Genomic DNA, 55,884 nt, shown 5'->3' on the forward strand with positions numbered 1-55,884 from the left:
TTCTTTCAATCCTTTATTTTTGACAAATACGAATACCAGGCAGCTGGAAACAATCGCAATAGCACCAGCAAGATAGAATGCGTAATCATATTTACCGCTGAACTGAACGATGAATCCGGTGACCAGCGGGCCAATAATCCCGGAAATATTCGCTAGCCCATGCATGGCTCCGCCGACGCTACCAACTTTATCTTTATGCACTACATCCTGAATAACAGCCCAGTAAATTGGCCCGGTCAGATACAGCAGGAAGAGCGAGACAGACATCAGTCCAACGGCGCTGCTGATGGTGGTGACTGTGCCTGAAACACCAACACAAATCGCCGCACCAGCCAGGCACACGCCGAGAATAAGACGTCGAGAAAGCAGGGCATTTCCTGTAACGCGATAGATAAAATCAGAACATACGCCGCCCAGAACCATACCGATTGCGCCTATCACCCACGGGATCACGGTTGCAATACTAATTTCTTTAATATCAAGATGTAATGAGTGATTCAGGTAGCTTGGAAACCATGTCAGGAAGAAAAAGAGTATGTAGTTATAGCTAAAGAAGGCCAGCGTCGTTGCCCACACCATCGGCTGTTTCATGTAGTAGCCAAGAGAAGGCATTGCTTTACCGTCATCCGCTAAAATAATGTCGTCATGGTTTTCAAAATCGACACGCTCTTCCGGGGCAAGGTGTTTACTTTTGGAGGGTTTATCACTGGCGATGAAGTACCAGAGAATGACCCAGGCTAAACCAAACAGGAAAATAATCCCAAATGCCGGACGCCAGCCTAATGAAAGTGCCAACAGGCCAACGACCGGACCAGAAATTGCACCACCTAACGGTGAACCGGCGCTAAAAATACCAATCGCAGTGGCTGATTCTTTACGCGAAATCCAGTTATTGATGATTTTATTGCCGGCTGCGCTAACTGGTCCTTCGGCCATGCCAAATAATACGCGTACGGCCAGCATAGTCCATAAACCGGTAACTAAACTGGTCATCCCACAAAATACTGACCAAAGTAATGCGGCGACCAAAAATACTGTCTTAGGACCAAACTTGTCGCTGGCCCAGCCACCGATAAAGTTAAACAGTGCGTAGCCAACAAAGAATGCGCTGAAAATCATACCCATTTCAGCGGCATTAAATCCTAATTCCTTTTCAATGAGTGGAGCGGTGATCGACAATGCTGAACGATCCATATAGTTAAGCATGTAAACTATAAATAGAAGAAAAACGATAAGCCATCCCATTGTTTTTCTTTTCATGATATATCCTCTTATTGTGGTCTAGCGGCCTGACCACAATATTTAAATCCTATTTTAAGATCACCATCATTTTGATGTGAATGTGATCGACATAACGAAAATCAATGTGGAAAATAACGATAAGTAAAGAGAGTTAATCGTAATCTAATGAATTTAAATGACTTTATTTGTACCTTGGTAATTTGTGATAGATCTAATCGTATACTCAAGTCTATTTATTGCGGGTTTGCATTAACGATGCGCCGAGGAAACGACGTATGTTCAGCATAGGTCTGGTATTAGCGCTGAGGGGATGTCCAGCCATCGCATAGAGGCATGCAGGCATCAGCCAGAAATGCCACGGCAAACGTTGTTAATGTAATCATTTGTTAACAATTGTGCTACATATCACAAAATCAAAGTCAACCGGTAAAGTCGCTTTGACACGCTTTCCGTTACCTTCTAGAGTGGAAAAATACAGATTTTAGATAAGAGACTATCTGTGAAATTAAGATGGTCTCTTATTGCATTTTTTTAGCTAATGGCGACCTTCTTCCGAATATTATGAAGGGGAAAGCCATGTCCGCATGCTCATTCTCGAATCCGATAAAAATCCGTGGTGTTGATGATGTTATTCATTGCATCGACTCACGCGGAAAAATCAATGGCAGAGCCGGTGTTATTTGGTGGTTAGCGCTAGGTGGCCTGTTTCTTGACGCTTTTTCAAATTCAGCCCTCAGCGCTGGATTAAATCCAATGACCCGCAATTTAAATCTGAGCGCGACCGAAGTTGCGCTGCTGACCTCATTTTCATCGTGGGTTGCCATATTATTTAACCCCATCGGCGGCTGGATTGCCGATCGCTGGGGGCGTGTTCCACCGCTGATTATTGCCAAAATAATGGCGGTGATCGGTGCGTTGCTGGTGATGTCGTCCTCCAGTTTCAGCACTATTATCATAGGCCGCTTCTTCGTTGGCGTCTCTTACGGAATGGATTTTGCCGTGGCCATGGCGATGTTAGCGGAGTTCACCCCGGTGAAACTAAAAAGCCGTTTAAACACCTGGCAAGGGGTGTGGTATGTCGCTGTGTGTTTAAACCTGGCATTGGCGTTGATGTTTTATTCCTGGGATGTTGGAGATGCTATCTGGCGTTATTCTATTGCCGTAACAGCATTATGCGGACTGATTGTTCTGTTCTTCCAGTTTCGTTATTTAGTTGAAAGTCCGGTATGGCTGGCAAGAAAATCACGTCTTTCTGAGGCCGTGATCGCTATGAATAAAATATACGGTGAGAATTTTATTCTGGCACCAAAGACGGAGCAAAAACCGGTCATTGGGCAAGCGGAAAAAGGTGCAAAAAATGTTCTGCTAATATTCCGTGGTGTTTATTTACCGCGTACGATTCTGGCTTCTACGGTTCAGATCTGCCAGTCAATACAATATTTTGGTGTCGGCTGGTATTTACCGGTTATTAGTGCTGCGATGTTTGGTAAGAACTTTGTGTATGCAACATTGTGCTCACTGTTTTTTAACGTTTTCGGTATCGTTGGCGGCTTCCTGTCGCCCGCTATAGGTCGCCGTCTGGGCTTGCGCCGTTCGTCGGCGATCGGTTTTGCCGTGGCTTTTCTCGTACTGCTTACGCTGGGACTGTTCAGCGACAGTATGCCGCTGTGGGCCTCTTTGCTGGTCCCTGCGCTGTTTATTCTTTGTCACTCTGGCGGGCCTGGCGCAAATGGGAAAAGCCTTTCATCACTCTCTTTTCGTAGTGAACTGCGGGCGGGTGCCAACGGTGTGGTGGGGGCGCTTGGCGCAATCGGTGCGGCGCTTGGGTTGTTTATTTTCCCCGTCTTCCGCGATCTGTACGGTCTGCAAACAACTTTCCTGATCATGTCCGCTGTTCCGCTATTTGCGAGCATCGTCTGTTTTGCGATCCCGTGGGATCCCACTCGCACGACCATCCAGCCGGATAACGAGCCTGGTGCTCCGCAGTTCGAATCACCCCATTCATCCTATCCCGAGTCGATGGCCCCCGAGTCAAACAGGAGCACGAAATGATTGAATATGAAGATGTCATTCTGGCGATAGATGAAGGGACATCTGGTACGCGCGCGGCAGTGGTGGCGCGAAATAGCCAGGTCCACTGCCTGGAATACCAACCGCTTCAGGTCAGTAGCCAGCGCCATGGCGTTGTTGAACAAGATGCTGATGAAATATTACAGGCCACCATTGCCGTGTGTCGCGCAGCGATTGCCAACGCCCAGCGTAGCAAGATGCGCATTGTGGCGCTGGCGATTGCTACGCAACGCTCCACGGCGGTGCTCTGGGATGCAGGCACTGGCAAGGCGCTGGCACCTGCGATGGTTTGGCAGGATGCACGTTTTACGGATGAACTGGCGCAACTAGCCCCCTACTGGGATGCGAAGCTGCTGCCGCTCATTGGTCGGCCGGTCGGGATACGCTCTCCTTACCTCTGGGCGTCATACCATATCACCAACACATCGGCAGTGAAGAAAGCGCACCAGGCCGGAACGCTGGTGTTTGGCACCGTTGACAGCTGGTTGCTCTGGCATCTGGCGCAAGAAAAAAAATGTGTCACTACCCCTACTAACGCCACGTCTGCTGGGGCGTATTGCCTTAACGAGCATCAGTATCATTTGCCCTGGCTGCAGGCGTTGAATTTCCCAGCATCATTGCTGCCATCATTACATGATGATGCTGATGATTTTGGCACCACGTGTGAAGATATCCTCGGAATTAGCGTCCCGATCCGGGCCTGCGCCGGAGATCAGTTTGCGGGGGCTATCGGCCTGGGCTGTACTGAACGCGGACAGGCTTTTTGTATGCATGGGACCGGCAGCTTTGTCGACTTGATGATGGGGCCGACGGTACCGACGCTGAATAAGAGTTGTGAAAGCACGCTCACAATGACGGCTCGCCGCCAAAAAGGGCGTTCACACTTCTCTGTAGAAACTTTCGTTCCAACTACCGGTTCGGCTTTGAACTGGGTGTGCGAAAAGCTGCACTGGTTTGACTCGCCCGAACAAATTAGCGAGTTGGCTGCGCAAGCCAGTGATTCTGGCGGCGTGAGTTTCATTCCGGCATTGACGGGTCTGCGTGTTCCTCATCTGCAACCGCAGGCCCGCGCCTCCCTTAACGGTATTTCAATCTCGACCACGCGCCCGCAGGTGGCTTACGCCATTCTGGAAGGTATCGCGCATTCGGTCGCTGCCTGTATTCGTGCGAATGAAGCGGCAACCGGCATACCCGCACAAGAACTGGTGGTTGGGGGCGGGTTATCCAATAGCGATACGTTATTGCAAATCCAGGCTGATGTTAGCGGGATCCCCGTACGGCGGATGGCCGAAACAGCACGGGCCAGCTTACGTGGTGCGGCATTTCTGGCAGGGGCCGATGGCCTGCTGTGGGACTCGTTGCCTGATGCCTGCGCCACGCTCAAAACAGCGCGCCTGTTTGAACCCAAAATCAGTCATGACCTTCGCGAACAAAAAATAAACCGCTGGGAGATGCGTATTGCGCTCGAAATAGATGCCGCCAGCAGCTTCACTTCAGCTAATCAGGAGCGTACCCACTCATGAAGTTTTTCCCCTCGCGAAAGCCTAACAAAACACGTAGTGAAATGTACGGCGCAGAGCCGTTGCGTCTGCATCGACCTGAGCAACTGGACCGACTGGAAAGCGAAACCTACGACATCCTGATTGTCGGCGGCGGCGTGACAGGAGCCTATGCGGCGCTGGATGCCAGCCTGCGTGGCTATCGGGTCGCGCTGATTGAAAAAAGCGATTTCGCTTCGGGGACGTCATCCAAGTCATCAAAAATGGTGCACGGTGGTCTGCGTTATATCGAGCAGGGGAACTTGGGGCTGGTGCGTCACTCTTTGCTCGAACGCCAGCGTATGCGCCGGAACGCTCGCCATCTGGTGCAGCGGCTTCCTTTTTTATTTCCGGTGCTTGATAAGAATGGCGTGTTTGATAAGCGCATGTCTTCGGCGTTTGAAAGTCTGCTCTGGACCTACGATCTCGCCGGCGGATGGCGGGAAGGTATCCTTCACCAAAAATTGACTCCGGCGGAAGTACTGTCGCACTGCCCAACGCTGAAAGAGGAACAACTCTCCGGTGGTTTTATGTATTTCGATGCCCGTGTTGACGATGCCAGATTAACGCTCGCCCTGGTGCGCACGGCGGCGTTTCATGGGGCGACGGTGACTAACCATGCCGAAGTCATTGAAACCACACGTGACCAGCACGGCAAAGTCAATGGGGCCATTGTGTATGCCGATGCCCGAGAAATTCGGATCAAAGCGCGGGTAGTCATTATGGCGACGGGCGTCTGGCTGCGTGACTGGAACGGGCTGAAAAAAGGGGAGGCGTCCCCTCTGAATATTCGCCCGGCGAAGGGAGTTCACGTCGCGATCCCATGGATGAAGATTCGCAATGATTGCACCGTGACCATCCCGGTTGCCGGACGCAGTCGACGCGCGACCATAACGCGCTGGGGTAACGTCTCCTATCTGGGCACCACGGATGAAGACTATCAGGGCGATCTGAACGATGTTCACTGTAATCGCACTGAGCTGGACTTTCTGCTGGAAGGGGCCAACTCGGCGCTGAAAACGGATCTGCGCCCGGAAGATGTGGTGGGAAGTATCGCCGGTTGCCGTCCTCTGGTGGGCGTGGCGGGTGGAAAGACCGTTGAGATGAAGCGTAACCATGAGATCCGGGTTTCAGCGGACGGGCTCATTACCATCGTCGGCGGCAAACTGACGACATCACGTCATATGGCGGAAGAAACCATCGACGCGGCCAGCAAAATACTGGGTCGTAAGAAGGCCTGCTCAACGAAAACTGCGTATTTGCTTGGCGCGGCGGGTTATGACCCGCAGGCCATTCTGGCCTCAGGTGGTCTGTCTGCGCATCTGGGCGAGCGCTACGGTACTGAAGCCCATTTTGTCAGTGACATTATCCAGGCCGATCCGTCGCTCATGAAGCCTATCGTCGCAGGGCTTCCCTATACCGAAGCGGAAGTGGTGTACGCCGTGCGCCATGAGCTTGCCAGCACTGTTGACGATGTGCTGTCGCGCCGAATTCGTGCTCGCCTGATGGCGCGCGATGCATCAGCCGCTGCCGCTGAACGCGTTGGGGAAATACTGCAACAAGAACTCCGATTACATCCTGAGCACGTGGCTAAACAGGTCGCCAGCTATCAGGCCGCAATTAAACATGAAAAATCAATGCTTATGGGGACATCAGAATGATCAGTAAAGAAGCGATTAAACGTGGTTACAACCGTGGAAATTATACCGTTGGCGCACATACTCGTCCCGCATGGGCAACGGATATCACCCGCAGCGGTGGCGCAAAAGGAATGCAGGTTGATCCCGTTGCAATAAGCGAAGCAACGTTTGACCGTCTGCGGGTCATTGCCGATGAAGTGCTGACGTCTGAGGCCGATGTGATTTCCTGGACCCGTGACTGGTGGGCCGGTTCGATGATTGCGGAAACCCAGGGCGCCCCCGCCACCTCAAAAGGGGTGATTGTGCGCGTTTCCACCGTGGAACAGATTCAGGACGTGATGCGTCTTGCCAGTGAATCCGCCATCCCGGTCACGGTTTCTGCCGGGCGGAGTAACGTTACCGGAGCCGCCTTGCCGTTGCGTGGGGGGATCGTGCTGGATGTTTGCGAACTCAATAAACTTATCGACTTTGACCCGCAAAGTCAGATTGTTGAGGTAGAAGCCGGCATGTTTGGCGATGTTTTCGAACAAACCATCCAAAAAGAGTACGGTATGACGATGGGCCACTGGCCGTCTTCGTTTGGCATTAGTACCGTGGGTGGGTGGGTCGCCTGTCGTGGTGCGGGGCAGCTTTCTACCCGCTATGGCAAAATTGAAGATATGGTTTTTGGGATGGATGTGGTACTTGCCGATGGGCGCTTAATCACCGTGGGCGGTTATGCACGCAGCGCTATCGGACCGGATTTACAGCAAATGTTCATTGGTTCGGAAGGCACGCTGGGTGTGATTGTGCGTGTGCGTTTGAAGCTGCATCGCCTGCCGGATTATGGCCGCGCCATCGCCTGGGGTTTTTCCAGTTTCGCCAGTGGACTGGAGGCATGTCGCGAAATCTTACAGCATGGCGCGAATCCGGCGGCACTACGTTTGTACGATAATCTGGAAAGCGGCGTGCAGTTTGGTCTGCCAGAGACCAATGTCCTGCTAATTGCGGACGAAGGACAGCCAGACATGGTCGACGCGGTGCTGGCTATCAGTGAGCGTGTTTGTAAGCAGAGCGGAGAGGAACTTGACGGTGAGGCCATCTTTGAACGCTGGCTGGATACCCGGTATCTGACGGGCAAAAGCGCTGAAGGCTTTAAGAAAAGCCCCGGCCTGGTGGCGGACACGCTGGAAATGGTGGGACGCTGGCGCGATCTCAGCGCGGTATATGATGATGTGGTGGCTGCGATTAACGCTGTACCGGGGACGCTGGCTGGTTCAGCGCACCAGTCTCACGCCTACGTCGATGGCGCATGCCTTTACTTTTCGCTGCGTGGCGATGTGGCCGTTGAGCAACGCGGGGCGTGGTATCGTGCCGCATGGGACGCGGCAAATGCGGTGCTGATTAAACACAATGCCTCCCTCAGCCATCACCATGGCGTTGGGCTGCTTCGTTCCCCCTATATGCAGGCCTCATTAGGCGAATCGCTTTCGGTTTTGGCCGATATTAAAAAGGCGCTGGATCCGCAGAATATCCTGAACCCGGGAAAACTGGGGTTAAGCGCTGAGCTTCACTCACATCGGGCAGGTCAATCATGATCAAAAACCTTGGCGTGCTTCTGGCACGCCATCCAATCATCATGGCGATTTACGGCATTGAGCAACTGAAAACCGCGCTGTCCAGCAAAGCTGAAGTCTGCATTATTGCCAATATTGATCTGATTAAGCTCCAGCCAGTGATCGAACTGCTGTCGAAGGCGGGAAAGTACGTCATCGTCAATATCGACAGTTGTAATGGGCTGTCGCAGGATAAAGGTGGCATCGATTATGTGGCTGAAACAGGGGCGATGGGGCTGCTCTCTACGCGTTTGCAAACCGTACAGCGTGCGAAAAAATGTGGGCTGGTGACCATGCAGAAAATCTTTGTCACTGACCGTTCCACCTGGCTACGCAGCCTGAAAGCGGTGGAGCAAAGCGAACCTGATTATGTGCAACTGATGCCCGCGCAGATGCTGCCGTTGCTCCCGCAGGCCGATCGTAATGTGTTGCCGCCGATTGTGGCGTCCGGGTTTGTCTGCAATGAGGAGCATGCTCAGACAGCACTGTTGCACGGCGCGATAGCCGTCTCAAGCAGCGACAGTGCGTTATGGGATGTGAATCTTCTACGTTAACCACCGGGAGCCAAAAATGGAAAATACGCAGCTGTTTGTTGTCGCACATTATTTTGCCCAACCGACGATGGGCGACAAGGTAAACGATGCGCTCAGCATGCTGGCGGAGGCGACGCGTAGCGAGCCTGAAAATATCACCTATGAGTTTTTCCGTTCCACGGAAGACGGCGATCGCTTTGTGATTGTTGAGACTTATCGTTGCGCACAAGGTCTTGAACTTCACAGACAAACGGAACATTTTCAACGCATTGGCATTGGAATTATTACTCCGCTGTTGGAGCGTAAAGAGGTGAAAAGCTTTCACATTCCTCCCGATGAACCGCGTAGGTAAACGCTGTCTTTCTTACTACAAGGAATACATCAATGAACCATGTTATGAAGGATTTTTCGTTTACGACGGTAGCGGAGATCATCGTCGAATGGGCGGGTGCGGCACGATTAGGAGAGATCCTTCAGCAGCGGTTTAACGCGCGTCGTGTATTGCTGGTAACCGACCCAGGACTGGTCAAAGCAGGGATTCTGCCGCCTGTTCTGCATAGCCTGCAAGACGCAGGATTTCAGGTGACGGTTTATGATCGGGTTCAACCCGATCCGCATGAACACTTTGTTCGCGAAGCCATACAGGTAGCACGCGATAGCCACTGTGACATGGTTATTGGCCTGGGCGGCGGCTCCTCGCTGGATGTCGCGAAGCTGGTGGCTGTGTTAATCAACTCTGAACAAGAGCTGCCGGAGCTTTACGGGATTGGCAAGGTTATCGGCCAACGTTTGCCGCTGGTAAATATTCCCACTACGGCAGGTACGGGGTCTGAAGTCACCAATATTGCCATTTTAACGACGCATGATGACAGCAAAATGGGCATTGTCTCCCCGCAGCTGTATGGTGATTTGGTGCTGCTGGATGCGCAACTGACGCTGGGGTTACCGCCGGTCCACACCGCTGCCGCCGGGATAGATGCGATGGTGCATGCAATAGAGGCCTATACCGGCAAGCATAAGAAGAACCCGCTTTCGGATGCGTTGGCCCGAGAGGCGTTACGTTTAATCAGTCGCCATCTGGTGACCGCATGTCGTGACGGGAACAACCGTGAAGCACGAGAAAATGTTCTGCTGGGCGCGATGCTGGCAGGCCAGGCTTTTGCCAATTCCCCTGTGGCGGCAGTGCATGCGCTGGCTTATCCCTTGGGCGCACGACACCATATTCCACATGGGTTGTCGAATGCGCTGATGTTGATTCCAGTGCTGCAGTTTAACGCGTCAGCGGCGGCTCCACTTTATGGTGAGCTGGCAGCCGTCATTGGGGTGAAGGTGACAGGGGACGTGGCAAACGATGCCCGGTCGTTTATTGCCGGGATGGTGAAGATTATTGCCGCAACCGGCGCACCGAACAGGCTGCGTGACGTCGATGTACCTGAAAAGGACCTGCCGCTGTTGGCCCACGATGCTATGCAGCAGACCCGTTTACTGGATAACAATCCCGTGACGCTTACTGAAGACGATGCGTTGCGACTTTATCAGCAGGCTTTTTAAGCACTACAGGTGTCCGGTGAAGGAATTGCCGGGCACGATTTTCTGCCTGCAACATCCCTGCTACAACCGAATAGACATATTGAATCCAGGTGGTAGTATTCAATAGACAGCAGTAATGAGTATGCGTGTTTCATTTCCGGCCAGGAACGCTGATGATGACAACATTACTACCCGATTTCACAGCATTTTCATCATTCACTTCCTTCGCGGCGCAGGTTGCTTACATGCCTGTCTGCTCTCTGGCCATTGTTTCTCATTCCTTCTTATCCCGGATGGAATCTCCCGCTGAATAGCTGTTCAGTGGGCTTTGTGACACGCATCGTTTGATAACAGGGATTACGGCGGGTCGAATATGGATAAGTTTAAACGTCATATGATGTGGTGGGTGGTGGGCATCCTGGTCGTGGTGGCCGCGATAGCATGGTGGATGCTTCGTCCTGCGGGAATACCGGAGGGGTTTGCAGCCAGCAACGGCAGAATTGAAGCCACTGAAGTGGATATTGCCACCAAGATTGCCGGGCGAATTGACACGATCCTCGTGTCGGAAGGGCAGTTCGTCCGTCAGGGTGAGGTGCTGGCGAAAATGGATACCCGCGTGCTGCAGGAGCAGCGGCTGGAAGCGGTAGCCCAAATCAAAGAGGCCGAAAGTGCGGTGGCGGCGGCGCGGGCGCTGTTAGAGCAGCGGCAAAGTGAAATGCGCGCCGCGCAGTCGGTGGTAAAACAGCGTGAGGCGGAACTGCAGTCGGTCTCTAAACGCCACGTCCGCTCCCGTTCGCTATCTCAGCGTGGGGCTGTGTCTGAGCAACAGCTGGATGACGACAGGGCTGCGGCAGAAAGCGCACGTGCTGCACTGGAATCCGCAAAGGCGCAGGTCTCTGCGGCAAAAGCCGCCATTGAAGCCGCTCGTACCAGTATCATTCAGGCGCAAACCCGCGTAGAAGCCGCGCAGGCTACCGAACGTCGTATTGCGGCTGATATTGATGACAGCGAGTTGAAAGCCCCGCGCGATGGCCGCGTACAGTACCGCGTAGCTGAACCGGGCGAGGTGCTTTCCGCAGGCGGTCGCGTGCTGAATATGGTCGATCTCAGCGATGTCTACATGACGTTCTTCTTGCCAACCGAACAGGCTGGTTTACTGAAGATTGGCGGAGAAGCGCGGCTGGTGCTGGATGCTGCGCCGGATCTGCGTATTCCGGCGACCATCAGCTTTGTGGCTAGCGTCGCGCAGTTCACGCCGAAAACGGTCGAAACCAGCGATGAACGGCTGAAACTGATGTTTCGCGTCAAAGCGCGTATCCCGCCAGAGCTGTTGCAGCAGCATCTGGAGTACGTGAAAACCGGTCTGCCGGGCATGGCGTGGGTGCGTGTTGATGAAAGTCGCGCCTGGCCTGACGACCTGGTGGTGAGGTTGCCGCAATGACGCATCTGGCGCTGGTTCCCGTTCCTCCCGTGGCGCACCTTGACGGCGTGAGTCAGCATTACGGGAAAACGGTAGCGCTGAACAATATCACGCTGGATATCCCTGCCCGCTGTATGGTGGGGCTGATTGGCCCGGATGGCGTCGGAAAATCGAGCCTGCTGTCGCTCATCTCCGGCGCGCGGGTCATTGAACACGGCAACGTGATGGTGTTGGGTGGCGATATGCGCGACCCAAAACATCGCCGGGATGTCTGCCCGCGCATTGCCTGGATGCCACAAGGGCTGGGGAAAAACCTGTATCACACGCTGTCGGTATATGAGAACGTCGATTTCTTTGCCCGCCTGTTTGGGCATGACAAAGCGGAGCGTGAGGTGCGGATTACCGAGCTGCTGAATAGCACCGGACTGGCACCGTTTCGCGACCGTCCTGCCGGGAAACTCTCGGGCGGGATGAAGCAAAAGTTGGGGTTGTGCTGCGCGTTAATCCACGACCCGGAACTGTTAATTCTCGATGAACCCACCACCGGGGTCGACCCGCTGTCCCGCGCCCAGTTCTGGGATCTGATTAACAGCATTCGCCAGCGGCAGACCAACATGAGCGTGCTGGTGGCGACCGCTTACATGGAAGAAGCTGAGCGCTTTGACTGGCTGGTGGCGATGAACGCCGGGGAGGTGTTAGCCACCGGGAGCGCGCAGCAGCTACGTGAGCAAACCAACAGCAACACGCTGGAGCAGGCGTTTATCGCGCTGTTACCTGAAGCCCAGCGGCAGGCGCATAAACCGGTAGTGATCCCGCCGTATCACGCTGAGCAGGAAGAGATTGCCATCGAGGCGAAAAACCTGACCATGCGCTTCGGTAAATTTGTGGCGGTGGACCACGTTAACTTCCGCATTCCGCGCGGGGAAATCTTCGGTTTTCTCGGCTCCAACGGCTGCGGTAAATCCACCACCATGAAAATGCTCACCGGACTGCTGCCCGCAAGCGAAGGCGAGGCGTGGCTGTTTGGACAAGCGGTTGATCCGAAGAATATCGATACCCGCCGCCGGGTAGGCTATATGTCGCAGGCATTTTCGCTCTACAACGAGCTGACCGTCCGGCAAAACCTCGAACTACATGCGCGGCTGTTCCATATCCCCGAAGCAGAAATCCCTGGGCGGGTGCAGGAGATGAGTGAGCGCTTTTCGCTGACCGATGTCGAAGATGCGCTGCCCGGTGCGCTGCCGTTGGGGATCCGTCAACGCCTGTCGCTGGCGGTGGCGGTGATCCATCGCCCGGAGATGCTCATTCTTGATGAACCGACCTCCGGGGTCGATCCGGTGGCGAGGGATATGTTCTGGCAACTGATGGTCGACCTGTCGCGCCAGGACAAAGTGACCATTTTTATCTCCACCCACTTTATGAACGAAGCGGAGCGCTGCGACCGCATGTCGCTGATGCACGCCGGAAAAGTACTGGCCAGCGGTACGCCGCAGGAGCTGGTGAAACAGCGTGGAGCTGCCAGTCTGGAAGAGGCGTTTATCTCCTGGTTGCAGGAAGCGGCAGGCCCGGCGCCGGAAACTCAGTTGGCGCCAGCCAATGTCCCGACAGTGCATGAAAACAGTAAGCCGCCGCGGCAAGGCTTTAGCCTGCGACGCTTGTTCAGCTACAGCCGCCGCGAGGCGCTGGAGCTACGACGTGACCCGGTACGCTCCACGCTGGCGCTGATGGGCACAGTGATCCTGATGCTTATCATGGGCTACGGCATCAGCATGGATGTAGAAAACCTGCGTTTTTCGGTGCTCGATCGTGACCAGACCGTCAGCAGCCAGGCGTGGACGCTGAATCTGGCGGGATCGCGCTATTTTATCGAGCAACCGCCGCTCAGCAGTTATGACGAGCTGGACAAACGGATGCGTTCAGGCGAAGTTGCGGTAGCAATTGAAATTCCGCCAAATTTTGGCCGCGACATCGCGCGTGGAACGCCGGTGAAGATTGGCGTCTGGGTCGATGGCGCAATGCCAAGCCGCGCTGAAACGGTCAGGGGTTACGTGCAGGCGATGCACCAGACCTGGCTGCAGGATGTGATGGCGCGCCAGCCAAATGCCAGCGGGCAAAACGGGCTGATGACCATTGAAACTCGCTATCGTTACAACCCGGATGTGAAGAGTCTGCCGGCGATTGTTCCGGCAGTGATCCCACTGCTGTTGATGATGATCCCCTCCATGCTCAGTGCCCTCAGCGTGGTGCGTGAGAAAGAGCTGGGGTCGATTATCAACCTGTACGTTACGCCCACGACCCGCAGCGAGTTTTTACTCGGCAAACAGTTGCCGTACATCGTGCTGGGTATGCTGAACTTCCTGCTGTTGTGCGCGCTGTCGGTGTTTGTGTTCGGCGTCCCGCATAAGGGGAGCTTTGTGACCCTGACGCTGGCAGCGCTGCTGTACGTCACCATTGCCACCGGGCTGGGGCTGTTAATCTCCACGTTTATGAAAAGCCAGATCGCGGCCATTTTTGGTACGGCGATTATTACGCTGATCCCGGCGACGCAGTTTTCCGGAATGATCGATCCAGTTGCCTCGCTGGAAGGGCCGGGTCGGTGGATTGGTGAAATTTATCCGACCAGCCATTTTCTGACCATCGCGCGTGGAACGTTCTCTAAAGCGTTGGATCTGACCGATCTCTGGCCGCTGTTTATTCCGCTGGCGGTAGCCATTCCGGTGGTGATTGGTCTGAGCGTATTACTGCTGAAAAAACAGGAGGGGTGATGCGCCGATTACGCAATATTTATAACCTCGGCATCAAAGAGTTGCGCAGCCTGCTGGGTGACAAAGCGATGCTGACGCTGATCGTCTTCGCCTTCACGGTTTCGGTTTATTCTTCCGCGACCGTCCTGCCGGGTTCGCTGCATCTGGCACCGATTGCTATTGCCGATATGGACCAGTCGCAGTTGTCGAATCGGATTGTGAATAGTTTTTATCGCCCGTGGTTTTTACCGCCGGAGATGATCACTGCCGATGAAATGGATGCCGGGCTGGACGCCGGGCGCTATACCTTCGCCGTAAACATTCCTCCTGACTTTCAGCGTGATGTGCTGGCCGGACGACAACCGGATATACAGGTTAACGTCGATGCCACGCGGATGAGCCAGGCGTTTACCGGCAACAGCTATATCCAGAATATCATCAGCGGCGAGGTAAACAGCTTTGTGGCGCGTTACCGCGATAACAATGAGCCGCCGGTGGCACTGGAAATGCGCATGCGCTTTAACCCTAATCTGGAACCCGCCCGTTTTGGCGCGGTGATGGCGATCATCAATAACATCACCATGCTGGCGATTGTGCTGACCGGTTCGGCGTTGATCCGCGAACGCGAGCACGGGACTATTGAGCATCTGCTGGTGATGCCGGTGACGCCGTTTGAGATTATGATGGCAAAAATCTGGTCGATGGGGCTGGTGGTGCTGGTGGTTTCCGGTCTGTCGCTGATGCTGATGGTGAAAGGCGTGCTCGGGGTGCCGATTGAAGGTTCAATTCCGTTGTTTATGCTGGGCGTGGCGCTGAGCCTGTTCGCCACCACCTCGATCGGCATTTTTATGGGCACGCTGGCGCGTTCCATGCCGCAGTTGGGACTGCTGATGATTCTGGTGCTGCTGCCGTTACAGATGCTCTCAGGTGGCTCCACACCGCGTGAAAGCATGCCGCAGGCGGTGCAGGACATTATGCTGACCATGCCAACGACCCATTTTGTCAGCCTCGCGCAGGCGATACTTTACCGCGGCGCAGGGTTTGACATTGTCTGGCCGCAGTTTCTGACGCTGCTGGCGATTGGTAGCGCGTTCTTCCTGATAGCACTGCTGCGTTTCAGAAAGACGATTGGCACGATGGCGTAATCATTATTGCCGGGGGCGCTTCGCTTGCCTGGCCTACAGATGGTAACAGACGTAGGCCGGATAAGGCGTAGCCGCCATCCGGCATCCCGCAACGAAACAGGCAATTACTCTTCTTTCGGCAGGCACTGTAAATGGCCGTGGCGCACGCCGCGCTGGGAAATCACGTCATCGGCAAAATGCTGCACATCGCCCATGTCGCCTTTTAGCACGGCGATTTCCAGGCAGTCGTCATGGTTGATGTGCACGTGCAGCGTGGCGACCGATAAATCGTGATGGTGGTGTTGGGTAGAAACAATACGGCTGGCCAGATCACGCTTCTCATGCTCATAAACATACGAGAGCACCGCGAAGCCCTGAGTGCCGTGTTCAAGGGTAGTTTCCTGCGCCAGTGCGCCACGTAGAATATCGCGGATCGCTTCGGAACGGTTGTTGTAGCCACGGCGCTGACTCAGGCCGTCAAGCGTTTCCAGTAAATCGTCATCGAGGGTAATGGTGACTCGTTGCATCTGCAGTTAACCTTTCATGTGGCGCGTTGGCGCACAGGGAGTAAGGGGAATAGCGTATTTTGTAACACACGTCCGGCATCCGGGGAAAAGGTTAATGTTCTCGCAATAAACGCAGCAGAGTACTGACCTGTTCATCCAGCGGGGCAAGCGTATCTTTAACGATCAGATGCAAAGGCGTGGCGCGGCGAGCGCCATGGCTTAACGGCAGTGGGCGTAAAAGCCCCTGATCAAGCTGCGTCTGAATACGTTCCTCAGGCAGCCAGCCGTAACCGACCTGATACATCACCGCATCAATCGCGGCATCAATGGTCGAGAAGGTCCAGGCATCACGCGCCGGTTGTTGTGGGTTATCGCGATCGGCAATACGAATCAGCGGCCAGGCGCGTAATGCGTCTTCATTCAGCGGCGCATCCAGCATGCAGAGTGGGTGATCGCGGTGGGCCACGGCCACGAAGTCAATATTCATCAGCCATTCGCCGCGTCCGGTGACATCCTGACGCCGGGTCAGGACCATTACGTCCGCATCGGCATGTGCTGCCAGTCGAGCATCACCATTCTCCAGGACTTCGGTCAGACGCACCTGCGTTTGCGGCCAGGCCTGCTGAAACTGTTTGAGAATGGCGAACAGGCGTTTGCGTGGGAAGATGCTATCTACCATCAAATCCAGCCGCGTTCGCGTACCGTTTTGTAACGTTGCGGCCCGGGTTTCCACCCATAAAAAGGCCTTCAGTAACGGTTTGACCTGATTGAGCAATAGCTCTCCGGCCGGGGTCAGGACAGCCCTGCGACCTTCCGGGGTCAGCAGCGTTACGCCGAGCCGCTCCTGCAACAGTGCCAGATTGTAGCTCACCGAAGACTGGCTACGGTTGGTCTCTTCCGCCGCTTTAGCAAAGCTGCCCAGCTCCACCACTTTCTCCAATAGAGCCCACTGCTCGAGGGTTGTTTTGTGCATAACTCATCTAATAATTGAATGAATTTGATGCAAACATAGCGTTATTCATCCAATTTTTGAAGCGTTAAGATCCTCGCATCAAGTAAGAGGAGAACGAATATGAGCGCGTTTGATAAACATGATTTGAGCGGATTTGTCGGCAAACATCTGGTCTATACCTACGATAATGGCTGGAATTACGAGATCTACGTGAAAAACGACGCTACGCTGGATTACCGCATTCACAGCGGTATTGTGGGGAATCGTTGGGTGAAAGATCAGCGGGCCTATATTGTGCGGGTCGGGGAGAGCGTTTTTAAAATTTCGTGGACCGAACCGACCGGGACCGACGTCAGCTTGATCGTAAACCTGGGTGATAAACTCTTTCACGGCACCATCTTTTTCCCTCGCTGGGTGATCAATAATCCGGAAAAAACGGTCTGCTTCCAGAATGACCATATTCCGCTGATGATGTCGTACCGCGATGCCGGCCCGGCGTATCCCACCGAGGTGATTGATGAGTTCGCGACCATCACTTTCGTACGTGACTGCGGCGCGAACAACGATGACGTTATTGCCTGTGCGGCGAGCGAGCTGCCGAAAAACTTCCCGGAAAATTTACGCTAAGGCTTCCAGGCGCTGCACGGCGTCTGCGGTCAGGGTAAACGGCGTGGGGGTGCACACCGCCAGGCTCAGGGTATCAAGCTGGCACTGGCTGACGGAGAGTGAGGAAGTTAGCGCGGTACTGTCGACGCTGACGATTTGCCAGGCGCTACCGCCGCGCTGTTTCACGATAGCTTCTTTACGCGTCCAGATGCGCCAGAACGCCGCCAGCTGTTGCTCCGGGCGTTCGGCCTCGACTTCGGCATGTTCACCAAGACTGAATACCGTATTTGCCAGCGTTTGCCAGTTATCGCGCGGGCGAACGACTTCAATATCGCAGCCGACTTCCCCTTCGTCGCTGAGCAGCAGGGCGATATCATCACCGCTGTGGCTGAGATTGAACCACAGCGGCGTGTCAGCAGAAAAGGCCGGTTTTCCTTGCTCGCCATAGACGATGTCTGGTAATGGCGAAAGGGCATGGGAAAGCAGCACGCGACCGGCCAGCCAGCGCGCACGGCGAGCACCTTGCGGCGCTTGCTCACTCAGTGCGGCAGGCAGTGCGCCAGCGCTTAAAACAGAAACTTTCCCAAGAACGATCCGGTACATATCACGGCCAACGTTTAATGATGATAGAAGTATTTATGCCGCCAAACGCAAAGTTGTTGCTCTGCAAAAACTCGCAATCAATCTTGCGGGCTTCACCCATAATGTAATCCAGCGCGCCACAATTGGCATCTGGCTGACTCAAATTTAGCGTAGGCGCAAACCAGCCTTCACGCATCATTTGCAGACTCATCCAGGCCTCTAGTGCGCCACAAGCGCCAAGGGTATGTCCAAAATAGCTTTTAAGCGAGGATAGCGGAACATTATCACCATAAATTGCAGAGGTTGCCTGACTTTCTGCAACATCACCACGATCGGTTGCGGTTCCGTGCGCTGAAATATAGCCGATATCCCGGGCACTAATACCTGCCATATTCAGTGATTTTTCCATGCAAATCTGCATTGTTTCGCGCTGCGGCTGGGTGATATGGGCAGCATCGCAGTTAGTGGCAAAGCCAACGATTTCACCATAAATCGTTGCTCCGCGCGCTTTAGCGTGTTCCAGCTCTTCCAGCACTAGCGTACCTGCACCTTCTCCGATGACCAGACCATCGCGTTTTTCATCGAACGGGGAGGGGGTGGTTTTCGGCTCGTCGTTGCGCTGGCTGGTTGCGAATAACGTATCAAACACGGCGGCTTCGGAAGGACACAGTTCTTCTGCGCCGCCGGCGACCATCACCGTTTGATAACCGTGTCGAATGGCTTCCCATGCATAACCAATTGCCTGGCTACCGGATGTGCAGGCGCTGGATGTCGGGATGACTCGCCCACGCAGACCGAAAAACAATCCGGTGTTAACGGCAGTGGTATGCGGCATCATTTGCACGTAGGTCGTGCCGGTGATGTTATTGGTGTGTTTCTCGGTCAGCATGGTCGCGAACTCGCTCACTGGACCGGTACTACCGGTTGATGAACCATAAGCGATCCCGGTTTCACCGTTAGTCAGTACCCGATCGCCAATCAGCCCGGCCTGCTCAAGCGCCAGCTCTGTTGCGCGGGTGGACATCAGCGATACGCGCCCCATGGCGCGAATTCGCTTGCGGGTATAGTGTTCCGGCAGAGTGAAGTCGTCGATCGGCGCTCCCAGCAGTGTGTGCAGTCCGTCATAAACCTGCCACTCCGGCATTTTGCGTACCGCATTTTCATATGCCAATAACCTGGCGGAGACAGCCTGCCAGTTTTCCCCAAAGGCGGTGACGCCGCCCATGCCTGTAATCACGACACGACGTGTCATAACATCCCTCCATTGATGGAAATCACCTGGCGAGTTACATAGCCCGCCACATCCGACATTAAATAACTGGCAAGCCCGGCGACTTCTTCAGCCTGACCTATTCGTTTCATGGGAATCATCGACATCGCCTCTTTCAATGCGGCTTCTTCCATCTCGATCATCCCGGTATCAATGAGTCCCGGCGCAATGCAGTTTACGGTAATTTTGCGTTTTGCCAGTTCGATAGCCAGCGCTTTGGTGGCACCAATAATTCCGGCTTTTGCCGCACTGTAATTGACCTGACCGCGGTTGCCCATCACGCCCGAAACCGAAGACAGTGTGATGATACGGCCCCCCTGGCGTGCGCTGATCATCGGCATAATGCACGGATGAATGACGTTGTAAAAGCTGTCGAGGTTGGTATGGATCACCGAATCCCAGTCGTTATCACTGAGCGCAGGGAAAGCGGCATCCCGAGTGACTCCAGCGTTGCTGACAATGCCGTACCATGCGCCGTTTGCCTCAATATCTTGCGACAGTATTTCACGGCACTGCTCGCGATTGGCAACGTCAAATGTCAACAGGCGCCCTGCGCCGCCAGCGGCGAGGATAGCATCCAGCGTTTCTTGTGCTCCTTGCACATCGCGATGATAGTGTACGCCGACCACAAAACCGTCCGCGGCCAGTTGTCTGGCGATGGCGCGACCGATACCTTTGCTGGCACCCGTAACTAAAACTGAACGGCTCATGTGGACGCTCCTTGTTGAAATAGCGTGTTAATTTCTTCTGATGTTGGCTGGAAGGTGTTGACTCGACCGGTTGCCAGCGTCTCGTTGTCTGCCTGGATGGCACATTCAAAGCTACCGAATCGTGCATCCTGCATCAGCAATTTGACATGGATGCTCAGCTTCTTCCCGGCAGGCAGAACACCTGTAGCACAGACTAACTCACGTGCGCCCAGTACCATGCCTAACGTAATACTCGCCTGACCTTGTTGCTGGCGGTGCCAGCCAGACCAGACGCCAATGGTCTGCGCCATCAGTTCTAGTGCGAACCAGCCAGGCAGATTACCATCAGGGTCGAGAAAAGGGGCCAGTACGCTGTTTGCTGATACCGTCACGTGGCAGGTGGCGGTTTCGTCCGCCACACTGACGACCTCTTCAAGAAGCAGCATCGGCGCATCATGCGGTAAATAGTCACCCGGTGGTAAAAAGTGGCTCATGAGGTTCTCCCGAGCAGGATGCTGGCATTATTGCCACCGAAGGCAAATGAATTAGACAAGATAACCGGGCGAGTCAGCGACTGCGGCTGTTCAATGATGCCGCAGGCTGGCAATGTTTCATCGCGTGGCGATTGGCTAAAATCCTGCGGTGGCAGCGGCAGTTCGCGTTGCAGAATCAGCATACTGATCGCTGCTTCGGTGATCCCCGCAGCGCCCAGCGTGTGCCCGGTCAGATGTTTGGTTGAACTGCACGGGACCGTTTCGCCAAATAGCGCGCTCACGACGTTGGACTCAATCTGATCATTTAACGGTGTGGCGGTTCCGTGCAGATTGATATAGCCCACGTGTTCCGGCGTCATTCCTGCGTCGTTAAGCGCCTGGCCGATGGCGCGAATGGCACCTTCCCCCTGTGGATGGGGAGCCGAAATATGGTACGCGTCGCTGGATTCGCCGACGCCAAGGAGCGCGATAGGCTGTGGCTCGCGGGTTAATACCATCAATGCGGCGCCTTCGCCAATGGTGATCCCACAACGGTCGCGGCCAAACGGCTGACACAGCGTTGGGGAGAGTGATTCCAGACTGTGGAATCCGTTGATTGGCATTCGGCTTAGCGTATCCGCACCGCCGACAATGGCGATATCGACCAGACCTGATTCGATCAAACGACGTCCGCTCATGATAGCCCTTGCACTGGACGAGCAGGCGGTTGAGAGCGTAAAGGCCGGGCCATCCAGCGCCAGCCAGTGGCTAAGAAAACGCGACGGATCGCCCAGTTCCTGTTGCGGATAGCGCCAGTCAGTGCTCTCTTTGCCGTTGAGCATCAAATCTACGTGAACGTCACCCTCATCCAGACCGGAGGTGCTGGTGCCGAGAACAACAGCAATACGATCGCGACCAAATCGGGCGATAGCGTCGTCCACCTGTGGCTGGATTTGCATCAGTGCTGCCAGCAATAGCTGGTTGTTGCGCGAACGATGAGCGCTAAAGTGCTGAGGAATAGCGGGCAGCTCACCGTCAACGCCTGCTAACACTGCGGATGGGTGTCCTTGCAGCCAGCCCGTGCGCGGGCGCATTCCCGGCGCTACGCCACGAGTGAGGTTGGCTGCGATTTCATCAGTGTTATTGCCCAACGCATTAATCATGCCAACGGCAGAAATGTAGATCATCTCAGTCACCCAGGTATTGAATGGTGATGTGGTATTTAAAAACGTGCTGTTCAATGCTGATCGGTTCGCGTTTTCCTTTTCGATTCAGATACGTGATTTCCGTGACCACTTTGCCGCGGGCATTGCGCAGCTCACGCGTGTCACCCGTATCGACGAGCGTCCAGCCTGTGGGTAATTGCGGTTGCCAGGCGCTAATCGGCCAGTGACTGAGCATCACGTCAGCCAGCACCTGGCTGGCTGGCGGCAATTGTGGAACGATGATCGATTGCTCGGTGTGCAGTCCTTTTTCATCGTAAGTCACGAGGAACAGGCGAATGCCGACTGATGACAGCCCGGCAAGTGTGATTTTCTTGTCATCAGCATTGAGCATGACCAACAGTGACTGAGTTTTGCCGTTGAAACTTCCGGTTAGTAGCTGTTGTGAATTCACCGCGGGAGAAATCCCCGGGGCAGGTAGCGTTACACGAGTCCCCGGCTCTAACCAGGCTTGCGGGCGGCCTTTCTGTTCCGGCTGCGAGTGGCTGCAACCGGCCAGCAGCAACGTGGCGACGAGCGCAGCGGTACGCCAGAATGTCTGTTTAATCATCTTCTTTTTTTCTCTTTTTTTCCTGGCATAGCCAGCGGTGACAGCAGGAAGGCGGTGAAAATACCGCTCACTAGCACAATGCCAAAACTGCTGATTGCCTGAGTGGCGCTAAAGACCAGCATGCCGAGCGTCAGGAGCGTGGTCATCATCGCCAGCGTGATAGCCAGCAGCGATGTCAGTGGCGTACCGCGTGGATTACTGAAAAACAGCGTGTAGTTAATGCCAATTCCCAGTACCAGCACCAGTGCCAGCAGCGAGAACAGGTTGAGCGCATGACCGCTCAGGGCCAGTACCGCCAGACCGCAACCTAAAGACAGCACTGAGGGGACCAGGCTAATTAAGCCCTTACGCCAGCCAAGCCGAATGACGGCGCCACAGGCAATCACCGCCAGCGCAATGCACAGCAGACCGGTCAGAATATGGCGATAAAGGGCAAACAGATTGTCAAAGCTGCTCTTACGATCCACCCACGCCACGCCGGAATATTTCGCGCTGAGCGTATTTAAAGCATCACTTTGTTTCACCCCTTCAACGGGAACCAGTACGCTGCTTTCGCCATCAGCCAGAGACAACCATAGCAAGCGCCAGCCTTCACTGGCCGGGCTGGCAAGCCAGGCATCGACGGTTACGGGCATGGCGCTAAGATCGGGGTTCACCGTTGCCAGACCGGCGTTGTTTAAGGCTTTCGTGATGGCGGGCGCGGCATCTTTTAGCAGAGACAGATCCTGCTGTTGCCGGGCGAGTGAATTCAGCGGAATGGTGCGATATCCGCTGAGTAACCCGTCTTTTTTTGCCTGTTCCAGCGCGGGGATAAAGGTTTCCAGCCGCTCCAGCGTTTGCTGAGCGGATTTGCCGTACACCACAAACCACTTCTGGTCGACGCTTTGCCCGGTCAGGGCGGTAATCGCTTTTTCCTGAGCAAGAATTTCCTGCGGCAGCGCCTGTAACTGGGAGATATCATCGTCTACGCGTAGCGTCGCCATACCTGCCAACGAGAACAACGCCAGCGCCACCGGCAGGCCAACGGATAATTTCTTATTCCGCCGCCATGCAGCAAGCCAGCGTAGCATGAGTACCATTGCCGGCACTGGGCGTACCGGCAACCGACGACACAACCACGGGTGCCAGAAAATGACCGTCAGGCAGGAGGCGCTCAGACCTACCGCCGCGAATACCGCCATCTGGCGAATACCGGGGAAGGGGGCCAGCATCATAATCAGATAAGCCGCTACGGTGGTGAGTAGAGCCAGGAGCAGGGCATTGCGCACTTTGGCAAGGCTTTGCCATGGCGATGTTTCCGCACCGTGCACCATCCGTTCGGTCAAATAGTAGAGCGTATAGTCGGCGGAAATACCGATGATGCTCATGCTCATCACCAGCGTCATCAGATGGAGCTCGCCAAAAATCAGCAGCGTGACGACGGTCCCCGCCAGCGCACCAATGCCAATCGAAATCAGGCACAGCAGCAGCGGACGCAGCGAACGAAATACAGCCACGATGAGCAGGATCACCCCGAGCACAGTGGCTATGCCGAGGGTAGAGATATCTTGTTTCGCCTGCTGGCTGGCGTAATCGCTATAGAACAGCGTCCCGCGAGACAGCAGTTGAGCCTGTGGATAGTGGGCTTTGAGCTCACTTTCCAGCGTATTCAGCGTGGTGACCAATTGATGCGTCTGTTGCATATCAAACGATGAGCCGGTCAACTCGCCATGTAACAGATACCAATAGTTGCCTTGCTCATCCTGGGTGACAAGCCAGCCGTCCATCAGGCGCAGACGCTGCCCGGTTTTGGCCATGGCCAGCTGCGAGCCTCGCATCAGCATGAAGGGATCGTTTTGTAGCTCTTTGCCACTGACGCCGGAGAATGCGGAGTAAAGTTGGGACAGGATCCACTGGCCCTGTGCTTCGCCGCCGTTTTGCAGCCGGTCGCGGGTCTCGTTATCTATCAGTCCGTTACGATGTTGCCAGAAGAATGCCCCCCAGGCCTGCTGGCTGTCGGCATCCATTGGACCTTTTACCTGGGCTAGCGCGTGCGATTTTTGCAGTAAAGCCAGCCAGTCCCGGGCTATCGCTGGGTCCGGTTGCTTACCGGGACTCACCAGCCAGACCACCTGACGGTCAAGGCGCTGCATAAATCCCTCGTTCAGATCCGGAGGTATAGCGCCCAGCGTCTGCTTTGGCAACATGGCCAGCACGCTGCTGTTAAGGCGGGCCTGAGGTAGCAACGTCAGAAAGATGCCCAGCAGAAGCAGGCAGACGACTCCCCATAACAGCGCGGGGCGTTTACTGGGCGGCAAAGCGTTGGCGTTCGTCATCGGTCAGTTGCGCTGGCGTTAGTTGGTGTTGGGAAAGCGCGATATCGGTGCGATCCCCCTGCTTATCGTTGAGATGAATGCTCTCCAGGTAAGTCTTTCCGGCTAAATCAATCGTCGCAAAAATCTTATCCAGCGGTGTGGTGATTGGCGTCAGGCGTAGCGTCCAGCGACCTTCTCCTAAGTCTGCAAACTCCACGCGGAAGTTTTGTTCCAGCACTTTACGATCCGCCTGGAATAACGCCCGTAGCAGATGATTAAACTGGAACATTTGCGGGTTATTCTCAGCGGTAATGGTCTGCGGTGGTTGACCGTTAATTGCCTGAACCATCCGTTTGTCGTCCAGCAGCAGCTGCATCGGGAACGGGGAGGTTTGATCCCACAGCAACCCCTGGTCGCGGGCGATCAACATCTTGCCCTGAGATCGCAGCGGCTGCGGCAGATCCTTTATCGTCCGGGTTTGATCGAAGTGGGCGCGAACCACCGGTTGTTCGGTAAAACGCTGTTGTAGGGAGTCGAGCGTCAGGGCACTGACGAAAGGGCTGACGAGCAGCACGAGCAATGGCCATAATTTCATGGTGTCACTCCCATCCGTTCAAACAGAATATCCGGGCTGACAAAGCACAGTTCACGGCTTTTTTCGTCGACGGCGACCTGGATGGTGTAGCCTGTTGTGGCGCGTTTACCTGTTTCGGCATCAAAAATTTCGTAGCCGATACGCAGGCGATTTTCGTACTCTTTAATTTGGGCGCGTACACGGATACGCTGCTCGAAAGTCAGCGCATTGCGATACTTCACCCGAGTGTCGACCACGGGCCACAGATAGCCAGATTCTTTCATCTGCCGATAGCCATAATCGAATTGGTTCAGCAGTGCCTCACGGGCAATCTCGAAGTAACGGAAGTAGTTACCATGCCACGCTACGCCCATCATATCGACGTCGTGAAACGGAATAGTTAGCTCGACTTCAGCCGTAAAGCGGGGATCGTTAAGCACCCTTTACTCCTTGTCATTGGTATCCGGCAGTTGCCAGAAATCGAAAAAGTTAAACCAGTCGAGGGGCGACTGAAGCGCATAGTGCTCAAGGCGTTCGGCGTAGCGATCGACAGTATTCTGTAATGCCTGTTGTCGTGTGGCGCGCGGTAAGAGCAGTGGGTCGGCAAACGGTTCGCAGTAGATGTGGAGTTTCTCCTGCTGGCGCAGGGCAAAAATCAGATCTACAGGGCAGCGTAAAATAGACGCGAGAATAAACGGGCCCTGAGGGAATGGCGCGTTTTGCCCCATAAAGCGGCTCCAGCACACGCGCCACTCGCCGCCGCGTTGGGGATTGACTGCTATGCGATCGCCTACGATGGCTACCCATTCACCGCGCTCCAGTTTCTCTTTGAGCAGAATGGCAGTATCTGGACCAATACTGTTCACCGGGAGCAGATTTAATCCAGCCTGCGGGGCCATCTCTTGCATGATTTGTTTAAAGCGTTGGGCGTTATCGCTAAATACCAGCGCATTGATTGTTTTACTGCCCTGTAGCTGGGCCAGTGCCCGACAGGCCTCGACATCGCCAAGATGTGAAGCCAGTAGCAGTTTTCCCCGAGGATCGCTGATATTCAGCGTCGTTTCTGCACCTGGTGCAAAAATCACATCGCGACCGAAGTGCACCTCACCGCGCCAGCTGGCAATCTTATCCAGCATCGCGCCGCCAAAACGCAGGAAATGCTGATAACTGGTCAGGTTTGGCGGTACTGGCATCCGCCGTGTGATCAGTTGCGCCCTTACGCGGCTAATCCAGCGTTGAGAGGCTTTTCGGGCAGTTGAAGCGCTGAGCCAGTATACGCCGACGACCGGATACAGCAGCAGGGAGAAGGTTTTGCGACCCAGTACACGCCAGACCAGCAGCATCAGGCGCATTCCCCACAACCCTTTGACTTCCTGTTGCTGCGCCCAGTGTGTCGATGAACGACGACAAAGCAGGGAGGGGATGCGTGGCAACATGCCAAAGAACAGGCGAGTGTGCATCAATGAAATGTGCAGATTGTCTTTAAGCGCGTCGAAATGGGATAGCCCGTCCTGCGGATAGGTGACTCGCGTGGGGATAAAATAGCTGGTGTTGCCTTGCCAGTAGAGGCGCACCATCACTTCAGTATCAAAATCCATCCGTTTGCCGAGCGTTACGCGCTGTGCCAGTTGCAGCGTAGGGGCCACCGGATATACCCGGAAGCCGCACATACTGTCTTTGAGTTGCAACGAGAGCGTTTCTATCCACACCCAGATATGGGTTACCCAACGACCGTACAGGCGCGAGCGAGGAACCGAATCATCGTAAATCGGTTGTCCGGAAATCAGTGCTGTCGGATGTTCTTTTGCCAATGCAAGCAGCCTGGGAATATCTTCAATGGCATGTTGCCCGTCGGCATCGACCTGCACGGCATGACTGAACCCGGCATCTGCCGCCGTCTGCATTCCGCGAATAACCGCTGCGCCTTTGCCTGCGTTAATGGGCAGGCGAATTAACGTCAGATTGCTGTATTCTGCCGCCAGGCGTGCCAGTTCATCTCGTGTAGTCTCGTCGCTGCCATCGTCCACCACAATGCAGGGGAGATTGAACGGCCGAAGACGATCCAACACGTCTGACATCATCGCGCCGTGGTTGTAGCAGGGGATCAACACGCACGGGGAAAAGGTCAGCGGCATAACCGAATCTTCCCGCTGCTGGCGGTATGGCGCACGTCACCGTCGTGGCGCTGGTAGCTAAAAGAGAGCATCTGACGCGCTTCCTGCCAGCTCAGACTCAGGGTGACAGTGGCCTCTGGCAATAGCGGTGACTGGAACTTCACGTTTTGAATACTGTGAAAACGCCAGCCTGGGACCAGCAGCGTGGTGGCGTAATCCATCGCCCAGTTCAGCTGTGCAACGCCCGGCAGCAGTGGCTGCACGCTAAAATGCCCGCTGAACCAAAACAGAGACGGGTCGAGTTGTAAAACAATCTCAGCCTGATGAGGCAGTGCCTGATGGCGCTCGATTTCATGGGGTTTCATGAAATAACTCCTGTAATTGCGCATAGACACGCTTGTTCATACTGTTGACCGGAATCTCATCAATCACCCGCCAGTAGCGGGGAACCGCGACAGGCTCCAGCCAGGGCAGCAGCGAACGTCGCCAGGTCAGTTCTTGCGGTTTACCACCGCACTCAAGCCAGCGTTGCCGGGCTTCGTCATTCAGTACCAGCAGGACGCCAACGCCCTGACGTCCTCCACGTGAGACCGGCAATGCCGCGACTTCACAGATACCATCCAGTGCCAGTAAACGTTGCTCCACTTCGCTGAGTGAAATGCGTTTCTCTTCAATTTTGACCACCCGCCCGCGTCTGCCCATCAGGCGGAACTGTCCGTTTTCGATAAACTGCAGAACATCATCGAGTAACAGGCCATCATCAGCGTTAATTAGCGGTGAAAACACACGAAATGCGTCGTCTTCTGGCTGGAATCTGACGCCGGGAAAAGGCAGCCATGCCACATCATCCTGGTGGCGATAGCGCCACGCAAGGATCCCGGTTTCAGTGCTGCCGTAGATCTCATCGGGCCAGACATTAAGCCAGTCAGCAGCCTGCGTGACGTCCTGCCAGGGCAGCATACCGCCCGCAGACAGAATCAGTTCTACCGGCGGCGGTGTCAGGTTGTGGTCGAGGCGTTTCAGAAACGCCGGGCTGCTGATAAACGCATACCGATGCTCAGCGCTCAGTGCCGCCAGTTGTTCGGCATACCAAAGCATCGCCGCGTGCAGCGGCAGGCCTAAGGCCATCGGCAAAAATATACGGAACGTCAGGCCATACAGGTGTTGCGGTACCACTGACGCGACCACCCGGCAACCTGCCAGACGATCGGCAAAGCGTGTAGCGAGCAATGCCGCTTCGCTATCCAGACGAGCGATCAGTTTGATCACGCGTTTCGGCTGGCCGGTCGAACCGGAAGTGAATAGCTCCACAAAGGCGTCACTGCGTATTGCCGGGAACGTGATGTCGTGAGCCACGGATGTCATGGCGGAGCTGACCACCCGCAGCGTTCCCTGCCAGTCCATCGCTTTATCGCTCAGTACGCCGTCAAACAGCAAGTGCTGCTCGTTTAACAACGAAACGCGACAATGTCCTGGGATCACCGGTGTTTTGCCGGCATGGAGTGTTGCCAGCAGTGCGACGATGAATAAATAGCTGTTCTCGAAGCACAATGCCCAGCGCTCACCTTCCTGCTGTCGCAGATATGCTAGCAACTGGGCCACATCATGGCGCAGATGGCCAAGCGTCCAGGTATGCTCTTCCTGCCACGCAACAGGAACGTCGTCCGGACGTGGGGCACAGAGCCATTGAGCGAGTGTGAGGGGCTGCTTCATTGGGTATCTCGTTTTATCACCAGTTGGCGAATTAACCACTCGCCTACCATCAATGTTCCCATTAGCAGATAGGAAACCATGCCGTTCCAGGTGGTCCACAGGGTCATATCGCCATTCAGTGCGGTAAAGAGCGCAACGCTGCCATTGATGATGAAAAAGGCGCACCAGATTTGTGTCACACGGCGCGTGTAGCGCACGCCCGCATCGGGCAGATTTGGGTCGCGCAGTCGTGCCAGACGTTCAACAATGGGCATTGCTGACCATAACGATCCACCAAAAACCGACAGCATAACGGCGTTTACCACTACCGGATAAAACAGCAGCAGCTGGTGCGTTTTGAGCAGATAACTGGCAATGCACAAGGTTATACCCGCGACCGCCACTACCTGTGTCACGACGCGCAGCGGCCCCGCCTGTCGCCGGGTCTGGCGAAAGCGTAAAAAAAGGAGTAGCGCCATCAACGGTAGCAACCAGTGCAGACTGTTATGCGCCAGGCCAAACCAGATCAAAAACGGCCAGGCCAGCAACAGTAGACCTGTCAGCAGTTGTACGACTGGCAACGAGCGTGTGCCCGACACGGAGAATTACGCTTCTTTGAGAAGGCGTTCTACCGCATCGACGACATCTTGTACGGTGCGTACTGCTTTGAACTCTTCCGGCTTGATTTTCTTACCGGTTTTCTTTTGCAGATGCACGATCATGTCGACGGCATCGATGCTATCGAGTTCCAAATCTTCGTACAGGCGCGCCTCAGGCTTGATATCTTGCGGATCAACTTCAAACAGCTTGACCAGCAGCGAGGAAACTTCAGCGTAAATGGCTTTTTGTTCGGTCATAACGGACTATCCTCAGGCACGTTGCGCGTGAATGAAAGATGCCAGCGTGGCGACGGAGAAGAAGTGCTGACGCATTTCTTCGCTCTCTGCTGAGAGGATCACGCCATACTCGTTTTTCACCGCCAGACCCAGCTCCAGGGCATCGATTGAGTCCAGACCTAAGCCATCGCCAAAGAGTGCCGCTTCGGTTTCAATATCATCAGCTGTCAGTTCGTCGAGATTCAATGTCGTTATAATGAGATTTTTGATTTCAAGATAAAGCGCTTGCATCATTAATTCCTGAAAGAGGTAAAGTACCTGGTTGTAATTGAAGCAAAAGATGCCGGTTCAACTGCCTTGCGGCCAGCGCCGGTTCTTGTGAGTTTGCGTCGTAAAATTGGTCGATCTTAACCCGTTCGTGTACTGAAATGGTAAACATCGGTTTTACAGATGGGACGTTGTACCATTGGCTTTCTTTATCCAGCATTTGTTCGCTGCAGTTAATAGTCACTATGCGTAAATCACTGCTGCAGCGCACGGCGATATTTGCTGCACCACGCTGTAACGTCATTGCTTCTCCGGGGCGTGTACGGGTTCCCTCGGGGAAAATTAAAATGGTATCGCCTTGCTCCAGACGTTGCTGGCAAGCGGGCAATAGCGCATCAGCCTGGCTGTTAATCAGATAATCTGCGGCCCGGACTACGCCGCCGAGAAAAGGATTTTTTAGTAGTGCACTTTTCACCAGACAGTCGGTTTCTGGCATGACCGAGGCCAGTAGGACATAGTCGATGAGCGTCGGGTGGTTGGCGACGACAAGACACCCTTGTTCGTTGCGTAAAATGTCTCGTCCTTCAATTTGGTAATCCAGCACGCCTAGCCGCTTCGCCACGGTTAAGAAGAGACGAAAACTGGCAGCGATACTGCGTCTGGCGATACGCCGACGTCGGGCTTTATCCCATACCGCGATCAGCAGGACGTTAAACCAAATCGTAGACAGGAGGAGCCCGCCGAGGCCAAACAGGGCAAAGCAAAAACCGGTCATCACCAGTCGCCATACCCGGTTAAGCCGCAGGATCATCGTGCTCATCCCTGACTCCACTGCCACTGTACGCGTTCGCCAGGCAGGGTAAACGCCCTGGCATCTTGTAAGTAATGTTGTAAAAACAACAGGCTTTGCGGCAATGTTGTCTCGCTCTGTGCGCTGTGTGGACGGGTTTCACATTGCCAGCTATCACCGGATTCAATAACCAGCGCGACGGCAAACGGCCATGTTGGCATGTCTGGTGGTAACTGTGGGTGATAAAACTCGGGCAGAAAACCGTCGAAATCGACCATCAATACGCGCTGATATCCCGCCTGCAACAGCCCGATGACTTCGCATAACCCCTGCTGGAATGTATCCCTGCCAGCAGAAAGCGAGGAGGAGACAATCGGTTTTTTCGCGGCGATGGTCAGGTTACCCACAGCAGAGTTATGGACAGAGAGGGCGAAATCGGTCGGTGAGAGCGCCTGCTCAGTCGCGAGAGCGTGCAGGATCCTGTAGTTACGCTCCAGTTCACCATGGCGGCTGGTATACAAAACGGCATTGATATCATGACGACGTAACATCGCCAGACCGCAATCGACGGCCAGTTTGCTGCCGGAACTGAGGCGGCGAGCTGTCATCATCGGTAACTCATTGAGCTTAGCCAACGGCGCGGTGGGATCGATGGCGTGCGAAAGCCGTGACCATTCATGCCACTGTTCTGTTTCGCTTAACCCAGGCGCCCTGGCCTGCCAGTCGATAATATTGAAAGCAAATTTCATCAACGCGTATCCGCGGTAAATCGGTTGTTCCGATTGTTTCTTATTTTTTCTTCTGACATATCAATAAAGTATGCCCAACACCTAAGTTATCGTGGCGTTCATCTACCTGAAAACCTGCCTGATTCAGATAGTGATAAAACTTCTCTACGCTGTAGAAACGGCTGTTGCCATTCGCCATACAGGTAAAATAAAGCGAAGACGCATTCAGGCTAAATGAGGCCGCCTCAAATTTTTGGGCATCCCAAAACAGCTCCATAATGCACAGCTTCGCGCCTGGCTTCATCACCCGAGCAACGTTGCTTAGCATAGCGATAATTTGTTCCGGGGAAAAACAGTCCAGGAATTGACTCATCCACCAGATATCAGCGCCGTCAGGTAAAGGCGAGTCGCTAAGCATATCCACAGCATGGAAATTTATGCGATGAGATAATCCTGCATTTTCTATATTTTCGCGGGCAAGTGCAATTTGTTGCGGCAAATCTAAGAGGGTGACTGTAATATTGTCATCATGCTGACAACAACGTAATGCCCATTTTCCGGTATTTCCGCCGACATCGTACAGGGTTGCAGGGGCGCTGGCGAATACATATGGCAATGCGGCATCAAATGCGCCATCTGAATAGTAATGATCAAAAGCAAACCAACTTTCACGCGCAGCCAGCGGTAATTGTGATAGCGCAGGATAGATTGTTGGCCAGTCGCCAAAAATTTTTAGTCCCGCGGGTTTTCCATCTTTCAACGCATTTTCAAGATAGAACAATCCTTGGTAGCAAACATCCTGAGTGAAGTCCATATTCACGCGCGTCATCGTGTCATGTAAAAGAAAATGACCGACTTTAGCGAGGTAATAATATCCTTCTTTGTGGGTAATGATTCGCCCACTTAACCCCATATCCAACAGGATGCTGGCGGCATATTCGTTGATGGTGCTGTTTTCGGTAATTTCGTCGAGCGTGGCGCCGCGTTTACCTTGCTTGTCTAGCCAGGTGAGTACTCCCGCATTTCGCAGACACAACGCGGTTTGAAAAAGCATAGGGGCAAAGGCGATACGTTGTGCTTCAGTAATGGCATCCAGTGCGCTAAGCGAATCCTGTTCGTACATGTGGGGACAACCTGTTAAATGGCAGATAATAAGAGTATCGGGCCTTTTCGGCCCGACTTTAGGCATAATTACAGATTGGCACCGGCTGAAAGATTAAGCTGGATGTCTTTATCCAGATTGCGTACCCAGCGGTTATAGTTTTTGTGAATTTTTCCACCAGAGGCCTGCAGGTTGAGGCTGCTGTCGTATTTGATGTCATAGCTGGTGGCGGTATAAGTGATACGGACTTCAGCCACATGATCGCGGGTTTGTTGGCGAGCTTTAATAACACCTGGTCCGACTTCAGACATGACCCATTGGCGTTGAATACCGGCTTTCAGGATCGCGGTTTTAACCTGGTCCTGAGTATGTCCCGCGCTCACACTGGTGTGAACTTGATCAATCGGCGCAGTACGTGCACAACCCGCCAGAGCACCGACAACGGCAATGGCCGCAAACCACTTAATATACTGTTTCATTAAAGCTCCCTATCAAAGTACCGTTTATACGTGTTAAATAATAAACTCCGAAATCATGGGCACCTTGTATTGCCTATGATTATATTTAAGCTAAATTAGCATTTTATTTCATATGATTGGTAGCAAGGTAATGAGATGACCGGATAGTAATACCCCAGGACTTTCTTCAACGGAAATTTTTCAGCATCATCATTGGCGAGAAGTATAGATTTTTAGAGAAAATGTATCAAATAAAATAACCTTTAAAGATAAGTAGATAGTTTACGTTAAATGCTTTGGGGGGATTCATTTTTTTTATGCGTTTTGGCAAAGAAACCATCATCTTGGCTTATGTATATTCTTTATAAAGAATGAAATCCCTTTCACTCTTTATTTAAGATAAGCTTCTATATATAACTACGTTGGCGTCATTTTAACGGTCATATAAAAATATAAAAACTACCTCGGTTGGTAGTTTTTCAGGGAAGCCGACTTTTGGGCCTGCCTGGCCCCAGCAAAATGGCCAGTTTGCTGCCGCCTGTGGTCGTTTCCATCCAGATTTTACATACGCTGGTTAACGGCACGGAGAGCAACATGCCGACCGGACCGAGCAGCCATCCCCATACCAACAGAGAGAGGAAGACGATTAGCGTCGATAATCCCAGCCGATGCCCCATCATTCGGGGTTCGAGAATGTTGCCAATCACCATATGCACCACCAGAAACAGTGCGCCAACCAGCACGCATTCGTAAATGCCATTAAATAGCAGTGCCTGGATCATGGGCGGGACGGCGGAAATGACCGAGCCAATGTTGGGCACGTAGTTCAACAGGAATGCCAGTACACCCCACATCAGAGCAAACTGAATCCCCATCAGTGCCAGTCCCAGCCAGATTATGGCACCGGTCCATAAGCTGAGCAGCGTTTTCAGCGCCAGATAGTGTGACACGCCCTTCAGCGCCCGATGTAGCCCCGCAATGTGGATTTGCGGATTATTCAACGCAAAACGCATCTTATAGGGGACATGACGCACCTCAAACAGCATAAAAACTACCGTCATCACCAGCAGAAAGACGCTGGCCATGGCACCAGAAAGACTCGTCATCAGCGTGGTTGTGAAGGTCATCAGCTTGTCAGAGTCCATGCGTTGCAGCATGCGCTCCGGGGACATATGCAGATTCAGAAAAGGCACCATCTCTTGCAAATACAGAACCTTGCGCGTTAGCTCCTTATTGTATTTTGGCAGCAGGTCCATGAATTCAGTGATTGATGACGCCAGCACGCCAACCAACGCCGTAAGAACGATCAGCATCACCACCACGACTAAGGTAATAGCGATTGGGCGACCGACTCCCCGGCGGATAAACCAGGTGACAAGTGGATTCAATACAATGGCAAAAAAGAGGGCCAGCAGCAGCTGCACAATGATATCCGCCGCAGCATGGATACCTGCGAGGATCACCACCAGAGCGGCCAGTTTGAGCAAAATGTGCAAACCCGTTTTATCGGGCTGGGTGGTTATCATGTCTTCTTCCTGTTTGCGTTTTTGCATTAAGTGTAGCGGCTGGCTTGCGACTGATATTCCTAAACTGGCTACTGATTTCTGCTCTGCAACATGGTAGAAATGAAACACTGTTGTGAAAACGTGGTGACCCTCCATGCCCGAACCCGTCGCTGAACCGACGCTTAGCGGTTTACGCCTGAACCTGCGTATTGTTTCTGTGGTGATGTTTAACTTCGCCAGCTACCTGACCATCGGCCTGCCGCTCGCGGTGTTGCCTGGCTACGTCCATGATGTAATGGGATTTAGCGCTTTCTGGGCTGGGCTGGTCATCAGCCTGCAATATTTCGCTACGCTGCTGAGCCGTCCGCATGCCGGTCGCTATGCCGATCTGCTGGGGCCAAAGAAGATTGTGGTATTTGGGCTGTGCGGCTGCTTTTTAAGTGGCCTGGGCTATTTACTGGCGGGATCAACGAACGGCTGGCCGTTGGCCAGTTTGCTGCTGCTATGTCTGGGGCGCGTGATTCTCGGGATCGGGCAAAGCTTTGCCGGGACCGGCTCTACGCTGTGGGGCGTGGGGGTGGTTGGCTCAATGCACATCGGACGGGTGATTTCCTGGAATGGCATCGTGACCTATGGCGCGATGGCGATAGGCGCGCCGCTGGGTGTTCTGTTTTATGCCTGGGGTGGCTTACAGGGGCTGGCGCTGACCGTGATGGGCGTGGCGCTGTTGGCAATCCTGCTGGCGCTCCCTCGTCCGGCGGTGAAGGCCAGCAAAGGCAAACCGTTGCCATTTCGCGCGGTGCTTGGGCGCGTCTGGTTGTACGGCATGGCGCTGGCCCTGGCCTCCGCTGGATTTGGGGTAATCGCTACCTTCATTACCTTGTTCTATGATGCCAAAGGCTGGGATGGCGCCGCATTCGCGCTGACGCTTTTTAGCTGCACGTTTGTCGGTACTCGTTTATTGTTCCCAAATGGTATCAACCGCTTAGGCGGGCTGAATGTGGCGATGATCTGCTTTAGCGTCGAGATTGTCGGGCTGTTACTGGTCGGGATGGCTTCGATGCCGTGGATGGCGAAAATCGGCGTTCTGCTGGCCGGGGCTGGGTTCTCACTGGTTTTCCCGGCGCTGGGCGTGGTGGCGGTAAAAGCCGTTCCTCAGCAAAATCAGGGCGCTGCGCTGGCGACCTACACGGTGTTTATGGATTTATCGCTGGGGGTTACCGGGCCGCTGGCCGGGCTGGTCATGACGTGGGCGGGTGTGCCGGTTATCTATCTGGCGGCGGCAGGGCTGGTAGCGGTGGCATTATTGCTGACCTGGCGGTTAAAAAAACGGCCTCAGGTGGTGTCACTGGAGGCCGCGTCATCGTCTTAACCGTTACTGGATAACCAGCGTGTTAATGATGTTTTCTGCGGTAGTCTGCGCTTTTTGCTGATCGTCAGCAGGCAGCGTGATTTGCAGCGTCAGCAGTTGGTTGTCCACTTTACCCAACACCACGGAAGAGTATGCGGTCTGGCCTTTGGCCGAGATGATGCTGTCTAACTGCTGCAGCGTGTGGCCTTTCAACTCAATAGATTTATTGGTGACGACCTGCAGCTGAGGGTCACGGCTACGCTGCTGATCTTCCAGACGTTTTGCCAGCACAGCCAGATCTTCGTTGGTGTTGTCGCCAACAATCACAATCACCGCTTTCTGGCCGGTTGCGTCAGAATATACGTGCATATTGTTCGCCTGGGTGCCCAGCTTGCCGCTCTGATCGGTCATATCAGCTGGCAGGGAAAAACTGAGTTTGCCGTCCAGCAGGCTGACCGGTTGTCCGGTGGCGTTACTTTCTGCGGCAGCACCCTCGGCTGGCGCTTTTGTCTCGCTATTATCACAGGCCGCAAGCCCCATAACCAGCAGGCCAATACCGACATATTTAACCAGATTGCGCATTGACTTCTTCCTTTCGATAAACGGCCATAACGGCTCATTCGTCCATCTTATCACAACTCGGAAAATGAACCTTTAACTCGTCTGCAATGCAGAGATTTCAGATTTATCTGCCAGTCTTTTCAGTAACATATTCAGCAGCACGCCATACATTGGCAGGAAGAAAATAATGCTGATCAGCACTTTGAAGCAGTAATCGACCAGTGCGATTTCCATCCAGTGCTCGGCCATAAAGGCATCCGGGCTGCGCCAGAAGGCGATAAAGAAGAAGGCCAACGTATCGCTGATATTGCCAAACAGCGTGGACGCCGTCGGTGCCAGCCACCAGCGACGGTTCTGACGCAGGCGATTAAAGACATGCACATCCAGAATTTGTCCCAGCGCGTAAGCCATAAAGCTGGCAGCGGCGATACGGGCGACAAACAGATTAAAGTGCAGCAGTGCGCCGAATCCTTGCCACGATCCCATATAGAACAGTGATGAAACGACATAGGAGATCAGCAGCGCGGGGATCATAACCGCAAAGATGATACGTCGAGCCAGCGGCGCGCCAAAAATACGCACGGTCAGGTCGGTCGCGAGGAAAATAAACGGAAAGCTAAACGCGCCCCATGTGGTATGGAAACCAAAAATGGAGATTGGAAGCTGCACCAGATAGTTGCTGGAGGTGATCACCAGCAGATGAAATAGCGATAGCCAGAACAACGCTTTTACGCGCTGAGTTTGTGTAAACGGAGTCATATTGTGACCTTTTTGTTGGATGGGGTGAGGGAACCCAATAAAAAAACCGTCGCATGATACTGCTTTAAGAGCACATTGCAATGGTTGTTTTTCACGCAATCGTTAACCTGATTGGCTTACGCCACAACAGAGCGTAAAATAACGCCGTTTTTGTATGAATGAGACGACGATGAGCGACCTGTTTACTTCCCCCGACCATACTCTTGATGCCCAGGGGCTGCGCTGCCCGGAACCGGTAATGATGGTGCGTAAAACCGTACGCGGCATGCAGGCCGGTGAAACGCTGCTGATTGTCGCCGACGATCCGGCAACAACCCGCGATATTCCTGGCTTCTGTACCTTTATGGAACATGAGCTGGTGGCCAAAGAGACCGACTCGCTGCCGTACCGCTATCTGGTGCGCAAAGGGCAGTAATCTTGTTATGCCGGATGGCGCTAACGCTTCTCCGGCCTATAAAGACTGAGTAACCTGTAGGCCTGATAAGCGAAGCGCCATCAGGCGAGAAACAGGCACTACCCTTTACGCAACAACCGCAGCGCGTTAGCGGTCACCAGTACCGTTGCCCCCGTATCCGCCAGCACCGCCAGCCACAATCCGGTTATCCCGAGCAGCGTGGTGACGAGGAAAATCCCTTTCAGACCCAGCGCAATCGCAATGTTCTGGCGAATATTGGCATGGGTGGCCCGCGCCAGCTGAATCATTTGCACCAGACCACGCAGGCGGTTGTGGGTCAGGGCTGCATCGGCGGTTTCCAGCGCGACGTCGGTCCCGCTTCCCATCGCAATGCCGATGGTAGCCGCTTTCATTGCCGGGGCGTCGTTGATGCCGTCGCCGACCATCGCCAGCGGCGACTGTTGGTTAAGATGGGTAACGGCCTGCACCTTATCTTCCGGCAAGAGTCCCGCTTTGAATTCGAGGCCCAGTTCACCGGCAATGGCGGCCGCCGCACGCGGGTTATCGCCGGTCAGGATCACGCCTTTCACGCCAATCTGATTAAGCTCGCTGATGGCGCTGCGAGCGTCATCGCGCAGCGTGTCCTGTAGGGCCAGCACGCCGAGAACGGCATCGTTACGTAGCACCAGCACCACCGTTTGGCCCGCGCTTTCCAGCTCGCTAATCTGTCCGGCAAAGGCGTCGGCAGGCTGTTTGCCTGCGGCGCAAATTAGCACGCGCTCGCCGTCGACCAGCGCTTCAATTCCAGAGCCAACCAGCGCCCGTTGCTCTTTTGCGACAGGAATAGTCAGTTCGCGCGTTTGCGCTTCCCGAACAATTGCTTGTGCCAGCGGGTGCGTCGCGCCTTGCTCTACCGCTGCCGCCAGTGCCAGCAGTTCAGCCTCACCAATACCGCTTGCCGGATGAATCGCCGTGACGCGTGGTTTACCGACGGTCAGGGTGCCGGTTTTATCAAACGCCACCTGCGTAACTCTACCTAACTGTTCCAGCGCGGCCCCGCCTTTGATTAACGCCCCACGACGCGCCGCGGCGGCCAGACCAGAGGTAATGGCTGCGGGCGTTGAAATCACCAATGCACAAGGGCAGCCAATCAGCAGCAGCGTCAGCCCTTTATAAATCCACTCCTGCCAGGATGCGGCAAACAGTAGTGGCGGTACGAGGGTGACCAGCAGCGCAACCGCCATAATGGCTGGAGTGTAAATCCGGCTGAAACGGTCAATAAAGCGCTCAATGGGAGCGCGGCGTTCTTCCGCTTCTTCAATCAGCTTCAGAATACGGTCAATGGCGCTGGCACCCGGTTCTGAGAGCACTTCCAGCGTTACCAGACGATCCACACTGGTGGCACCCGCCGGGACTTTCTCGCCGGTGGCGCGTTCAACCGGGATCGATTCGCCGGTCAGGGCGCTCTCATCAAAGCTGGCAAAGCCGGAGACCAGTTTGCCATCGGCAGGTAAACGCCCACCCGCGGCAACTTCAATAACATCGCCAGGGCGGAGGGTATTGATAGCCACCTCTTCGCGCTCGCCGTTACGCAGGCGTGTGGCGGTTTCCGGTTTGAGCGCCATCAGTGCGCTGACACCTTTACGGGCGCGGCTGGCGGCCCAACCTTCCAGACGCTCGCCAATTAAAAACAGCAGCAGCACCATAGCGGCTTCCGCCGTCGCGCCGATAAACAGTGCGCCAATGGCGGCGACGCTCATCAACGTTTCAATGGCAAAGTAGCTGCCGGTTTTCATCAGACGCAGGGCCTGACGGGCAATGGGATACAGGCCGACCAGCGTGGTGGCGATAAACGCTATCTGACCGAAGGGGTGATTGAACTGCTCCAGCCCCCAGCTAATCGCCATCATGATAATCAGCGAAATCAGCGGCAGGTTTTCTTTAAAACGTGACTCGGGGGCGGCTTCCGTCGCGTGCTCATCGCGCAGGGTATAGCCTGCTTTTTGCACCGCGTTTTCAACTTGCTGGCGGATATCGGAACCGGCATCGACCACCAGTTTTTCAGTGGCGAACAGAACCTGGACCTGGTTGACGCCGCTGACCTGGCGGACCGCATTCTCTACTTTGCGGGCGCAAGCTGCACAGTCCATGCCCGCCACTTTCCAGGAATAGCGGGTACCTATTACGGTATCGGATACGGTTGGTGTTGTGGAGCAGCTTCCTTCGCAGCAGCAGTCATCCACCTTTTGTGGCGCAGGCGCTGGCTTGAAAGAAGAGAATTGTGGGACTTTTTTGCCACGGGTATCGGGTGTCGACATGGCATCCTCCGGTTGATAATCATTTCGTATTAACCGGAGGATACACTCTGGAGTCGACTCCAGAGTCAAGCGTTTTAAAGATACAACGAACGAACAATCAGGAAATGCCCGGCGAAGTAGCAGGCGGCGGCAATGGCGTTATCGGCCCGGAAGCGGCGACGGTAATGGCTACCCAGCCAGACAATGTTGCCGATGAACAGGAGGGATGCGCCCATAAATGCCGACAGCGCCGGGGCGGTCGGTCGAAAGAACCACAGCTCACCGGCCATCCAGACCATCATCAGCGTGATGCCGATGAAGGTGCAGATAGCGACACGCAGCTCTTCCAGACGCGTCCAGATCACGGCGATCAGCAACGCCCCCAGCACTACCAGCACCAACGGCAAAGGCCAGAAGAACGACAGCGTCATTTGGCTGGCGAAGTAAATGGTATACAGCAGATGCGACAGGAAGAATGCTCCCACGGCGTACAGCAGGCGTTGGCGCGGTAACAGCGTCAGCGCATCGCCCAGCAGCGAGGCAAGCAGGCCAGCCAGCACCAGATAGCTGATAGCGTTAAACATTGGCGCCTGCCAGGCCAGCAGTGCCAGCAGGAGTAACGTCAGGGGCTTAAAGACCCAGCGTTGCCAGGCAGGTCCACGATAGGAAGCATCCACGAACAACCATGCGGAAAGACAGACAGCGATAAACGACCAAAGCATCTTAGTTCCTTGAATTCGTTATTTTTTCGTAAGCGGGGTGCTCACGGCTCTACTGTCCAGTGTAGAGGTCGACACAGCCAGATGACAACACCATAACAGGCGATGTATGCTTATTTCCGCATTTTCTGATGGGTTAATAATATGAGCAAGCCACCACTTTTTTTCATTGTTATCATTGTCTTAATCGTTATCGCTGCGTCGTTTCGCTTTGTTCAGCAGCGGCGAGAAAAAGCCGATAATGATACGGCACCGCTGATGCAAAAGCAGGTGGTGGTAAGTAACAAACGGGAAAAACCGCTTAACGATCGGCGATCCCGCCAGCAGGAAGTGAGCCCGGCAGGTACCAGCATGCGCTATGAAGCCAGCTTTAAGCCACAAAATGGGGGGATGGAGCAGACGTTTCGTCTTGATGCGCAGCAGTACCACGCGTTAACGGTCGGGGATAAAGGCACGCTGAGTTACAAAGGTTCGCGATTTGTTGATTTTACGCTTGAACGCTAAGGTGTTATCTGACTGATGCCGGATGGCGGCTTACGCCTTATCCGGCCTACAGATTTTTCGCCCCGGCCCGCAACGTGCCGCCGGGCGAAAAGATCACAGCTACTTCTTCAACTGATCTTTAATCTTCTTCTGCCACACCAGTAGCTCAAAGACGCCGAACAGAAAAATACGGATTTTCTCTCCGTTGGTCATCTGCGGGCCATCTTTAGGCATGGTGCTTTTTAGCAGCGCCAGCTGCATGCCATGCATCAGCACCATAAATATCAGTGCGACGTTAACGAAGATGTTAAGCGGGCGTGGAAAGGGTTGGAAAATATTCAGTAGTAAAAATGCCCAGACGCACAGCATCAGCAGGCGTCCCAGGTTAATCAGCATCGTGCTCTCCTCGTGCTTCACGTTGGTACAGGCGATAGGCGACCTGTCCGGCGACTTTCTCACGGTATAGCGACCAGTTCACCGGAACCGGCGGTAAGCCGTTTTCTACTTCGCTTTCAACGTAAATATACGCTTCATTTGCCAGCCAGCCATGAGTTTCCAGAAGAGTTAATGTTTCTTCCAGTAATCCTTTGCGAAACGGCGGGTCAACAAATACCACGTTATGCGGCGTACCTGCCTGAGCCAAAAATGTCAGCGTATTGGTATTGACGACGCGGGCATGGGAGGCTTTTAGCGTGGCGAGATTCTTTTGTAGCTGCTGAGATACCGCGCGATCCATCTCCAGAAGCGTCGCATTTGCCGCATAGCGAGAGAGGGCTTCCAGCCCCAGCGCGCCGCTGCCGGCGAAGCAGTCCAGACAGTGAGCATCGACCATTACCGGGGCCAGCCAGTTAAACAATGTTTCGCGCACACGGTCGGTGGTCGGACGTAAGCCGGGGCTGTCCGGAACCGGGAGTTTACGGCCACGCCATTGCCCCCCAATAATGCGGATCTGGCCGCTACCAGAGTGATTCGGTTTTTTCATTTCTATTATTGCTCAATCCGCCTATAGCATGTCATTCCAGGCGGTGATGTGAGTTAAGTTAAGTGATAGACTATTTCATCATTTTTTTAGCTGCTATGTACATAGCGTTGACGCTGTGCCATGAAGCAACAGCGGGGGAGTGTAGTCGCAAATGGCGAAAGAGAAAAAACGTGGCTTTTTTTCCTGGCTGGGCTTTGGTCAAAAAGAGCAGGCACCGGAAAACGAGACAGAAGTAAAAAATGAAGAACAACAACCGGTTGCTGAAGAAACTACCGTCGTTGACGAACAGCCGCACGTTGAGGAAACCCGTAGCGAGGCTGAAACGCAAGCCTTTGCAGCTGAAGTCGTTGAAGTAACTGAACAGGTTGCGGAAATCGAAAAACTGCAGCAGGAAGAAGAACCTGTCGCCGAACAAGCGCAGCCGGAGATTGAGCCGGTTGCTGAATCCGTTGCTGAAACTGTAGTGGAAACGCCAGCTGCGGTGGTTATCGAACGCGAAGAATTGCCGCTGCCGGAAGAGGTGAAAACCGAAGAAGTTACTGCCGAAGAGTGGCAGGCCGAAGCGGAAACCGTGGAAATCGTTGAGGCGGCTGAAGAAGAAGCTGAAAACGAACCGCAGCTGACCGACGAAGAGCTGGAAGCACAGGCGCTGGCCGCTGAGGCGGCTGAAGAAGCGGTTATGGTGGTGCCGGTAGAAGAACCTGCTGTAGAAGAACCGGTAGAAGAAGAGGTGGTCCAGGAGCAGGAAAAACCGACCAAAGAAGGTTTCTTTGCGCGTCTGAAACGCAGCCTGCTGAAAACAAAAGAAAACCTCGGTTCCGGATTTATCAGTCTGTTCCGTGGTAAAAAAATCGACGATGATCTGTTTGAAGAGCTGGAAGAGCAGCTGCTGATCGCTGATGTGGGTGTAGAAACGACCCGCAAGATCATTGCGAATCTAACGGAAGGCGCCAGCCGCAAGCAGCTTAAAGATGCGGAAGCGCTGTACGGTCTGTTGAAAGAAGAGATGGGCGAGATTCTGGCGAAGGTTGACGAACCGCTGAACGTTGATGGCAAAACACCATTTGTTATCTTAATGGTTGGTGTCAACGGCGTGGGCAAAACCACCACTATTGGTAAGCTTGCGCGTCAGTTTGAGCAGCAGGGTAAATCGGTAATGCTGGCGGCAGGTGATACTTTCCGTGCGGCGGCGGTAGAACAGCTGCAGGTTTGGGGTCAGCGTAACAACATCCCGGTGATTGCTCAGCATACTGGCGCGGATTCCGCGTCCGTTATCTTTGATGCCATCCAGGCGGCGAAGGCGCGTAACGTAGACGTGCTGATCGCTGATACCGCAGGGCGTTTGCAGAATAAATCGCACCTGATGGAAGAATTGAAAAAAATCGTTCGCGTCATGAAGAAGCTGGACGAAGATGCGCCGCATGAAGTTATGCTGACTATCGACGCCAGCACCGGGCAGAATGCGATAAGCCAGGCCAAACTGTTCCATGAAGCGGTGGGCTTAACCGGTATCACCCTGACCAAGCTGGACGGTACGGCGAAGGGCGGGGTTATCTTCTCGGTTGCCGATCAGTTTGGCATCCCTATCCGCTATATCGGTGTGGGTGAACGTATCGAGGATTTACGTCCGTTTAAAGCGGACGATTTTATAGAGGCACTTTTTGCCCGAGAGGATTAACAATGATTCGCTTTGAACATGTCAGCAAGGCCTATCTCGGTGGGAGACAAGCGCTGCAGGGAGTGACCTTCCATATGCAGCCTGGCGAGATGGCGTTTCTGACCGGCCACTCCGGCGCGGGGAAAAGTACCCTGCTGAAGCTGATTTGTGGAATTGAACGGCCCAGCGCCGGGAAAATCTACTTTAGCGGGCATGACATCAGCCGTTTGAAAAACCGTGAAGTGCCGTTTCTGCGTCGTCAGATTGGCATGATTTTTCAGGATCACCACCTGTTGATGGACAGAACCGTGTTTGACAATGTGGCAATCCCGCTGATCATCGCGGGCGCCAGCGGGGATGATATTCGTCGTCGCGTGTCAGCGGCGCTGGATAAGGTCGGGCTGTTGGACAAAGCGAAAAACTTCCCGATTCAACTCTCCGGCGGTGAACAACAACGCGTCGGCATCGCCCGCGCGGTGGTGAACAAACCTGCGGTGCTGCTGGCGGATGAACCAACGGGGAACCTGGATGACGCGCTGTCAGAAGGGATCCTTCGCCTGTTCGAAGAGTTTAACCGCGTCGGGGTCACGGTATTAATGGCCACGCACGATATTGGCCTGATCTCCCGTCGCTCCTATCGCCAAATGGTTCTGAGCGATGGACATCTGCATGGAGGCCTGGCGCATGAATAGACGTGACGCTATTAACCAAATCAAACAGTTCGGTGGCCGACTGGATCGCTTTCGTAAATCGGGCGGTGCGTCGGGTGACGGCGGTCGCAACGCGCCAAAGCGTGCGAAAGCCGCGCCAAAGCCGAATTCGCGTAAAACCAATGTCTTTAACGAGCAGGTACGTTATGCGTTTCAGGGCGCGTTACAGGACCTGAAAAGCAAGCCGCTGGCGACGTTTCTGACGGTGATGGTCATTGCCATCTCCCTGACGCTGCCTAGCGTGTGCTACATGGTTTATAAGAACGTAAACCATGCGGCAAGCCAGTATTATCCGTCTCCGCAGATCACCGTTTATCTGCAAAAAACGCTGGATGATGATGCGGCGGCGCGGGTGGTTGGTCAGTTGCAGGCCGAACAGGGCGTGGAGAAAGTGAATTATCTTTCCCGTGACGACGCGCTGGGCGAATTCCGTAACTGGTCTGGCTTTGGCGGCGCGCTGGATATGCTTGAAGAGAACCCGCTTCCGGCCGTGGCGGTTGTTATCCCGAAACTGGACTTTCAGGGTACGGAGTCGCTGAACACGCTGCGTGACCGCATCGCACAAATCAACGGTATTGATGAAGTGCGAATGGATGACAGCTGGTTCGCTCGCCTGGCGGCGCTGACGGGCCTTGTCGGACGCGTTTCCGCGATGATCGGCGTGCTGATGGTGGCGGCGGTCTTCCTCGTCATCGGTAACAGCGTGCGGCTGAGTATTTTTGCGCGTCGCGATACCATTAACGTGCAAAAACTGATTGGCGCGACGGATGGATTTATCCTGCGTCCGTTCCTCTACGGCGGTGCACTGCTCGGTTTTTCCGGTGCATTTCTTTCACTGATTTTGTCAGAAATTTTGGTGATGCGTCTGTCGTCAGCGGTGACTGAGGTGGCACAGGTATTTGGAACTAAGTTTGATATCAATGGCTTATCATTCGACGAGTGCCTGTTATTGCTGCTGGTGTGCTCAATGATTGGCTGGGTGGCAGCCTGGCTTGCCACGGTTCAACATTTACGCCACTTTACCCCCGATTAAAAAATCTCTGGTATAATCTTTCCCTGCACTGAGTAGTTCGCTCTGCAGGGAAAGAGTCCCTGTGATCTCTTCCCGGCGTATTCATTGTGATGTCACATTTTGTGCGTAATCTATACACATTACGACATGGAACTTGTGGATAAAATCACTGTCTGATAAAAGATTGAATGATATTCTCGTTGCTCATAAGCTCTGGCATGGTTGTTGCTATTGGTTTTAGCCAATGCGCCAGATGAAAAGATTGAGAGGATTTGAATGACCAAAGAAATGCAAAATTTAGCTTTAGCCCCTGTTGGTAACCTGGAATCTTACATCCGGGCTGCGAACGCGTGGCCGATGTTGTCGGCTGACGAGGAGCGGGCACTGGCTGAAAAGCTGCATTACCAGGGCGATCTGGAAGCAGCTAAAACGCTGATCCTGTCTCACCTGCGCTTTGTTGTTCATGTTGCTCGTAATTATGCGGGCTATGGCCTGCCGCAGGCGGATCTGATTCAGGAAGGTAATATCGGCCTGATGAAAGCCGTGCGCCGTTTCAACCCGGAAGTGGGTGTGCGCCTGGTTTCCTTCGCCGTGCATTGGATCAAAGCTGAGATCCACGAATACGTTCTGCGTAACTGGCGTATCGTTAAAGTCGCGACCACCAAAGCGCAGCGTAAGCTGTTCTTTAACCTGCGTAAAACCAAACAGCGTCTGGGCTGGTTTAACCAGGACGAAGTTGAAATGGTTGCTCGCGAGCTGGGTGTTTCCAGCAAAGACGTGCGCGAAATGGAATCCCGTATGGCGGCACAGGACATGACGTTTGACATGTCTTCAGACGATGAGTCTGACAGCCAGCCGATGGCCCCGGTGCTGTATCTGCAGGATAAATCTTCTAACTTTGCCGACGGCATTGAAGAAGATAACTGGGAAGATCAGGCCGCGAACAAACTGACCCACGCAATGGAAGGTCTGGACGAGCGGAGCCAGGACATCATTCGTGCCCGTTGGCTGGACGAAGACAACAAGTCGACGTTGCAGGAACTGGCCGATCGCTACGGCGTTTCCGCTGAACGTGTTCGTCAGCTTGAAAAGAACGCCATGAAAAAACTGCGCGCGGCGATCGAAGCGTAATCTTCCAGCCGCCCTGGAAATGCTGATAAACCCTGGATGAAAATCCGGGGTTTTTTGTTTTTATCTCTCCCCCTCTCTCCTGACGTTTATGCTTTTTGTCATCAAGTTGTTATCTGCATGTCAAATTTAGCTATTCCAAAATAATAAAAATCGGGTATGTTTTAGCAGAGTATGCTGCTAAAGCACGGGTGGCTATCCAATAATCGAAATAAAGTGCTGAACAACAACATCACAACACACGTAATAACCACAATAATGGGGATTGTCAGGATGAATATGAAGGGTAAAGCGTTATTGGCAGGATGTATCGCCCTGTCTTTGAGCAATATGGCGTTTGCTAAGGATATTAAAGTTGCCGTCGTCGGCGCGATGTCCGGTCCGGTAGCGCAGTATGGCGATCAGGAATTTACTGGCGCAGAGCAGGCGATTGCAGATATCAACGCCAAAGGCGGGGTGAAAGGTGACAAACTGGTCATGGTGAAATATGACGATGCCTGTGACCCGAAACAAGCGGTAGCGGTAGCTAACAAAGTGGTCAACGACGGGATTAAATATGTTATCGGCCACCTGTGCTCGTCTTCCACTCAGCCTGCGTCAGATATCTATGAAGACGAAGGCATTCTGATGATCACCCCAGCGGCAACGGCGCCGGAGCTGACCGCGCGCGGTTATAACCTGGTGATGCGTACCACCGGTCTGGATTCCGATCAGGGCCCAACCGCTGCCAAATATATCGTTGAAAAAGTGAAGCCGAAGCGCATTGCGATCGTTCACGACAAACAACAGTACGGTGAAGGCCTGGCGCGTTCCGTGCAGGACAACCTCAAGAAAGCCAACGCTGACGTGGTGTTCTTCGACGGGATCACCGCTGGCGAGAAAGATTTCTCTACGCTGGTGGCACGTCTGAAGAAAGAGAATATCGATTTCGTTTACTACGGTGGTTACCACCCGGAAATGGGGCAGATTCTGCGCCAGGCACGCGCTGCGGGTCTGAAAACCCAGTTTATGGGACCAGAAGGGGTAGCGAACGTGTCGCTGTCTAACATCGCGGGTGAGTCTGCAGAAGGCTTACTGGTAACGAAACCGAAGAACTACGATCAGGTTCCGGCGAACAAACCGATTGTGGACGCGATCAAAGCCAAGAAACAAGATCCGAGCGGTGCATTCGTATGGACCACCTACGCCGCGCTGCAATCCTTGCAGGCCGGTCTGAACCAGTCTGACGACCCGGCTGAAATTGCCAAATACCTGAAAGCAAACTCAGTGGAAACCGTCATGGGGCCGCTGTCATGGGATGCGAAGGGCGATCTGAAAGGCTTCGAATTCGGCGTGTTTGACTGGCATGCAAACGGGACGGCGACCGACGCCAAATAATTTTCCTGGCGCCTTTCGCGCTGCAGATGCGTTGGTTACGTTATTCAACCCCGGTCACTTACTTATGTAAGCTCCCGGGGACTTCATAACTTGCCGCCTTCCTGCAACGTGAAATTCTTGGAAAATTGCGAGGTGGTTTTTTATTTTTTCTCCCAGCATGTAGGCCGGATAAGCGTCAGCGCCATCCGGCTTTTTTATCTTTTTTCCCAGCCATTCTCCTGGGCTGTAAACCCTAACGCCTGCATAAACGCGGCCATCACGCTGCGGTCTTCAACGCCGACGTCGGCCATCCACCATGAACTCACATCAGGGTTTTCCCGGATGACTTCTTCGATCAAATACTGCCCGACGCCGCGACGGCGGGTGATATCGCGTACGCGCAATGAATCTAATGCACCTTGCGTGCCGCTCAGGGTTACGCGAACTGCGCCTAACAGACGCTCGTTAAAGCGTGCGGCGTAGATCCGGTGCGTTTCATCTACGCTTAACGATGAGGCGGAATATTCCGGCCAGATTTTGCCCAGATCAATCTGGTCCTGGTCGCTAAAGTTATCTAAACGAACGATGGTCAGCTTCATTAACAGCATGTCCAAATCACAAAAGATGGAATGAGTGTACCGAAATAATTCACCCGGATGCTTTCTCTTTTTTATGTGAATAACCAGATTAATAATTTTGTAACAACGGTAATGACAGTTTGAAACCGTAGAGATTGAAAAATAGGCAGAATAATACCCTGGGATGCAGCATTTTATTCGGCTCTTTGTGCCGTTATTTTATGCTGACAAACGTGCTTTTTTTTGTTTATCTATAGTGAAAAGCAGAATATTATCTTTTCTTAATCGACTGAAAAATAGAGATTTTAGCCTGATTTTGCTTAAAAAACTGCGCTAAACCATTAATGAGACTGGTAAAAATAGTGCAGTTCAAAAAAAGCACAGACTGCTTTTTAACCACATAAATACAAAATATTAATTACGTCACGAATGGGGATTCAGGTAATGAAACGGAATGCGAAAACAATCATCGCAGGGGTGATAGCACTGGCAATGTCACACGCGGTCATGGCGGAAGATATCAAGGTCGCTGTTGTCGGCGCGATGTCAGGTCCGGTCGCGCAGTGGGGCGATATGGAATTTAATGGCGCACGTCAGGCCATTAAAGATATCAATGCCAAAGGCGGGGTAAAAGGCGACAAACTGGTCGCTGTGGAATATGACGATGCCTGCGATCCGAAACAGGCCGTTGCGGTAGCGAACAAAATCGTCAATGACGGCATTCAGTACGTTATTGGTCATCTGTGCTCATCTTCCACGCAGCCCGCATCAGATATCTATGAAGATGAAGGCATTCTGATGATTTCTCCGGGTGCCACAAACCCGGAACTGACCCAGCGCGGTTACGCTCACATTATGCGTACAGCGGGCCTGGACTCCTCTCAGGGGCCGACCGCCGCGAAATACATTCTGGAGAAGGTGAAGCCACAGCGTATCGCCATCATTCACGATAAACAGCAATACGGTGAAGGCCTGGCGCGTTCGGTGCAGGACAGCCTGAAAGCGGGCAAAGCCAACATCGTTTTCTTTGACGGTATCACCGCCGGGGAAAAAGATTTTTCTGCGCTGATCGCTCGCCTGAAAAAAGAAAATATCGACTTTGTTTATTACGGCGGCTACTACCCGGAAATGGGGCAAATGCTGCGCCAGGCGCGTTCCGTCGGGCTGAAAACCCAGTTTATGGGACCTGAGGGCGTCGGCAATGCGTCGCTGTCTAACATCGCCGGTGATGCTGCTGAAGGCATGCTGGTAACCATGCCAAAACGCTATGACCAGGATCCGGCGAATAAGGCTATCGTCGATGCGCTCAAAGCTGACAAGAAAGATCCAACCGGACCATACGTGTGGATCACTTATGCAGCCGTCCAGTCATTGGCGACAGCAATGGATCGCAGCGGTAGCAAAGAGCCGTTGGACCTGGTGAAAGATCTGAAAGCACACGGGGCTGATACCGTGATTGGGCCGCTGAAATGGGACGAAAAAGGCGATTTGAAGGGATTTGAGTTTGGTGTCTTCCAGTGGCATGCAGACGGTTCTTCGACCGTTGCGAAGTAATACCTGAAGACGAGTTATCCCACCGCCCGTGCAAAACGGGCGGGTTTAAAAAGGTTACCTTATGTCCGAGCAGTTCCTCTATTTCTTGCAGCAGATGTTTAACGGCGTCACGCTGGGAAGCACCTACGCGCTGATCGCCATCGGTTACACGATGGTGTACGGCATTATCGGCATGATCAACTTCGCCCACGGCGAGGTGTATATGATCGGCAGCTATGTCTCCTTTATGATCATCGCAGCGCTAATGATGATGGGCATCGATTCCAGCTGGCTACTGGTCGCGGCGGGCTTCGTCGGCGCAATTGTGATTGCCAGCGCCTACGGCTGGAGCATTGAACGCGTGGCGTATCGGCCCGTGCGCAGCTCCAAGCGCCTGATCGCGCTGATTTCCGCTATCGGGATGTCCATCTTCCTGCAAAACTACGTCAGCCTGACGGAAGGTTCGCGCGACGTGGCGCTGCCCAGCCTGTTTAATGGTCAGTGGACTGTCGGCAGTAGCGATAACTTCTCTGCTTCCATCACCACCATGCAGTTGGTTATCTGGATCGTAACCTTCCTGGCGATGCTGGCGCTGACGCTGTTTATCCGTTACTCCCGTATGGGCCGCGCCTGCCGTGCCTGTGCAGAAGACCTGAAGATGGCCAGCCTGCTCGGCATCAATACCGATCGCGTGATTGCGCTGACCTTTGTGATTGGCGCGGCAATGGCGGCGGTAGCGGGCGTGCTGCTCGGTCAGTTCTACGGTGTAATTAACCCATACATCGGCTTTATGGCCGGGATGAAGGCCTTTACCGCGGCGGTACTGGGCGGCATCGGCAGCATTCCAGGGGCGATGATCGGCGGCCTGATTCTGGGCGTTGCGGAAGCGCTTTCCTCTGCTTATCTGAGTACTGAATACAAAGACGTCGTTTCATTCGCGCTGCTGATTCTGGTGCTGCTGGTGATGCCGACCGGTATTCTGGGTCGCCCGGAGGTAGAGAAAGTATGAAACCGATGCATTTTGCAATGGCGCTGCTCTCTGCCGCTATGTTCTTCGTCCTGGCGGGCGTCTTTATGGGTGTTCAGTTAGAGCTGGACGGTACCAAGCTGGTAGTCGATACCGCCGCGGATATCCGCTGGCAGTGGGTGTTTATCGGCACTGGCGTGGTCTTTCTTTTCCAACTGCTACGTCCAGCCTTCCAGAAAGGCCTGAAGAGCGTCTCCGGACCGAAATTTATTCTGCCGGCGATTGACGGCTCCACCGTTAAACAGAAGCTGTTCCTGGTGGCGCTGCTGGTGATTGCCGTGGCGTGGCCGTTTATGGTGTCACGCGGTACGGTGGATATCGCCACGCTGACGATGATTTATATCATCCTCGGCCTCGGCTTAAACGTGGTGGTGGGGCTTTCCGGCCTGCTGGTGCTGGGCTACGGCGGCTTCTATGCCATCGGCGCTTACACCTTCGCGCTGCTGAACCACTATTACGGTCTGGGCTTCTGGACCTGTCTGCCGCTGGCGGGGCTGGTTTCCGCTGCAGCAGGCTTCCTGCTCGGCTTCCCGGTATTGCGCCTGCGTGGTGATTATCTGGCGATTGTGACCTTAGGCTTCGGCGAAATCGTCCGTATTCTGCTGCTCAACAACACCGAAGTAACCGGCGGTCCAAACGGTATTAGCCAGATCCCGAAACCGACCTTTTTCGGTCTGGAGTTCAGCCGTACCGCCCGTGAAGGCGGCTGGGATACCTTCAGCAACTTCTTTAACGTCAAGTACGATCCGTCTGACCGCGTCATTTTCCTCTATCTGGTGGCGCTGCTGCTGGTGGTCTTCTCGCTGTTTGTTATCAACCGTTTGCTGCGTATGCCGCTGGGTCGCGCGTGGGAAGCGCTGCGTGAAGATGAAATTGCCTGTCGTTCTCTGGGCTTAAACCCTACGCGTATCAAGCTGACAGCCTTTACCATCAGCGCCGCGTTTGCCGGTTTTGCCGGTACGCTGTTTGCCGCGCGCCAGGGCTTCGTCAGCCCGGAATCCTTCACCTTTGCCGAGTCGGCCTTTGTGCTGGCGATTGTGGTACTGGGCGGAATGGGCTCACAGTTTGCGGTGATCCTCGCGGCCATCCTGCTGGTGGTGTCACGCGAGCTGATGCGTGATTTCAACGAATACAGCATGTTAATGCTGGGTGGTTTAATGGTACTGATGATGATCTGGCGTCCGCAGGGCTTGTTGCCGATGACCCGTCCACAGTTGAAGCTGAAAAACGGGGAAGCAAAAGGAGAGCAGGCATGAGTCAGCCATTATTATCCGTTAACGGCCTGATGATGCGCTTCGGCGGTCTGCTGGCGGTAAACAACGTTGAACTGGAACTGCGACCGCAGGAGATCGTTTCGTTAATCGGCCCGAACGGTGCGGGGAAAACCACGGTCTTTAACTGTCTGACCGGTTTTTATAAGCCGACCGGCGGGACGATTAAGCTGCGCGACCAGCACCTGGAAGGGCTGCCGGGTCAGCAAATCGCGCGTATGGGGGTGGTACGTACTTTCCAGCACGTGCGTCTGTTTCGCGAAATGACGGTGATTGAAAACCTGCTGGTGGCGCAACATCAGCAACTGAAAACCGGCGTCTTCTCCGGCCTGTTGAAAACCCCGTCGTTCCGTCGCGCGCAGAGTGAAGCGTTGGATCGCGCCGCCACCTGGCTTGCGCGTATTGGCTTGCTGGAGCATGCTAACCGTCAGGCCAGTAACCTGGCCTATGGCGATCAGCGTCGTCTGGAAATTGCCCGCTGCATGGTGACCCAGCCGGAAATCCTGATGCTCGACGAACCCGCTGCTGGACTCAACCCGAAAGAGACCAAAGAGCTGGACGAGCTGATTGCTGAACTGCGTAACCATCACAACACCACCATTTTGTTGATTGAGCACGACATGAAGCTGGTGATGGGGATTTCTGACCGTATTTACGTGGTGAACCAGGGCACGCCGCTGGCGAATGGGACGCCGGAACAGATTCGTAATAACCCGGATGTTATCCGCGCCTATTTAGGTGAAGCATAATGGTGGCGAGGCTTAATATGGATAAAGCGATGTTATCGTTCGACAAAGTCAACGCCCACTACGGCAAAATACAGGCGCTGCACGACGTCAGCTTGTATATCAACCAGGGTGAAATCGTTACTCTGATTGGTGCCAACGGCGCGGGAAAAACCACGCTGCTCGGCACATTGTGTGGCGACCCGCGAGCGACCAGTGGGCGAATCGTCTTTGATGGTAAAGACATTACCGACTGGCAGACGGCGAAAATCATGCGCGAAGCGGTAGCGATTGTGCCGGAAGGGCGTCGCGTGTTTTCCCGTATGACGGTGGAAGAGAACCTGGCGATGGGCGGCTTCTTTGCCGAAAAGGACCAGTTTCAGGAACGCATCAAATGGGTGTATGACCTGTTTCCCCGTCTGCATGAACGTCGTATTCAACGTGCGGGAACGATGTCCGGCGGTGAACAGCAGATGCTGGCGATAGGCCGTGCGCTGATGAGCCAGCCGAGGCTGCTGCTGCTTGATGAACCGTCGCTGGGTCTGGCGCCGATTATCATCCAGCAGATTTTTAACACCATCGAACAGCTGCGCGAACAGGGGATGACCATCTTCCTCGTCGAACAGAACGCTAACCAGGCGCTGAAGCTCGCCGATCGCGGCTACGTGCTGGAAAACGGTCATGTGGTGCTGGAAGACACCGGTGATGCGCTACTGGCTAACGAAGCGGTGCGAAGCGCGTATCTGGGCGGTTAATCATTCTCTGAATAGACAAGGGGCCTGCTGTGGCCCCTTTTTATTGCTCTATGTTATTATTGAGAATAGTTATCAATAATAAAAATGAACATGGAGAAAGGATGATTCGTTCAGGTACCTGCATGATGATTGGCAGTTTGTTTTTGACGCTTTCACTAACCACCCAGGCCTCAACACCGCCAGCGTTTGACCCGCGCGATCCCGCTATCTGGGAAGAGAAACCGGACAACCCGTTAGCGCAATCCGACTCGCCCTGCGAAGTGTTTACCAGCTCGGTATGCCCAGGCTGGGATGATGATAAATCGGATATCCAACGTGAACGTGAGCGGCGAGAGCAGCAGCGTTTACAGAATGAATATGAACGACGCTGGCGTCGGGATTAATCTTCCTTGCTGGAGCAGCAGATAACGCCATCAAGGCCGGAGAAGGTATAGCGATATCCGGCTTTGTTGTGCACCACCCCGCATTTTCCTGTCACTACGCTTTCACCGCCTTGCCATCTGTTTGTCGCCTTACTATCTTTTTTTTGTAATAAAAAAGTTATTTTTCTGTCATTCGAGCATGTCATGTTACCCCCGCGAGCATAAAACGCGTGATATCGCGCATCCGGCACAACAAGAGAGATAACCGATGATATCGTTACGACATACAGCTTTAGGACTGGCACTTAGCCTGGCATTTGCAGGTCAGGCACTGGCGGTCACCACTATCCCGTTCTGGCACTCAATGGAAGGCGAACTGGGTAAAGAAGTTGATTCACTGGCGCAACGTTTTAATGCAGCCAATCCCGACTACAAAATTGTTCCGCAGTACAAAGGCAACTATGAGCAGAGCCTGAGTGCAGGAATTGCTGCTTTCCGTACCGGAAACGCGCCTGCGCTGCTGCAGGTTTATGAAGTGGGCACGGCAACCATGATGGCCTCAAAAGCCATTAAACCGGTCTATGAAGTATTCAAAGAGGCTGGCATTAACTTCGATGAGTCTCAGTTCGTACCGACCGTTTCCGGTTACTACACCGACTCTAAAAGCGGACACTTGCTCTCCCAGCCGTTTAACAGCTCCACTCCGGTGCTGTACTACAACAAAGATGCCTTCAAAAAAGCCGGTTTAGACCCGGAGCAGCCGCCGAAAACCTGGCAGGATCTGGCGGAGTACACCGCGAAGCTGAAAGCCGCAGGCATGAAGTGCGGTTACGCCAGCGGCTGGCAGGGATGGATTCAGATTGAAAACTTCAGCGCCTGGAACGGTCTGCCGGTAGCAACCAAAAACAATGGCTTTGACGGTACTGACGCGGTGCTGGAGTTCAATAAACCGGAACAGGTGAAACACATCGCTCTGCTGGAAGAGCTGAACAAAAAAGGTGATTTCAGCTACTTCGGGCGTAAGGACGAATCCACTGAGAAGTTCTACAACGGGGATTGTGCCATTACCACCGCCTCTTCCGGTTCGCTGGCGGACATCCGCCACTACGCTAAATTCAATTATGGCGTCGGGATGATGCCGTACGATGCCGATGTGAAGGGCGCGCCGCAGAATGCGATTATCGGTGGGGCCAGCCTGTGGGTGATGCAGGGTAAAGATAAAGCAACCTACGAAGGCGTGGCGCAGTTCCTCAACTTCCTGGCGAAGCCTGAAATTGCTGCCGAATGGCACCAGAAGACCGGCTATCTGCCGATCACCACCGCTGCCTACGACCTGACCCGTGAACAGGGCTTCTATGAGAAGAACCCTGGGGCTGATATCGCCACCCGCCAGATGCTGAACAAGCCGCCGTTGCCATTCACCAAGGGACTGCGTCTGGGCAATATGCCGCAGATCCGCACTATTGTGGATGAAGAGCTGGAAAGCGTCTGGACCGGGAAGAAAACCCCGCAGCAGGCACTGGATGCCGCCGTTGAGCGTGGCAATCAGTTACTGCGCCGCTTTGAGCAATCGACCA

Annotated in this window: 56 protein-coding genes and 1 pseudogene (2 of these 57 running past the window's edge); 26 read left to right on the plus strand and 31 right to left on the minus strand. The window is 53.9% G+C overall.

The genetic code is table 11. The features are described from left to right. Positions 1 to 1,260 carry the 5' portion of an MFS transporter gene (locus tag OGX92_RS07705; RefSeq protein ID WP_063941413.1) on the minus strand. The gene continues 30 nt to the left of window position 1, outside the view, so only the first 1,260 of its 1,290 coding nucleotides appear in the window; the start codon lies at positions 1,258 to 1,260; its stop codon lies off the left edge, out of view. 558 nt (positions 1,261 to 1,818) lie between these two features. Between OGX92_RS07705 and OGX92_RS07710 the strand changes: the two genes are divergently transcribed. The 10 genes from OGX92_RS07710 (at position 1,819) to OGX92_RS07755 (ending at position 15,457) form a co-directional block, all read left to right on the plus strand. Further along, positions 1,819 to 3,294, plus strand: coding sequence for an MFS transporter (locus OGX92_RS07710; RefSeq protein ID WP_003827485.1), 1,476 nt, complete (start codon positions 1,819 to 1,821; stop codon positions 3,292 to 3,294). Next, positions 3,291 to 4,835 carry an FGGY family carbohydrate kinase gene (locus OGX92_RS07715; RefSeq protein ID WP_240389441.1) on the plus strand — a complete coding sequence of 515 codons (1,545 nt, stop codon included), beginning with the start codon at positions 3,291 to 3,293 and terminating at the stop codon, positions 4,833 to 4,835. The genes OGX92_RS07710 and OGX92_RS07715 overlap by 4 nt, the downstream gene beginning before the upstream one ends. Continuing rightward, on the plus strand, positions 4,832 to 6,511 hold the full coding sequence (locus OGX92_RS07720; protein ID WP_063941411.1) for a glycerol-3-phosphate dehydrogenase/oxidase: 1,680 nt from the start codon (positions 4,832 to 4,834) through the stop codon (positions 6,509 to 6,511). Before OGX92_RS07715 ends, OGX92_RS07720 begins: the two co-directional genes overlap by 4 nt. Continuing rightward, entirely contained in the window at positions 6,508 to 8,067 is a 1,560-nt protein-coding gene (locus tag OGX92_RS07725; RefSeq protein WP_003827490.1) for an FAD-binding oxidoreductase, read from the plus strand. Before OGX92_RS07720 ends, OGX92_RS07725 begins: the two co-directional genes overlap by 4 nt. Next, positions 8,064 to 8,639 (plus strand): glycerol-3-phosphate responsive antiterminator, encoded by a 576-nt coding sequence (locus OGX92_RS07730; RefSeq protein WP_003827492.1) that lies wholly within the window; start codon positions 8,064 to 8,066, stop codon positions 8,637 to 8,639. Before OGX92_RS07725 ends, OGX92_RS07730 begins: the two co-directional genes overlap by 4 nt. 16 nt (positions 8,640 to 8,655) lie before the next feature. Further along, the gene (locus OGX92_RS07735) at positions 8,656 to 8,970 is read left to right on the plus strand and encodes a putative quinol monooxygenase (protein ID WP_003827494.1); all 315 of its coding nucleotides are present in this window, start codon (positions 8,656 to 8,658) and stop codon (positions 8,968 to 8,970) included. Positions 8,971 to 9,002: 32 nt separating this feature from the next. Then, on the plus strand, positions 9,003 to 10,169 hold the full coding sequence (locus OGX92_RS07740) for an iron-containing alcohol dehydrogenase (RefSeq protein WP_063941410.1): 1,167 nt from the start codon (positions 9,003 to 9,005) through the stop codon (positions 10,167 to 10,169). Between the two features lie 352 nt (positions 10,170 to 10,521). Further along, complete coding sequence (locus OGX92_RS07745) at positions 10,522 to 11,589, plus strand: HlyD family secretion protein (protein ID WP_057068426.1); 1,068 nt, start codon at positions 10,522 to 10,524, stop codon at positions 11,587 to 11,589. Further along, positions 11,586 to 14,333: a ribosome-associated ATPase/putative transporter RbbA gene (gene rbbA / locus OGX92_RS07750; RefSeq protein WP_286586407.1), complete on the plus strand. Its 2,748-nt coding sequence runs from the start codon at positions 11,586 to 11,588 to the stop codon at positions 14,331 to 14,333. Before OGX92_RS07745 ends, rbbA begins: the two co-directional genes overlap by 4 nt. After that, the gene (locus OGX92_RS07755; protein ID WP_063941408.1) at positions 14,333 to 15,457 is read left to right on the plus strand and encodes an ABC transporter permease; all 1,125 of its coding nucleotides are present in this window, start codon (positions 14,333 to 14,335) and stop codon (positions 15,455 to 15,457) included. Before rbbA ends, OGX92_RS07755 begins: the two co-directional genes overlap by 1 nt. Before the next feature lie 104 nt (positions 15,458 to 15,561). On the opposite strand, the gene nikR is transcribed toward OGX92_RS07755, so the two are convergent. Both nikR and OGX92_RS07770 read right to left on the minus strand, forming a co-directional pair. Next, positions 15,562 to 15,963 carry a nickel-responsive transcriptional regulator NikR gene (gene nikR, locus OGX92_RS07760; protein ID WP_003827507.1) on the minus strand — a complete coding sequence of 134 codons (402 nt, stop codon included), beginning with the start codon at positions 15,961 to 15,963 and terminating at the stop codon, positions 15,562 to 15,564. Positions 15,964 to 16,054: 91 nt separating this feature from the next. Further along, positions 16,055 to 16,915, minus strand: a complete 861-nt coding sequence (locus OGX92_RS07770; protein WP_003827509.1) for a LysR family transcriptional regulator — start codon at positions 16,913 to 16,915, stop codon at positions 16,055 to 16,057. 99 nt (positions 16,916 to 17,014) lie between these two features. Between OGX92_RS07770 and OGX92_RS07775 the strand changes: the two genes are divergently transcribed. After that, positions 17,015 to 17,521 (plus strand): phenolic acid decarboxylase, encoded by a 507-nt coding sequence (locus OGX92_RS07775; protein ID WP_284968633.1) that lies wholly within the window; start codon positions 17,015 to 17,017, stop codon positions 17,519 to 17,521. On the opposite strand, the gene acpT is transcribed toward OGX92_RS07775, so the two are convergent. The 20 genes from acpT to OGX92_RS07875 all read right to left on the minus strand — a co-directional run bounded on the left by acpT (position 17,513) and on the right by OGX92_RS07875 (position 34,668). Beyond that, positions 17,513 to 18,103 carry a 4'-phosphopantetheinyl transferase AcpT gene (gene acpT / locus OGX92_RS07780; protein ID WP_003827514.1) on the minus strand — a complete coding sequence of 197 codons (591 nt, stop codon included), beginning with the start codon at positions 18,101 to 18,103 and terminating at the stop codon, positions 17,513 to 17,515. The two genes, OGX92_RS07775 and acpT, sit on opposite strands and share 9 nt — an antisense overlap. 1 nt (position 18,104) lies before the next feature. Continuing rightward, a complete protein-coding gene (locus tag OGX92_RS07785; protein ID WP_003827516.1) occupies positions 18,105 to 19,334 on the minus strand; it encodes a beta-ketoacyl-ACP synthase in 1,230 nt (409 codons plus the stop codon). After that, complete coding sequence (locus tag OGX92_RS07790; RefSeq protein ID WP_008786386.1) at positions 19,331 to 20,062, minus strand: 3-ketoacyl-ACP reductase FabG2; 732 nt, start codon at positions 20,060 to 20,062, stop codon at positions 19,331 to 19,333. The genes OGX92_RS07785 and OGX92_RS07790 overlap by 4 nt, the downstream gene beginning before the upstream one ends. Further along, entirely contained in the window at positions 20,059 to 20,535 is a 477-nt protein-coding gene (locus OGX92_RS07795) for a hotdog family protein (RefSeq protein WP_003827520.1), read from the minus strand. The genes OGX92_RS07790 and OGX92_RS07795 overlap by 4 nt, the downstream gene beginning before the upstream one ends. Beyond that, positions 20,532 to 21,701 carry a beta-ketoacyl-[acyl-carrier-protein] synthase family protein gene (locus tag OGX92_RS07800; protein WP_003827522.1) on the minus strand — a complete coding sequence of 390 codons (1,170 nt, stop codon included), beginning with the start codon at positions 21,699 to 21,701 and terminating at the stop codon, positions 20,532 to 20,534. Before OGX92_RS07800 ends, OGX92_RS07795 begins: the two co-directional genes overlap by 4 nt. A 1-nt stretch (position 21,702) precedes the next feature. Next, entirely contained in the window at positions 21,703 to 22,287 is a 585-nt protein-coding gene (locus OGX92_RS07805) for a DUF3261 domain-containing protein (RefSeq protein ID WP_003827523.1), read from the minus strand. Further along, positions 22,284 to 24,602: an MMPL family transporter gene (locus tag OGX92_RS07810; protein ID WP_218667117.1), complete on the minus strand. Its 2,319-nt coding sequence runs from the start codon at positions 24,600 to 24,602 to the stop codon at positions 22,284 to 22,286. The genes OGX92_RS07805 and OGX92_RS07810 overlap by 4 nt, the downstream gene beginning before the upstream one ends. Further along, a complete protein-coding gene (locus OGX92_RS07815; RefSeq protein ID WP_003827526.1) occupies positions 24,571 to 25,176 on the minus strand; it encodes a LolA family protein in 606 nt (201 codons plus the stop codon). Before OGX92_RS07815 ends, OGX92_RS07810 begins: the two co-directional genes overlap by 32 nt. Then, positions 25,173 to 25,595 (minus strand): acyl-CoA thioesterase, encoded by a 423-nt coding sequence (locus OGX92_RS07820; protein WP_003827529.1) that lies wholly within the window; start codon positions 25,593 to 25,595, stop codon positions 25,173 to 25,175. Before OGX92_RS07820 ends, OGX92_RS07815 begins: the two co-directional genes overlap by 4 nt. Before the next feature lie 3 nt (positions 25,596 to 25,598). Beyond that, complete coding sequence (locus OGX92_RS07825; RefSeq protein ID WP_286586411.1) at positions 25,599 to 27,290, minus strand: glycosyltransferase family 2 protein; 1,692 nt, start codon at positions 27,288 to 27,290, stop codon at positions 25,599 to 25,601. Continuing rightward, on the minus strand, positions 27,281 to 27,634 hold the full coding sequence (locus tag OGX92_RS07830; protein ID WP_003827533.1) for an ApeI family dehydratase: 354 nt from the start codon (positions 27,632 to 27,634) through the stop codon (positions 27,281 to 27,283). Before OGX92_RS07830 ends, OGX92_RS07825 begins: the two co-directional genes overlap by 10 nt. Further along, positions 27,621 to 28,982, minus strand: coding sequence for an AMP-binding protein (locus OGX92_RS07835; RefSeq protein ID WP_286586413.1), 1,362 nt, complete (start codon positions 28,980 to 28,982; stop codon positions 27,621 to 27,623). The genes OGX92_RS07830 and OGX92_RS07835 overlap by 14 nt, the downstream gene beginning before the upstream one ends. Further along, complete coding sequence (locus tag OGX92_RS07840; RefSeq protein ID WP_003827535.1) at positions 28,979 to 29,560, minus strand: COG4648 family protein; 582 nt, start codon at positions 29,558 to 29,560, stop codon at positions 28,979 to 28,981. The genes OGX92_RS07835 and OGX92_RS07840 overlap by 4 nt, the downstream gene beginning before the upstream one ends. Before the next feature lie 6 nt (positions 29,561 to 29,566). Further along, a complete protein-coding gene (locus tag OGX92_RS07845) occupies positions 29,567 to 29,818 on the minus strand; it encodes an acyl carrier protein (protein ID WP_003827536.1) in 252 nt (83 codons plus the stop codon). Positions 29,819 to 29,830: 12 nt separating this feature from the next. After that, complete coding sequence (locus OGX92_RS07850; RefSeq protein WP_003827537.1) at positions 29,831 to 30,088, minus strand: phosphopantetheine-binding protein; 258 nt, start codon at positions 30,086 to 30,088, stop codon at positions 29,831 to 29,833. Beyond that, positions 30,069 to 30,884: a lysophospholipid acyltransferase family protein gene (locus OGX92_RS07855; RefSeq protein ID WP_003827538.1), complete on the minus strand. Its 816-nt coding sequence runs from the start codon at positions 30,882 to 30,884 to the stop codon at positions 30,069 to 30,071. Before OGX92_RS07855 ends, OGX92_RS07850 begins: the two co-directional genes overlap by 20 nt. Beyond that, positions 30,881 to 31,603, minus strand: a complete 723-nt coding sequence (locus tag OGX92_RS07860) for a beta-ketoacyl synthase chain length factor (RefSeq protein WP_003827539.1) — start codon at positions 31,601 to 31,603, stop codon at positions 30,881 to 30,883. The genes OGX92_RS07855 and OGX92_RS07860 overlap by 4 nt, the downstream gene beginning before the upstream one ends. Before the next feature lie 40 nt (positions 31,604 to 31,643). Continuing rightward, on the minus strand, positions 31,644 to 32,705 hold the full coding sequence (locus tag OGX92_RS07865) for a class I SAM-dependent methyltransferase (protein WP_003827540.1): 1,062 nt from the start codon (positions 32,703 to 32,705) through the stop codon (positions 31,644 to 31,646). A gap of 68 nt (positions 32,706 to 32,773) precedes the next feature. Further along, complete coding sequence (locus OGX92_RS07870; protein WP_122973818.1) at positions 32,774 to 33,151, minus strand: hypothetical protein; 378 nt, start codon at positions 33,149 to 33,151, stop codon at positions 32,774 to 32,776. A 470-nt stretch (positions 33,152 to 33,621) separates the two neighbouring features. Next, a complete protein-coding gene (locus OGX92_RS07875) occupies positions 33,622 to 34,668 on the minus strand; it encodes an AI-2E family transporter (protein ID WP_003827543.1) in 1,047 nt (348 codons plus the stop codon). A 133-nt stretch (positions 34,669 to 34,801) separates the two neighbouring features. On the opposite strand from OGX92_RS07875, the gene OGX92_RS07880 reads away from it, so the two are divergent. Beyond that, on the plus strand, positions 34,802 to 36,019 hold the full coding sequence (locus OGX92_RS07880) for an MFS transporter (RefSeq protein ID WP_286586415.1): 1,218 nt from the start codon (positions 34,802 to 34,804) through the stop codon (positions 36,017 to 36,019). 3 nt (positions 36,020 to 36,022) lie between these two features. Here OGX92_RS07880 and OGX92_RS07885 read toward each other — a convergent pair whose 3' ends face one another. Both OGX92_RS07885 and OGX92_RS07890 read right to left on the minus strand, forming a co-directional pair. After that, positions 36,023 to 36,580 carry a DcrB family lipoprotein gene (locus OGX92_RS07885; RefSeq protein WP_126956415.1) on the minus strand — a complete coding sequence of 186 codons (558 nt, stop codon included), beginning with the start codon at positions 36,578 to 36,580 and terminating at the stop codon, positions 36,023 to 36,025. A gap of 72 nt (positions 36,581 to 36,652) precedes the next feature. Beyond that, positions 36,653 to 37,318 (minus strand): 7-cyano-7-deazaguanine/7-aminomethyl-7-deazaguanine transporter, encoded by a 666-nt coding sequence (locus tag OGX92_RS07890; RefSeq protein WP_003827549.1) that lies wholly within the window; start codon positions 37,316 to 37,318, stop codon positions 36,653 to 36,655. A 169-nt stretch (positions 37,319 to 37,487) separates the two neighbouring features. Here OGX92_RS07890 and tusA point away from each other — a divergent pair, with 169 nt between their 5' ends. Further along, positions 37,488 to 37,733 carry a sulfurtransferase TusA gene (gene tusA, locus OGX92_RS07895; RefSeq protein WP_003827551.1) on the plus strand — a complete coding sequence of 82 codons (246 nt, stop codon included), beginning with the start codon at positions 37,488 to 37,490 and terminating at the stop codon, positions 37,731 to 37,733. Positions 37,734 to 37,831: 98 nt separating this feature from the next. Here tusA and zntA read toward each other — a convergent pair whose 3' ends face one another. Both zntA and OGX92_RS07905 read right to left on the minus strand, forming a co-directional pair. Continuing rightward, a complete protein-coding gene (gene zntA, locus OGX92_RS07900) occupies positions 37,832 to 40,030 on the minus strand; it encodes a Zn(II)/Cd(II)/Pb(II) translocating P-type ATPase ZntA (RefSeq protein ID WP_063941402.1) in 2,199 nt (732 codons plus the stop codon). A gap of 74 nt (positions 40,031 to 40,104) precedes the next feature. After that, the gene (locus OGX92_RS07905) at positions 40,105 to 40,731 is read right to left on the minus strand and encodes a lysoplasmalogenase (RefSeq protein WP_003827558.1); all 627 of its coding nucleotides are present in this window, start codon (positions 40,729 to 40,731) and stop codon (positions 40,105 to 40,107) included. A gap of 141 nt (positions 40,732 to 40,872) precedes the next feature. On the opposite strand from OGX92_RS07905, the gene OGX92_RS07910 reads away from it, so the two are divergent. After that, on the plus strand, positions 40,873 to 41,232 hold the full coding sequence (locus tag OGX92_RS07910; RefSeq protein ID WP_003827560.1) for a DUF2500 domain-containing protein: 360 nt from the start codon (positions 40,873 to 40,875) through the stop codon (positions 41,230 to 41,232). 99 nt (positions 41,233 to 41,331) lie between these two features. On the opposite strand, the gene OGX92_RS07915 is transcribed toward OGX92_RS07910, so the two are convergent. Both OGX92_RS07915 and rsmD read right to left on the minus strand, forming a co-directional pair. Further along, positions 41,332 to 41,607 (minus strand): DUF1145 family protein, encoded by a 276-nt coding sequence (locus OGX92_RS07915; protein WP_003023415.1) that lies wholly within the window; start codon positions 41,605 to 41,607, stop codon positions 41,332 to 41,334. Continuing rightward, positions 41,597 to 42,193 carry a 16S rRNA (guanine(966)-N(2))-methyltransferase gene (gene rsmD, locus OGX92_RS07920; RefSeq protein ID WP_003827565.1) on the minus strand — a complete coding sequence of 199 codons (597 nt, stop codon included), beginning with the start codon at positions 42,191 to 42,193 and terminating at the stop codon, positions 41,597 to 41,599. The genes OGX92_RS07915 and rsmD overlap by 11 nt, the downstream gene beginning before the upstream one ends. A gap of 151 nt (positions 42,194 to 42,344) precedes the next feature. Here rsmD and ftsY point away from each other — a divergent pair, with 151 nt between their 5' ends. The 5 genes from ftsY (at position 42,345) to livJ (ending at position 48,077) form a co-directional block, all read left to right on the plus strand. Next, positions 42,345 to 43,871, plus strand: a complete 1,527-nt coding sequence (gene ftsY, locus OGX92_RS07925) for a signal recognition particle-docking protein FtsY (RefSeq protein WP_193134808.1) — start codon at positions 42,345 to 42,347, stop codon at positions 43,869 to 43,871. Positions 43,872 to 43,873: 2 nt separating this feature from the next. Beyond that, positions 43,874 to 44,542, plus strand: a complete 669-nt coding sequence (gene ftsE / locus OGX92_RS07930; protein ID WP_003023420.1) for a cell division ATP-binding protein FtsE — start codon at positions 43,874 to 43,876, stop codon at positions 44,540 to 44,542. Then, a complete protein-coding gene (ftsX, locus tag OGX92_RS07935) occupies positions 44,535 to 45,593 on the plus strand; it encodes a permease-like cell division protein FtsX (protein ID WP_003827568.1) in 1,059 nt (352 codons plus the stop codon). Before ftsE ends, ftsX begins: the two co-directional genes overlap by 8 nt. 255 nt (positions 45,594 to 45,848) lie before the next feature. Further along, positions 45,849 to 46,703, plus strand: a complete 855-nt coding sequence (gene rpoH, locus OGX92_RS07940; RefSeq protein ID WP_003023425.1) for an RNA polymerase sigma factor RpoH — start codon at positions 45,849 to 45,851, stop codon at positions 46,701 to 46,703. 270 nt (positions 46,704 to 46,973) lie between these two features. Continuing rightward, positions 46,974 to 48,077 carry a branched chain amino acid ABC transporter substrate-binding protein LivJ gene (gene livJ / locus OGX92_RS07945; RefSeq protein ID WP_139153507.1) on the plus strand — a complete coding sequence of 368 codons (1,104 nt, stop codon included), beginning with the start codon at positions 46,974 to 46,976 and terminating at the stop codon, positions 48,075 to 48,077. 83 nt (positions 48,078 to 48,160) lie between these two features. Here the strand turns inward: livJ and OGX92_RS07950 are convergent. Continuing rightward, positions 48,161 to 48,287, minus strand: a pseudogene (locus OGX92_RS07950) (hypothetical protein). Next, entirely contained in the window at positions 48,272 to 48,655 is a 384-nt protein-coding gene (gene panM, locus OGX92_RS07955; protein ID WP_003827573.1) for an aspartate 1-decarboxylase autocleavage activator PanM, read from the minus strand. Before panM ends, OGX92_RS07950 begins: the two are co-directional and overlap by 16 nt. A gap of 423 nt (positions 48,656 to 49,078) precedes the next feature. On the opposite strand from panM, the gene livK reads away from it, so the two are divergent. The 7 genes from livK to ugpB all read left to right on the plus strand — a co-directional run. Further along, entirely contained in the window at positions 49,079 to 50,188 is a 1,110-nt protein-coding gene (gene livK, locus OGX92_RS07960) for a high-affinity branched-chain amino acid ABC transporter substrate-binding protein LivK (RefSeq protein ID WP_003023433.1), read from the plus strand. Positions 50,189 to 50,249: 61 nt separating this feature from the next. Continuing rightward, entirely contained in the window at positions 50,250 to 51,176 is a 927-nt protein-coding gene (gene livH, locus OGX92_RS07965) for a high-affinity branched-chain amino acid ABC transporter permease LivH (RefSeq protein WP_003827575.1), read from the plus strand. Next, entirely contained in the window at positions 51,173 to 52,450 is a 1,278-nt protein-coding gene (gene livM, locus OGX92_RS07970) for a branched chain amino acid ABC transporter permease LivM (protein ID WP_048215381.1), read from the plus strand. The genes livH and livM overlap by 4 nt, the downstream gene beginning before the upstream one ends. Then, on the plus strand, positions 52,447 to 53,214 hold the full coding sequence (gene livG / locus OGX92_RS07975; protein ID WP_003827578.1) for a high-affinity branched-chain amino acid ABC transporter ATP-binding protein LivG: 768 nt from the start codon (positions 52,447 to 52,449) through the stop codon (positions 53,212 to 53,214). Before livM ends, livG begins: the two co-directional genes overlap by 4 nt. A gap of 17 nt (positions 53,215 to 53,231) precedes the next feature. After that, positions 53,232 to 53,945, plus strand: a complete 714-nt coding sequence (gene livF, locus OGX92_RS07980) for a high-affinity branched-chain amino acid ABC transporter ATP-binding protein LivF (RefSeq protein ID WP_003827581.1) — start codon at positions 53,232 to 53,234, stop codon at positions 53,943 to 53,945. Positions 53,946 to 54,046: 101 nt separating this feature from the next. Next, positions 54,047 to 54,328, plus strand: coding sequence for a hypothetical protein (locus OGX92_RS07985; protein WP_003827582.1), 282 nt, complete (start codon positions 54,047 to 54,049; stop codon positions 54,326 to 54,328). A gap of 247 nt (positions 54,329 to 54,575) precedes the next feature. Continuing rightward, on the plus strand, positions 54,576 to 55,884 hold the 5' portion of the coding sequence (ugpB, locus tag OGX92_RS07990; RefSeq protein WP_003827583.1) for a sn-glycerol-3-phosphate ABC transporter substrate-binding protein UgpB. It continues 8 nt past the right edge of the window; 1,309 of the gene's 1,317 nt are visible here — the first part of the coding sequence; its start codon is at positions 54,576 to 54,578; its stop codon lies beyond the right edge, outside the window.

The organism is Citrobacter sp. Cpo089, assembly GCF_030332695.1.
Classification (GTDB): Bacteria; Pseudomonadota; Gammaproteobacteria; order Enterobacterales; family Enterobacteriaceae; genus Citrobacter; species Citrobacter portucalensis.

What these genes read in the sequence shown, in the direction of transcription:
- OGX92_RS07710 (WP_003827485.1), top strand. Translation starts at nt 1,819, where the DNA reads ATGTCCGCATGCTCATTCTCGAATCCGATAAAAATCCGTGGTGTTGAT.
- OGX92_RS07715 (WP_240389441.1), top strand. Translation starts at nt 3,291, where the DNA reads ATGATTGAATATGAAGATGTCATTCTGGCGATAGATGAAGGGACATCT.
- OGX92_RS07720 (WP_063941411.1), top strand. Translation starts at nt 4,832, where the DNA reads ATGAAGTTTTTCCCCTCGCGAAAGCCTAACAAAACACGTAGTGAAATG.
- OGX92_RS07725 (WP_003827490.1), top strand. Translation starts at nt 6,508, where the DNA reads ATGATCAGTAAAGAAGCGATTAAACGTGGTTACAACCGTGGAAATTAT.
- OGX92_RS07730 (WP_003827492.1), top strand. Translation starts at nt 8,064, where the DNA reads ATGATCAAAAACCTTGGCGTGCTTCTGGCACGCCATCCAATCATCATG.
- OGX92_RS07735 (WP_003827494.1), top strand. Translation starts at nt 8,656, where the DNA reads ATGGAAAATACGCAGCTGTTTGTTGTCGCACATTATTTTGCCCAACCG.
- OGX92_RS07740 (WP_063941410.1), top strand. Translation starts at nt 9,003, where the DNA reads ATGAACCATGTTATGAAGGATTTTTCGTTTACGACGGTAGCGGAGATC.
- OGX92_RS07745 (WP_057068426.1), top strand. Translation starts at nt 10,522, where the DNA reads ATGGATAAGTTTAAACGTCATATGATGTGGTGGGTGGTGGGCATCCTG.
- rbbA (WP_286586407.1), top strand. Translation starts at nt 11,586, where the DNA reads ATGACGCATCTGGCGCTGGTTCCCGTTCCTCCCGTGGCGCACCTTGAC.
- OGX92_RS07755 (WP_063941408.1), top strand. Translation starts at nt 14,333, where the DNA reads ATGCGCCGATTACGCAATATTTATAACCTCGGCATCAAAGAGTTGCGC.
- nikR (WP_003827507.1), bottom strand. Translation starts at nt 15,963, where the DNA reads ATGCAACGAGTCACCATTACCCTCGATGACGATTTACTGGAAACGCTT.
- OGX92_RS07770 (WP_003827509.1), bottom strand. Translation starts at nt 16,915, where the DNA reads ATGCACAAAACAACCCTCGAGCAGTGGGCTCTATTGGAGAAAGTGGTG.
- OGX92_RS07775 (WP_284968633.1), top strand. Translation starts at nt 17,015, where the DNA reads ATGAGCGCGTTTGATAAACATGATTTGAGCGGATTTGTCGGCAAACAT.
- acpT (WP_003827514.1), bottom strand. Translation starts at nt 18,103, where the DNA reads ATGTACCGGATCGTTCTTGGGAAAGTTTCTGTTTTAAGCGCTGGCGCA.
- OGX92_RS07785 (WP_003827516.1), bottom strand. Translation starts at nt 19,334, where the DNA reads ATGACACGTCGTGTCGTGATTACAGGCATGGGCGGCGTCACCGCCTTT.
- OGX92_RS07790 (WP_008786386.1), bottom strand. Translation starts at nt 20,062, where the DNA reads ATGAGCCGTTCAGTTTTAGTTACGGGTGCCAGCAAAGGTATCGGTCGC.
- OGX92_RS07795 (WP_003827520.1), bottom strand. Translation starts at nt 20,535, where the DNA reads ATGAGCCACTTTTTACCACCGGGTGACTATTTACCGCATGATGCGCCG.
- OGX92_RS07800 (WP_003827522.1), bottom strand. Translation starts at nt 21,701, where the DNA reads ATGATCTACATTTCTGCCGTTGGCATGATTAATGCGTTGGGCAATAAC.
- OGX92_RS07805 (WP_003827523.1), bottom strand. Translation starts at nt 22,287, where the DNA reads ATGATTAAACAGACATTCTGGCGTACCGCTGCGCTCGTCGCCACGTTG.
- OGX92_RS07810 (WP_218667117.1), bottom strand. Translation starts at nt 24,602, where the DNA reads ATGACGAACGCCAACGCTTTGCCGCCCAGTAAACGCCCCGCGCTGTTA.
- OGX92_RS07815 (WP_003827526.1), bottom strand. Translation starts at nt 25,176, where the DNA reads ATGAAATTATGGCCATTGCTCGTGCTGCTCGTCAGCCCTTTCGTCAGT.
- OGX92_RS07825 (WP_286586411.1), bottom strand. Translation starts at nt 27,290, where the DNA reads ATGCCGCTGACCTTTTCCCCGTGCGTGTTGATCCCCTGCTACAACCAC.
- OGX92_RS07830 (WP_003827533.1), bottom strand. Translation starts at nt 27,634, where the DNA reads ATGAAACCCCATGAAATCGAGCGCCATCAGGCACTGCCTCATCAGGCT.
- OGX92_RS07835 (WP_286586413.1), bottom strand. Translation starts at nt 28,982, where the DNA reads ATGAAGCAGCCCCTCACACTCGCTCAATGGCTCTGTGCCCCACGTCCG.
- OGX92_RS07845 (WP_003827536.1), bottom strand. Translation starts at nt 29,818, where the DNA reads ATGACCGAACAAAAAGCCATTTACGCTGAAGTTTCCTCGCTGCTGGTC.
- OGX92_RS07850 (WP_003827537.1), bottom strand. Translation starts at nt 30,088, where the DNA reads ATGCAAGCGCTTTATCTTGAAATCAAAAATCTCATTATAACGACATTG.
- OGX92_RS07855 (WP_003827538.1), bottom strand. Translation starts at nt 30,884, where the DNA reads ATGAGCACGATGATCCTGCGGCTTAACCGGGTATGGCGACTGGTGATG.
- OGX92_RS07860 (WP_003827539.1), bottom strand. Translation starts at nt 31,603, where the DNA reads ATGAAATTTGCTTTCAATATTATCGACTGGCAGGCCAGGGCGCCTGGG.
- OGX92_RS07865 (WP_003827540.1), bottom strand. Translation starts at nt 32,705, where the DNA reads ATGTACGAACAGGATTCGCTTAGCGCACTGGATGCCATTACTGAAGCA.
- OGX92_RS07875 (WP_003827543.1), bottom strand. Translation starts at nt 34,668, where the DNA reads ATGATAACCACCCAGCCCGATAAAACGGGTTTGCACATTTTGCTCAAA.
- OGX92_RS07880 (WP_286586415.1), top strand. Translation starts at nt 34,802, where the DNA reads ATGCCCGAACCCGTCGCTGAACCGACGCTTAGCGGTTTACGCCTGAAC.
- OGX92_RS07885 (WP_126956415.1), bottom strand. Translation starts at nt 36,580, where the DNA reads ATGCGCAATCTGGTTAAATATGTCGGTATTGGCCTGCTGGTTATGGGG.
- OGX92_RS07890 (WP_003827549.1), bottom strand. Translation starts at nt 37,318, where the DNA reads ATGACTCCGTTTACACAAACTCAGCGCGTAAAAGCGTTGTTCTGGCTA.
- tusA (WP_003827551.1), top strand. Translation starts at nt 37,488, where the DNA reads ATGAGCGACCTGTTTACTTCCCCCGACCATACTCTTGATGCCCAGGGG.
- zntA (WP_063941402.1), bottom strand. Translation starts at nt 40,030, where the DNA reads ATGTCGACACCCGATACCCGTGGCAAAAAAGTCCCACAATTCTCTTCT.
- OGX92_RS07905 (WP_003827558.1), bottom strand. Translation starts at nt 40,731, where the DNA reads ATGCTTTGGTCGTTTATCGCTGTCTGTCTTTCCGCATGGTTGTTCGTG.
- OGX92_RS07910 (WP_003827560.1), top strand. Translation starts at nt 40,873, where the DNA reads ATGAGCAAGCCACCACTTTTTTTCATTGTTATCATTGTCTTAATCGTT.
- OGX92_RS07915 (WP_003023415.1), bottom strand. Translation starts at nt 41,607, where the DNA reads ATGCTGATTAACCTGGGACGCCTGCTGATGCTGTGCGTCTGGGCATTT.
- rsmD (WP_003827565.1), bottom strand. Translation starts at nt 42,193, where the DNA reads ATGAAAAAACCGAATCACTCTGGTAGCGGCCAGATCCGCATTATTGGG.
- ftsY (WP_193134808.1), top strand. Translation starts at nt 42,345, where the DNA reads ATGGCGAAAGAGAAAAAACGTGGCTTTTTTTCCTGGCTGGGCTTTGGT.
- ftsE (WP_003023420.1), top strand. Translation starts at nt 43,874, where the DNA reads ATGATTCGCTTTGAACATGTCAGCAAGGCCTATCTCGGTGGGAGACAA.
- ftsX (WP_003827568.1), top strand. Translation starts at nt 44,535, where the DNA reads ATGAATAGACGTGACGCTATTAACCAAATCAAACAGTTCGGTGGCCGA.
- rpoH (WP_003023425.1), top strand. Translation starts at nt 45,849, where the DNA reads ATGACCAAAGAAATGCAAAATTTAGCTTTAGCCCCTGTTGGTAACCTG.
- livJ (WP_139153507.1), top strand. Translation starts at nt 46,974, where the DNA reads ATGAATATGAAGGGTAAAGCGTTATTGGCAGGATGTATCGCCCTGTCT.
- panM (WP_003827573.1), bottom strand. Translation starts at nt 48,655, where the DNA reads ATGAAGCTGACCATCGTTCGTTTAGATAACTTTAGCGACCAGGACCAG.
- livK (WP_003023433.1), top strand. Translation starts at nt 49,079, where the DNA reads ATGAAACGGAATGCGAAAACAATCATCGCAGGGGTGATAGCACTGGCA.
- livH (WP_003827575.1), top strand. Translation starts at nt 50,250, where the DNA reads ATGTCCGAGCAGTTCCTCTATTTCTTGCAGCAGATGTTTAACGGCGTC.
- livM (WP_048215381.1), top strand. Translation starts at nt 51,173, where the DNA reads ATGAAACCGATGCATTTTGCAATGGCGCTGCTCTCTGCCGCTATGTTC.
- livG (WP_003827578.1), top strand. Translation starts at nt 52,447, where the DNA reads ATGAGTCAGCCATTATTATCCGTTAACGGCCTGATGATGCGCTTCGGC.
- livF (WP_003827581.1), top strand. Translation starts at nt 53,232, where the DNA reads ATGGATAAAGCGATGTTATCGTTCGACAAAGTCAACGCCCACTACGGC.
- OGX92_RS07985 (WP_003827582.1), top strand. Translation starts at nt 54,047, where the DNA reads ATGATTCGTTCAGGTACCTGCATGATGATTGGCAGTTTGTTTTTGACG.